At 71.9% G+C, this 55,049-nt stretch carries 51 protein-coding genes, 2 tRNA genes and 4 pseudogenes (2 of these 57 only partly in view); 24 read left to right on the top strand and 33 right to left on the bottom strand.

Annotation, left to right across the window (positions count from 1 at the left end):
* From ACZ6BB_RS07965 to ACZ6BB_RS07950, 4 genes are all read right to left on the bottom strand, one after another.
* Positions 1-772 carry the 5' portion of a Cys-Gln thioester bond-forming surface protein gene (locus ACZ6BB_RS07965; RefSeq protein WP_471614441.1) on the bottom strand. The gene continues 662 nt to the left of window position 1, outside the view, so the window shows 772 of its 1,434 coding nt (coding positions 1-772); the start codon lies at positions 770-772; its stop codon lies off the left edge, out of view.
* A 263-nt stretch (positions 773-1,035) separates the two neighbouring features.
* On the bottom strand, positions 1,036-1,515 hold the full coding sequence (locus ACZ6BB_RS07960) for a single-stranded DNA-binding protein (RefSeq protein WP_471614440.1): 480 nt from the start codon (positions 1,513-1,515) through the stop codon (positions 1,036-1,038).
* A gap of 293 nt (positions 1,516-1,808) precedes the next feature.
* Positions 1,809-3,959 (bottom strand): YfjP family GTPase, encoded by a 2,151-nt coding sequence (locus ACZ6BB_RS07955; RefSeq protein ID WP_471614439.1) that lies wholly within the window; start codon positions 3,957-3,959, stop codon positions 1,809-1,811.
* A gap of 5 nt (positions 3,960-3,964) precedes the next feature.
* The gene (locus tag ACZ6BB_RS07950; RefSeq protein WP_471614438.1) at positions 3,965-5,635 is read right to left on the bottom strand and encodes a dynamin family protein; all 1,671 of its coding nucleotides are present in this window, start codon (positions 5,633-5,635) and stop codon (positions 3,965-3,967) included.
* A gap of 272 nt (positions 5,636-5,907) precedes the next feature.
* Between ACZ6BB_RS07950 and ACZ6BB_RS07945 the strand changes: the two genes are divergently transcribed.
* A tRNA-Arg gene (locus ACZ6BB_RS07945) sits at positions 5,908-5,980 on the top strand.
* Positions 5,981-6,161: 181 nt separating this feature from the next.
* Here ACZ6BB_RS07945 and ACZ6BB_RS07940 read toward each other — a convergent pair.
* The 3 genes and pseudogenes from ACZ6BB_RS07940 to ACZ6BB_RS07930 all read right to left on the bottom strand — a co-directional run bounded on the left by ACZ6BB_RS07940 (position 6,162) and on the right by ACZ6BB_RS07930 (position 7,486).
* Positions 6,162-6,716 (bottom strand): hypothetical protein, encoded by a 555-nt coding sequence (locus ACZ6BB_RS07940; protein WP_471614437.1) that lies wholly within the window; start codon positions 6,714-6,716, stop codon positions 6,162-6,164.
* A 166-nt stretch (positions 6,717-6,882) separates the two neighbouring features.
* Complete coding sequence (locus tag ACZ6BB_RS07935; RefSeq protein ID WP_471614436.1) at positions 6,883-7,197, bottom strand: hypothetical protein; 315 nt, start codon at positions 7,195-7,197, stop codon at positions 6,883-6,885.
* 12 nt (positions 7,198-7,209) lie between these two features.
* Positions 7,210-7,486: pseudogene (locus tag ACZ6BB_RS07930) on the bottom strand (hypothetical protein).
* 59 nt (positions 7,487-7,545) lie between these two features.
* Here ACZ6BB_RS07930 and ACZ6BB_RS07925 point away from each other — a divergent pair.
* Positions 7,546-8,301, top strand: a complete 756-nt coding sequence (locus ACZ6BB_RS07925; RefSeq protein ID WP_471614435.1) for a GntR family transcriptional regulator — start codon at positions 7,546-7,548, stop codon at positions 8,299-8,301.
* Positions 8,302-8,366: 65 nt separating this feature from the next.
* Here the strand turns inward: ACZ6BB_RS07925 and ACZ6BB_RS07920 are convergent.
* Both ACZ6BB_RS07920 and ACZ6BB_RS07915 read right to left on the bottom strand, forming a co-directional pair.
* Positions 8,367-8,980: pseudogene (locus ACZ6BB_RS07920) on the bottom strand (transposase); the annotation flags it as partial.
* Positions 8,981-8,984: 4 nt separating this feature from the next.
* Positions 8,985-9,953, bottom strand: coding sequence for a GlxA family transcriptional regulator (locus tag ACZ6BB_RS07915; RefSeq protein ID WP_471614434.1), 969 nt, complete (start codon positions 9,951-9,953; stop codon positions 8,985-8,987).
* A gap of 128 nt (positions 9,954-10,081) precedes the next feature.
* Here ACZ6BB_RS07915 and ACZ6BB_RS07910 point away from each other — a divergent pair, with 128 nt between their 5' ends.
* Positions 10,082-10,516, top strand: coding sequence for a hypothetical protein (locus tag ACZ6BB_RS07910; RefSeq protein WP_471614433.1), 435 nt, complete (start codon positions 10,082-10,084; stop codon positions 10,514-10,516).
* A gap of 263 nt (positions 10,517-10,779) precedes the next feature.
* On the opposite strand, the gene ACZ6BB_RS07905 is transcribed toward ACZ6BB_RS07910, so the two are convergent.
* A complete protein-coding gene (locus ACZ6BB_RS07905; protein ID WP_471614432.1) occupies positions 10,780-11,349 on the bottom strand; it encodes a hypothetical protein in 570 nt (189 codons plus the stop codon).
* 32 nt (positions 11,350-11,381) lie between these two features.
* On the opposite strand from ACZ6BB_RS07905, the gene ACZ6BB_RS07900 reads away from it, so the two are divergent.
* A complete protein-coding gene (locus ACZ6BB_RS07900) occupies positions 11,382-11,636 on the top strand; it encodes a hypothetical protein (RefSeq protein ID WP_471614431.1) in 255 nt (84 codons plus the stop codon).
* A gap of 1,118 nt (positions 11,637-12,754) precedes the next feature.
* Here ACZ6BB_RS07900 and ACZ6BB_RS07895 read toward each other — a convergent pair.
* Positions 12,755-13,015: pseudogene (locus ACZ6BB_RS07895) on the bottom strand (helix-turn-helix domain-containing protein); the annotation flags it as partial.
* Between the two features lie 93 nt (positions 13,016-13,108).
* On the opposite strand from ACZ6BB_RS07895, the pseudogene ACZ6BB_RS07890 reads away from it, so the two are divergent.
* Positions 13,109-13,654: pseudogene (locus tag ACZ6BB_RS07890) on the top strand (hypothetical protein); the annotation flags it as partial.
* A gap of 85 nt (positions 13,655-13,739) precedes the next feature.
* Here the strand turns inward: ACZ6BB_RS07890 and ACZ6BB_RS07885 are convergent.
* Positions 13,740-14,030 (bottom strand): hypothetical protein, encoded by a 291-nt coding sequence (locus ACZ6BB_RS07885; RefSeq protein ID WP_471614738.1) that lies wholly within the window; start codon positions 14,028-14,030, stop codon positions 13,740-13,742.
* Between the two features lie 567 nt (positions 14,031-14,597).
* Here ACZ6BB_RS07885 and ACZ6BB_RS07880 point away from each other — a divergent pair.
* The 4 genes from ACZ6BB_RS07880 (at position 14,598) to ACZ6BB_RS07865 (ending at position 15,953) form a co-directional block, all read left to right on the top strand.
* A complete protein-coding gene (locus ACZ6BB_RS07880; protein WP_471614430.1) occupies positions 14,598-14,975 on the top strand; it encodes a hypothetical protein in 378 nt (125 codons plus the stop codon).
* 106 nt (positions 14,976-15,081) lie between these two features.
* A complete protein-coding gene (locus ACZ6BB_RS07875) occupies positions 15,082-15,330 on the top strand; it encodes a DUF7660 family protein (protein ID WP_471614429.1) in 249 nt (82 codons plus the stop codon).
* Between the two features lie 64 nt (positions 15,331-15,394).
* Positions 15,395-15,470, top strand: a tRNA-Arg gene (locus ACZ6BB_RS07870).
* Between the two features lie 195 nt (positions 15,471-15,665).
* Complete coding sequence (locus tag ACZ6BB_RS07865) at positions 15,666-15,953, top strand: chaplin (RefSeq protein ID WP_471614428.1); 288 nt, start codon at positions 15,666-15,668, stop codon at positions 15,951-15,953.
* A 152-nt stretch (positions 15,954-16,105) separates the two neighbouring features.
* On the opposite strand, the gene ACZ6BB_RS07860 is transcribed toward ACZ6BB_RS07865, so the two are convergent.
* The 8 genes from ACZ6BB_RS07860 to chpG form a co-directional block, all read right to left on the bottom strand.
* On the bottom strand, positions 16,106-16,972 hold the full coding sequence (locus ACZ6BB_RS07860) for a tyrosinase family protein (protein ID WP_471614427.1): 867 nt from the start codon (positions 16,970-16,972) through the stop codon (positions 16,106-16,108).
* Positions 16,956-17,414: a tyrosinase family oxidase copper chaperone gene (locus ACZ6BB_RS07855; RefSeq protein ID WP_471614426.1), complete on the bottom strand. Its 459-nt coding sequence runs from the start codon at positions 17,412-17,414 to the stop codon at positions 16,956-16,958. Before ACZ6BB_RS07855 ends, ACZ6BB_RS07860 begins: the two co-directional genes overlap by 17 nt.
* A 92-nt stretch (positions 17,415-17,506) precedes the next feature.
* Positions 17,507-18,016, bottom strand: a complete 510-nt coding sequence (locus ACZ6BB_RS07850; RefSeq protein ID WP_471614425.1) for a hypothetical protein — start codon at positions 18,014-18,016, stop codon at positions 17,507-17,509.
* A 234-nt stretch (positions 18,017-18,250) separates the two neighbouring features.
* Positions 18,251-18,856 carry a vitamin K epoxide reductase family protein gene (locus ACZ6BB_RS07845; protein ID WP_471614424.1) on the bottom strand — a complete coding sequence of 202 codons (606 nt, stop codon included), beginning with the start codon at positions 18,854-18,856 and terminating at the stop codon, positions 18,251-18,253.
* A complete protein-coding gene (locus tag ACZ6BB_RS07840) occupies positions 18,856-19,353 on the bottom strand; it encodes a DUF5949 family protein (protein WP_471614423.1) in 498 nt (165 codons plus the stop codon). Before ACZ6BB_RS07840 ends, ACZ6BB_RS07845 begins: the two co-directional genes overlap by 1 nt.
* 192 nt (positions 19,354-19,545) lie before the next feature.
* Positions 19,546-19,836, bottom strand: a complete 291-nt coding sequence (locus ACZ6BB_RS07835; RefSeq protein WP_471614422.1) for a hypothetical protein — start codon at positions 19,834-19,836, stop codon at positions 19,546-19,548.
* Positions 19,837-20,000: 164 nt separating this feature from the next.
* On the bottom strand, positions 20,001-20,804 hold the full coding sequence (locus tag ACZ6BB_RS07830; RefSeq protein WP_471614421.1) for a hypothetical protein: 804 nt from the start codon (positions 20,802-20,804) through the stop codon (positions 20,001-20,003).
* A gap of 189 nt (positions 20,805-20,993) precedes the next feature.
* Entirely contained in the window at positions 20,994-21,233 is a 240-nt protein-coding gene (chpG, locus tag ACZ6BB_RS07825) for a chaplin ChpG (RefSeq protein ID WP_046708543.1), read from the bottom strand.
* Between the two features lie 299 nt (positions 21,234-21,532).
* Here chpG and ACZ6BB_RS07820 point away from each other — a divergent pair, with 299 nt between their 5' ends.
* The 9 genes from ACZ6BB_RS07820 to ACZ6BB_RS07780 are packed head-to-tail and all read left to right on the top strand — an operon-like array spanning position 21,533 to position 32,389.
* Positions 21,533-22,753: a DUF3344 domain-containing protein gene (locus ACZ6BB_RS07820; protein WP_471614420.1), complete on the top strand. Its 1,221-nt coding sequence runs from the start codon at positions 21,533-21,535 to the stop codon at positions 22,751-22,753.
* A 39-nt stretch (positions 22,754-22,792) separates the two neighbouring features.
* Positions 22,793-23,965 carry a glycosyltransferase family 4 protein gene (locus ACZ6BB_RS07815; RefSeq protein ID WP_471614419.1) on the top strand — a complete coding sequence of 391 codons (1,173 nt, stop codon included), beginning with the start codon at positions 22,793-22,795 and terminating at the stop codon, positions 23,963-23,965.
* A complete protein-coding gene (locus ACZ6BB_RS07810; RefSeq protein WP_471614418.1) occupies positions 23,962-25,416 on the top strand; it encodes an exopolysaccharide biosynthesis polyprenyl glycosylphosphotransferase in 1,455 nt (484 codons plus the stop codon). The genes ACZ6BB_RS07815 and ACZ6BB_RS07810 overlap by 4 nt, the downstream gene beginning before the upstream one ends.
* 11 nt (positions 25,417-25,427) lie before the next feature.
* Entirely contained in the window at positions 25,428-26,774 is a 1,347-nt protein-coding gene (locus ACZ6BB_RS07805; protein WP_471614724.1) for an O-antigen ligase family protein, read from the top strand.
* The gene (gene murJ / locus ACZ6BB_RS07800) at positions 26,771-28,657 is read left to right on the top strand and encodes a murein biosynthesis integral membrane protein MurJ (RefSeq protein ID WP_471614417.1); all 1,887 of its coding nucleotides are present in this window, start codon (positions 26,771-26,773) and stop codon (positions 28,655-28,657) included. The genes ACZ6BB_RS07805 and murJ overlap by 4 nt, the downstream gene beginning before the upstream one ends.
* 40 nt (positions 28,658-28,697) lie before the next feature.
* Positions 28,698-29,390 (top strand): polysaccharide deacetylase family protein, encoded by a 693-nt coding sequence (locus ACZ6BB_RS07795; protein WP_471614723.1) that lies wholly within the window; start codon positions 28,698-28,700, stop codon positions 29,388-29,390.
* Positions 29,391-29,397: 7 nt separating this feature from the next.
* Positions 29,398-30,546, top strand: coding sequence for a glycosyltransferase (locus ACZ6BB_RS07790; RefSeq protein WP_471614416.1), 1,149 nt, complete (start codon positions 29,398-29,400; stop codon positions 30,544-30,546).
* Positions 30,543-31,211, top strand: coding sequence for a YveK family protein (locus ACZ6BB_RS07785; protein ID WP_471614415.1), 669 nt, complete (start codon positions 30,543-30,545; stop codon positions 31,209-31,211). Before ACZ6BB_RS07790 ends, ACZ6BB_RS07785 begins: the two co-directional genes overlap by 4 nt.
* The gene (locus ACZ6BB_RS07780; RefSeq protein WP_471614414.1) at positions 31,208-32,389 is read left to right on the top strand and encodes a GNAT family N-acetyltransferase; all 1,182 of its coding nucleotides are present in this window, start codon (positions 31,208-31,210) and stop codon (positions 32,387-32,389) included. Before ACZ6BB_RS07785 ends, ACZ6BB_RS07780 begins: the two co-directional genes overlap by 4 nt.
* Positions 32,390-32,411: 22 nt before the next feature.
* Here ACZ6BB_RS07780 and ACZ6BB_RS07775 read toward each other — a convergent pair whose 3' ends face one another.
* Positions 32,412-33,815 carry a glycoside hydrolase family 26 protein gene (locus ACZ6BB_RS07775; protein WP_471614413.1) on the bottom strand — a complete coding sequence of 468 codons (1,404 nt, stop codon included), beginning with the start codon at positions 33,813-33,815 and terminating at the stop codon, positions 32,412-32,414.
* A gap of 179 nt (positions 33,816-33,994) precedes the next feature.
* Between ACZ6BB_RS07775 and ACZ6BB_RS07770 the strand changes: the two genes are divergently transcribed.
* Positions 33,995-35,284: a carboxylate--amine ligase gene (locus ACZ6BB_RS07770; protein ID WP_471614722.1), complete on the top strand. Its 1,290-nt coding sequence runs from the start codon at positions 33,995-33,997 to the stop codon at positions 35,282-35,284.
* The gene (locus ACZ6BB_RS07765) at positions 35,284-36,543 is read left to right on the top strand and encodes an NAD(P)-binding domain-containing protein (RefSeq protein ID WP_471614412.1); all 1,260 of its coding nucleotides are present in this window, start codon (positions 35,284-35,286) and stop codon (positions 36,541-36,543) included. The genes ACZ6BB_RS07770 and ACZ6BB_RS07765 overlap by 1 nt, the downstream gene beginning before the upstream one ends.
* Before the next feature lie 51 nt (positions 36,544-36,594).
* On the opposite strand, the gene ACZ6BB_RS07760 is transcribed toward ACZ6BB_RS07765, so the two are convergent.
* The 3 genes from ACZ6BB_RS07760 to ACZ6BB_RS07750 all read right to left on the bottom strand — a co-directional run bounded on the left by ACZ6BB_RS07760 (position 36,595) and on the right by ACZ6BB_RS07750 (position 38,560).
* Entirely contained in the window at positions 36,595-37,533 is a 939-nt protein-coding gene (locus ACZ6BB_RS07760) for a chaplin family protein (protein ID WP_471614411.1), read from the bottom strand.
* Positions 37,534-37,641: 108 nt separating this feature from the next.
* Complete coding sequence (locus ACZ6BB_RS07755; RefSeq protein ID WP_471614410.1) at positions 37,642-37,899, bottom strand: chaplin; 258 nt, start codon at positions 37,897-37,899, stop codon at positions 37,642-37,644.
* Positions 37,900-38,152: 253 nt separating this feature from the next.
* A complete protein-coding gene (locus tag ACZ6BB_RS07750; RefSeq protein ID WP_471614409.1) occupies positions 38,153-38,560 on the bottom strand; it encodes a rodlin in 408 nt (135 codons plus the stop codon).
* A 254-nt stretch (positions 38,561-38,814) separates the two neighbouring features.
* On the opposite strand from ACZ6BB_RS07750, the gene ACZ6BB_RS07745 reads away from it, so the two are divergent.
* Entirely contained in the window at positions 38,815-39,237 is a 423-nt protein-coding gene (locus tag ACZ6BB_RS07745) for a rodlin (protein ID WP_471614408.1), read from the top strand.
* Positions 39,238-39,411: 174 nt separating this feature from the next.
* Positions 39,412-39,840, top strand: a complete 429-nt coding sequence (locus tag ACZ6BB_RS07740) for a rodlin (protein ID WP_471614407.1) — start codon at positions 39,412-39,414, stop codon at positions 39,838-39,840.
* A gap of 84 nt (positions 39,841-39,924) precedes the next feature.
* Here the strand turns inward: ACZ6BB_RS07740 and ACZ6BB_RS07735 are convergent, their stop codons facing one another.
* On the bottom strand, positions 39,925-41,850 hold the full coding sequence (locus ACZ6BB_RS07735; protein ID WP_471614406.1) for an AMP-dependent synthetase/ligase: 1,926 nt from the start codon (positions 41,848-41,850) through the stop codon (positions 39,925-39,927).
* A 133-nt stretch (positions 41,851-41,983) separates the two neighbouring features.
* Here ACZ6BB_RS07735 and ACZ6BB_RS07730 point away from each other — a divergent pair, with 133 nt between their 5' ends.
* Positions 41,984-42,628 (top strand): chorismate mutase, encoded by a 645-nt coding sequence (locus ACZ6BB_RS07730; RefSeq protein ID WP_471614405.1) that lies wholly within the window; start codon positions 41,984-41,986, stop codon positions 42,626-42,628.
* On the opposite strand, the gene ACZ6BB_RS07725 is transcribed toward ACZ6BB_RS07730, so the two are convergent.
* From ACZ6BB_RS07725 to iolC, 8 genes are all read right to left on the bottom strand, one after another.
* On the bottom strand, positions 42,625-44,232 hold the full coding sequence (locus ACZ6BB_RS07725) for a vWA domain-containing protein (protein ID WP_471614404.1): 1,608 nt from the start codon (positions 44,230-44,232) through the stop codon (positions 42,625-42,627). The two genes, ACZ6BB_RS07730 and ACZ6BB_RS07725, sit on opposite strands and share 4 nt — an antisense overlap.
* A gap of 169 nt (positions 44,233-44,401) precedes the next feature.
* Positions 44,402-45,298, bottom strand: a complete 897-nt coding sequence (locus ACZ6BB_RS07720) for an ABC transporter permease (protein WP_471614403.1) — start codon at positions 45,296-45,298, stop codon at positions 44,402-44,404.
* Entirely contained in the window at positions 45,295-47,952 is a 2,658-nt protein-coding gene (locus ACZ6BB_RS07715; protein ID WP_471614402.1) for an alpha/beta fold hydrolase, read from the bottom strand. The genes ACZ6BB_RS07720 and ACZ6BB_RS07715 overlap by 4 nt, the downstream gene beginning before the upstream one ends.
* A gap of 402 nt (positions 47,953-48,354) precedes the next feature.
* Complete coding sequence (gene mmsA / locus ACZ6BB_RS07710; RefSeq protein ID WP_471614401.1) at positions 48,355-49,857, bottom strand: CoA-acylating methylmalonate-semialdehyde dehydrogenase; 1,503 nt, start codon at positions 49,855-49,857, stop codon at positions 48,355-48,357.
* A 16-nt stretch (positions 49,858-49,873) separates the two neighbouring features.
* Entirely contained in the window at positions 49,874-51,772 is a 1,899-nt protein-coding gene (gene iolD / locus ACZ6BB_RS07705; protein WP_471614400.1) for a 3D-(3,5/4)-trihydroxycyclohexane-1,2-dione acylhydrolase (decyclizing), read from the bottom strand.
* Positions 51,769-52,617, bottom strand: coding sequence for a 5-deoxy-glucuronate isomerase (gene iolB, locus ACZ6BB_RS07700; RefSeq protein WP_471614399.1), 849 nt, complete (start codon positions 52,615-52,617; stop codon positions 51,769-51,771). The genes iolD and iolB overlap by 4 nt, the downstream gene beginning before the upstream one ends.
* Before the next feature lie 7 nt (positions 52,618-52,624).
* Positions 52,625-53,503: a Cgl0159 family (beta/alpha)8-fold protein gene (locus ACZ6BB_RS07695; protein ID WP_471614721.1), complete on the bottom strand. Its 879-nt coding sequence runs from the start codon at positions 53,501-53,503 to the stop codon at positions 52,625-52,627.
* A gap of 23 nt (positions 53,504-53,526) precedes the next feature.
* A complete protein-coding gene (iolC, locus tag ACZ6BB_RS07690) occupies positions 53,527-54,477 on the bottom strand; it encodes a 5-dehydro-2-deoxygluconokinase (protein ID WP_471614398.1) in 951 nt (316 codons plus the stop codon).
* A gap of 124 nt (positions 54,478-54,601) precedes the next feature.
* Here iolC and ACZ6BB_RS07685 point away from each other — a divergent pair, with 124 nt between their 5' ends.
* Positions 54,602-55,049: the 5' end (the start) of a sugar phosphate isomerase/epimerase family protein gene (locus ACZ6BB_RS07685; protein ID WP_471614397.1), read on the top strand. 470 nt of this gene lie beyond the right edge of the window; 448 of the gene's 918 nt are visible here — the first part of the coding sequence; its start codon is at positions 54,602-54,604; its stop codon lies off the right edge, out of view.

Raw genomic sequence — 55,049 nt, 5'->3', positions numbered from 1 at the left:
CGCCCTTCGCGTCGACGACCTGCACACCGTCCGCCGTGGCGTCCGACGGCGGGGTCACGGTCACGCCGTCCGCGTTGGTGTGCACCGTGACGGGGCCGAGCCGCTCACCGGGCCGGCCGGAGACCGCCGACGTGTCGAGGGTCAGGGAGGCGGTCGGTTCCGCCAGGTCCCGCGCGTTCTTCTCCAGGTAGTCCGCGAGCTTCTCGGCCTCCGGGTCCAGGGCCGTCACCTCGGCCCCGTCCGAGTACCGCCAGATCGCGACCTGGGTCCCGGTGGCCGCGTCCTCCTCGGTGAGCCCGTCGGCCCCGGCCTTGGCGGCGAGTGCCGCGAGGTCGTTCACCTGCGGATAGGAGTTCTGCAGGATCCAGCGGATCCTGCCCGCCTGCTTGTTGGCGCCGAGAGAGGTGCCGCTCCAGGGGGTCTCCCGGTACTCGGCGTCCTTCTGCGTCGGGTTCTGGACGTCGACGCAGTAGGTCTGCAGGGTGCCACCGTCGTCGACGAACATCTCGAACAGCCCTGCGGGAAGCTGCTGTTCCTGGCCGTCCTCGGTCCGGAGCACGGCCGTTCCGAACGTCTTGAGGCCGTCCATGGTCGCCGTGGCCCCGCCCGAACTCCGCGCCGTGTCCTCGGCGGCGGCCGGGCCCGCGGTGACGACCGCGCCCGCGACGACCAGGCCGGACGCGAGTGACACGGCGGCGAGGCGGGCCGCCCCTCGCCTGCGGGCGGCCCACCCGGACCACCCGGAGAACGACGCCGAGAACGAAGAAAGCACAGAATTTCCCTTCGAGCAGGACCCGTTGACGTGGGGGGTTGTGGTCCCACCAGCAGAATCAGAAGCCCCGTGAGCTATGCCCGGCATCCTAGGGACGAGGCGCACCACCTTTCCCAGTCGTATCGTCGGACAACCGATCCGAATCGGAATCGTTATCGCGTGCACAGCCCACGAACAGCTCTTGTCGACAAATCACTCAGGTGTGCACACGGACCCTTCACCTCTCGTGCGCCGATACCCCACGCCCCGCGGTCGGAGTGACGTCACGTCACCCCGGCCGGTTCCGGACCGAGTTCGGCGGCGGGGTCGAATCGGCCCCCGGGCGGCGATGTCTCCCAGTTCGGCTCCGGCAGGGACGGGGTTCGGCCGGCCGCCGACGCCTCTCCCCGGGGCGTCCGCCGGAACGCCGATGTGCCCCGCGAGAGATCGTGGCCGATCGCGACCGCGTCGACGTCCGCCGAGGCCCAGCTCTGCCCGTCCCGCTGCTCGGTGCGCACCTTCAACCGCCCCTGCACCACCACCGGATCACCCAGCGACACGGACGACGCCACGTTGGCGGCGAGCGTGCGCCGCGCCCACACGGTGAAGAAGTTGGTGTGACCGTCGGTCCACTCGTTCTTCTCCCGGTCCCAGTACCGCGAGGTCACCGCCAGCCGGAACCGGGCCGACGAACCCGTCGACAACTCCCGGCAGACCGGCTGGGTCGCCACGTTCCCCACCACACACACCATCGTCTCGTTCATCTCGCGAACCCCTCCTTGACGCCGGCCCCGAGGCCGGCGCCGACCGGACACGCGTACGGGCCCGTCCCGTACGGCTGCTGCGTCTGTCGTGCGGCGGTGCCGTGATCGCCGCGTGTTCAGACTGCCGCCGTCGGGACGAGCCCGCCGAGCCCTGTGCACTACCCACCGGTTGTGGACAACTCCGTCACCCGACGGGGTGAAGCACCCCCGTGGAGGCCGCCGCTCACTCCACCGGCGCCACCCCGTGGAGGCCGCCCCTCACCCCACCGGAGTCACCCCATGGAAGCCGCCCCTCACCCCACCGGCGCCGCCCCCAGCACCCGCCCGTACTGCTCCCGCACCTCCCGGTACCGCAGCAGTTCGGCGGCCACCGGATCCAGCACCCGGGCCCGGCCGCACCCGGCGGCGGCCTCCCGCAGCCGCCGTTCCGCCTCCTGGCCGTACCGCCGTGCCGGACCGCGCGCGGCCATACGGCAGCCCCACTCGACGGCCGGCCCGCCGACGATGCCGATCACCATCAACAGCACCGGCACCCCGAGATTCGGTGTCATGAAGCCGATGATCTGCCCCAGCAGCCACAGACCGCCGACGACCTGGAGCAGGGTCATCGACGCCTGCGCGAGCACCGCGGCGGGCCACCAGCCCGGCCGCGGCGGACGCCCCGTCGGCGCCCCGACCCGCACGGCAAGCTCGTCCAGCGCCTCGGGCAGCCCCTGCGCCCCCCGCACGGCCGCCTCGCGCACCGACTGGGCCCAGGGCGCGGGCAGTCCCGCCGCGGCGCGCTCCGACAGCGTGCGCACCGCCTGCTCGACGCGCTGACGCGCGGTGGACTCGTCGTCCACAGGTGCCCCTAGGGCGAGCCGCCCGGTAGGGGGTTCGCCACGGCCCTGGTACCACCGCCACAGCCGTAGCCAGGGGGTACCGCACGCGCGATTGGCGTGGCGCAGCCAGAGGCGTTCGGCGGCCTCGCCCGCGGCGGTGGCGCCGACGGCGTCCGCGAGCCGCGCGGCGAACTCGTCCCGGGCCCGCTCGCTGAGCCCCACGCGCCGCTGGTTCGCGTACACGGGCCACAGCCGCGCGGCCGCCGCGTCCAGATCGGCGCGCACCCGGCGGGCGGGGGCGCCCCGCTCGGCCACGAACTGCCCCAGCGTGTCGCGCAGTTCCCCCACACCGTCCCCGGTGAGCGCGGACAGCGCGAGCACGGTGGCACCCGGTTCGCCGTGCTCCCCCAGGGCGATCCCGTCCTCGTCGAGCAGTCGCCGCAGATCGTCCAGCACCTGGTGGGCGGCCTCCCCGGGCAGCCGGTCCACCTGGTTGAGGACGACGAACATGACCTCCGCATGACCGGCCAGGGGCCGCAGATAGCGCTCGTGGAGGACGGCGTCGGCGTACTTCTCCGGGTCGACGACCCAGATGACCGCGTCCACGAGGGCCAGGATCCGGTCCACCTGCTCCCGGTGCTGCACCGCCGCCGAGTCGTGGTCGGGCAGGTCCACCAGCACGAGCCCGCGCAGCTGGGCCTCCGCCTCCGGGCTCTGCAGCGGCCGCCGCCGCAGCCGCCCCGGAATGCCCAGCCGGTCGATGAGACTCGCCGCTCCGTCGCTCCAGCTGCACGCGATGGGCGCGGCCGTGGTGGGCCGGCGTACGCCCGTCTCCGAGATCGTCACCCCCGCGAGGGAGTTGAACAGCATCGACTTGCCGCTTCCGGTGGCGCCCGCGATGGCGACGACCGTGTGCTGCCCCGAGAGCCTGCGCCGGGCCGCGGCCTCGTCCAGCACCCGTCCGGCCTCCGCCAGGGTCGTGCTGTCCAGCCGCGTGCGGGACGCCCCCACGAGTTCCCGCAGCGCGTCGAGCCGCGACCTCAGGCGCCCGTCGTACGCGAGCGGGGCCGGCTGGGCCACCGGGGCCCTGTTCTCCACGCCCGGAGGCCGCTCGGTGGCCCCCGCCTCCGTGACCCGCCGCGCGATGAGCCCGTCGTCCCACGGGTCGCCGGGCTCGGCCCGCGTGGACGGTTCACCGGACGCACCATCGGTCGGATCACCCGGTGAACCACCCGCCGAACGATCGCACGGACCGCCGGACGGACCACCGGAGGCGCCACCACCGGACGCGCCACCACCGGAACGGTCGGGCACGCGCGCGTGGGCGTCGTTCTCGCCCCGGGCACGGTGCTCGCCGCCCGGCCCGGCCGGTGCGTCGGCGACCCGGCCCGGCACAGCCGCGTGCCTCTCCTCGAACCGCGCGCCCGGGGCCCTCTCCGACGGCCCCCAGTCAGTGCTCCTCGGGTGCCCTTCCCCTTCCCCGGCACCGGCGGAACGACCGGCCCCGCCCTCCACGGACTTCCTGTCGCCCGTCCAATCACTCGTCCTCTCGGCCGTCCTGTCGTCACCCTTGTCGGGGACGTCGTCTCCGGTCTGATCCGTGTGGTCAGTGACGGCGGTCACGGCGCTCACCTCTCCTTCTGCAGTACGGACAGGGCGGCGATGAGTTCGGCCTGTGGTTCGGGGTGCACGTCGAGTGCGTCGAGCGGGGCGAGACGGCGTTCGCGCTCGGTGTCGAGGGCCCTCTCCAGGTACTCGGTGAGCAGCCGTCCGCCCCGGTCACGCAGCCGCAGCGCGCCGTGCGCCCCGATCCGCTCGGCGAGCCCCTCACCCGCGGACCGCGCCCGCCGGCCGCCCAGCAGGGCCGTGGCGCCCAGCGCGGCCACCGCCTCCACGTCCGGCGCGACGCTCCGGTCGAGGCCGCGCACCTCTTCCTCGGCGTACTCCTCCAGGACGCGCCGCCAGCGTCGTACGGTGATCCCGATCCGGTCCTCGACTCTCTCGCGCGCGGCGTCACGTTCCGTCAGCCCGGCGGCCACGGCGGCCGGTTCGCGGCGCCAGGTCTCGCCGATCCGCTCGTCGGCGGCGGTGACGGCGCAGAGCAGCAGGGTGCCGAGGCTTTCGACGAGGGCGTCGAGCAGTTCACCGGCGGTGCAGTCGAGCGGGTAGCTGCGCCACCGTTTGAGGGCGTCCCCCGCGAGCACCGCCCCCGCCTGCAGACGGCCCTTCACGCGCGCGTACTCGCTGTCGTACGCCGTGTCGACGGCGGCGGTGAGCCGCAGGGCGGTGGAGTACTGCTGGGCCGCCGCGCTCGCCAGCTCGGGCATCCGGGACCTCAGCGAGTCGAGGACCCCGTGCGCCGTGCGGGCCACGGTCTCGTGCCGGGCTGCCGGGTCGGTCGCCTGCTGGACGAGCCAGGCCCGCAGCGGAGCGACGGCGGTGCCCGGCAGCAGCCCCCCGCCCCAGGCGGACTCGGGCAGCTCGGGCACGGTGAACCTCGGCACGTCGCCGAGCCCGGCCTTGGTCAGCAGCGCCCCGTACTGCCGGGAGACCTCGGACACCACCTGGTGGGGCACCCGGTCGAGCACGGTGACCAGGGTCGCCCGGTGTTCCTTCGCGGACCGCAGCAGATGCCACGGCACGGCGTCGGCGTAGCGGGAGGCCGTGGTGACCATCACCCAGATGTCGGCGGCGCAGATCAGTTCGGCGGCGAGTACGCGGTTGTCGGCGTCCAGGGAGTCGACGTCGGGCGCGTCGAGCAGGGCGAGACCGGGCGGAAGGCTGTCGGCGGTCTCGACGCGCAGGACGCGCTCGCCCTTCTTGCCGCCGTCCCCGTCCGGCGGGAACGACTCGTCGTCCGGATCCTGGCCTGGCTCCCGCTGCGGCAGCCAGGCGCGGGTGAGGTGGGGCAGGACCCGCATCCCGCTGAACCAGTGGTGGTCCTCGGGATGACAGATCAGTACGGGCGTACGGGTCGTCGGCCGCAGCACGCCGGCCTCGCTGACCTTCCGCCCCACCAGGGAGTTGACGAGAGTGGACTTGCCGGCTCCGGTCGACCCCCCGACCACGGCCAGCAACGGCGCTTCGGGTTGCCGCAACCGGGGCACCAGATAATCGTCGAGTTGCGCGAGCAGTTCGTCGCGGTTGGCACGCGCGCGCGGGGCCCCTGCCAGGGGCAGCGGGAAGCGCGCGGCGGCGACACGGTCGCGCAGGGCGGAGAGCGCGTCGAGCAGCTGAGGCCGTACGTCCAAGGTCACCACATGCGAAGAATGCCCAATTTTGGGGACATTCTGAAGCATATAAGTACGCCTGCGCGCCGAGCGGACACAGAGGGACGGAAGGGACGAGAGGGGCGCAGGCATAACGAGTGCACAACATGCGGGGTCCGAGCCGCGAAAAGAGGTGCACGATTCGTACCTGCCTGCGATTATCAGGACCGCTTCACCGAACCTCCACATTGAGCCACGGAGGCGAAGCAACAGGGGCAAGGACTCGGGAGCCCTATCCTTGTCCCCGGCGACGTCACGGATCCGCCCACACCCGGGCACCAGGACAGAGGCCACCACACCCGGCCCCCGTAGCTCAGTGGATAGAGCAGGCGCCTTCTAAGCGCTTGGCCGCAGGTTCGAGTCCTGCCGGGGGCGCAAGTCTCCGCCCTCCCTTTGGGGAGGGCTTTTTGCTGGTCAGGGCGGGTGTCGGCCGACCCGCCGAAGCCTCGGACGCCCTCTTGGTGATCAAGGGCGGGCTCCGGGGCCGTCCGGCTGTTACCGGGTTTTTGCGGGTGGCCGTGTCGACTACGTGTCGAGGTTTCTGCGGGCCGCGAGGTCAGTCGGCGGACGGCCGCTCAGGAAGATCTCCGGCAGTTTCGAGCCGCCTCTGCAGGTCGGGCAGCTGGCCCTCGACGCAGCGGGCGTAGGTCGCCAGGAGCACGGCAACACTGTTTCCGGCCCACTCGGCCACCTGGGCGGGTGGAATCCCGTCGTTCAGCCACTTCGTCAGGCGCGTGTTCCGGTTGTCGTAGACACGCCGTCCGGTGGGTGACTCGAAGACGTGCGGGGGCAGTACGGTCTTTCGAGCGTTGCGCCACGCTCGACGGATGACGGAACCGGCGAGGATGCCGCCCGACTCGCCTTGGAACAGCAGGGCACCTGGCTTGAGCTTTTCGTCCTCGATGTGCTGCCGCAGGATGCGCGTGAGGGCAGGATGCCCCGGGACAGTGCGGGTCTCACCCTCCGCACGGCCTTTCAGGTCGCGTTGTTCGTGGATCTCCCCCGTGTCTGTCCACTGCTTTCCGACCTCGGGGGTCGCGGTGTGGATCAGCAGCTCGCACCACTGGTCGGCAGCGTCGGGCTCGGGCAGGGTCACGTCCTCCACTCGCATCGCTACGGCCTCCTCGGGCCGGGGACCGCAGTAGTACAGCGAGGCGAAGAAGGCGTGAAGTCGCTCGCCGCCGCGTGGCCGGCGCGGTGCGTGCCGATCTGGCAAGCAGCCGAGCGGTACGACGTAGCTGATCCGTCCGGGCCAAGAGTCTGCCGCCGCGAGGACGTCACTGAACCCCCAAGAGATTCGACCAGGCGTCGGTCGGCAGGTAGGGAGCAATGACGACCGTCGGATGCCGTCGGGTGCGTTTTTCTCGCGCCAGCACGTACGGACGGACGAGTTCGCTGTCCTCGCCCCTGAGCAAGTGCCGATGGCTCGGCTCGTCGACGGCCTGCGCGGGGGCGCCTGACGGCTCGTCAGCGAATGCCAGGGAAACAGGGGCGATCGGTGGCCGCGAGGGCCTTAAGGTGCGGCGGTGCCTGCCCTTGGGGACATGCCGCGCTCTGGCGAGGGCAACGGCGCGACGGATACGGTTGAGCATGCTGGTCAGCTCCTATCGCTGATGGCTCGGTCCCCCGACATCGCCCGTCGCGGGGACCGCTTTGCGTACGACCGCCCAGAGGGTGCGGTCGTTCAGGCTGGTGGCGAGCAGCCCGAATTGATCGGCCTCGGCCACCGCTTCCAGGACCTCCCGCCATAAGTCGGAGGAGAGAGACTCCGACACTGCTGCTTCCACCGACGTGTGCCGGTCGTGCTCCTCCATGCGCGCGGGAAGCCCGAGGTCGGACAGCCGGGCAGCGATGGCTGCCGCGAACTCCCGAAGCGGGCACAGGGCAGCCTCCGTTACCGGCTATCACTTTCAGTGAAGCTAGTGGACTAGATTTTCCATATGCCTGAGCAGCCGCCCTACCTCCGCATCGCCGACGAACTCCGGCGGCGGATCGCGGAGCACGTATGGGAGCCCGGTGACCGCCTGCCGTCACGCGCCCAGATCGGACAGGAGTGCGGCGTGGGCGAGAACGTGGTCCGCCGGGCTCAGGAGCTGCTGATTTCCCAAGGTGTGCTTGAGGGACGCGCCGGTTCGGGCACGTACGTCGCCGAGCCCCGACAGCGGGTCCGGGTCGTCCGGTCATCAGCGCGGGAGCAGCCCAGCGGATCACCCTTCCGGGCAGACATGAAGGCCCTGGGAGGACAAGGCGATTGGGAAAGCCGGACCGAGGCCAAGGTGCCGGCTCCGGCGGACATCGCTGCGCGGCTCGGCCTCGCCGAGGGCGACCTGTGCGTCCGGACCGCGTACGAGTTCCTTGCCGACGGCAGGCCGGTGCAGCTGTCCACGAGTTGGGAGCCGTACGACCTCACCGCCGGCACTCTCGTCGTCCTCCCCGAGGGAGGGCCGCACGCCGGGGCAGGAGTCGTGAACCGCATGGCCGCGATCGGCATCACCGTCAGCCACGCCGTAGAGCAACCGGAGCCGAGGCAGGCGACCGCCGAAGAGGCGTCACTGCTCGGTATTCAGAAGGCCGCTCTCGTCACGCACATCCGGCGGACGTACTACAGCGATGAAGGGAGGCCCGTGGAAACGGCAGACATCGTGGTGCCCGCAGCTCACTGCGAAATCGTCTACGAGATCCCGATCAACCGCTAAGTGCTGTCCCGTAAATGATCTCCGAGTTGCCTCGGGCAGGGCTTGCCACGGTGCGGCTCGTTGGCCTATCCGGCGACGGCGAGGTTGTGCATGCGGGCGATGCCGAGCATGGCGTGGTGGACGCCTTCGCCCTTGAGGCGGCAGTCGCGGAGGATCTTCCACGTCTTCATGCGCGCGAAGACGTGCTCGACGCGGGCCCGGACCTGCTTGTGTGACTTGTTGTGGTCCTCTTTCCAGTCCGGGAGTGCGGTCTGGCCGCGCTCGCGGCGGTGCGGGATGACAAGTCCGGTGCCCGGGTAGCCACCGTCGGCGATGGTGAGGGCTTGCCGACGGCGGCTTTGGCGCCGGATTCCTCCCACGCCTTGCAGTCGTTGCGGTTGCCAGCGAGCGGCCGGCCCAGCACGACGACCCGGCGGGTGTCGGCGTCGATGACGACCTGGTGATTGGTGGAGTAGCGGTAGTTTTTCGACTGCGCGGCGATGGTGTGGTCGCGGGTCGGCACAAGGGTGCCGTCCACGATGAGCACGGTGTCCTTGGCGAACCGCTTTCGGGGCTGGAGAGCGAGCATGGGCCCGAGGTGATCGATGATCCGGTCAGCCGCCGACTTGGAGACCCCGAACAACGGGGCGAGCTGGCGCATCGTCAGATTCGTGCGCCAGTACGCCACGACCAGCAGTGCGCCTTTAGCCCGCCTGCCGCACAGCGGCCCGGTAGCGCGACGGCGGGATCCCGTACCGCCCGGAGAATGCTTGCCGCAGCGCCTCCGCGCTGCCGAATCCGCAGCGGGCCGCCACGGCCGCCATCGGCAACGCGGTTGAGGCGAGCAGCTGCGCCGCAGCCTCCGTCCGGGCAAGCCGGACGTACCGACCCGGCGCCTGCCCCAGATGGTCCGCGAACAGCCGGGTGAGATGACGCGGCGTCACCCTTGCCCGTGCGGCCAGCGCCTTCGTGCTCAGATCGGCGTTCGGGTGCGCAGCGATGTGCTCGACGAGGCCCCTGACCAGTTCGTCACGCGGCGCCGGAGATGCCGTGAACAGGCTCATCTGCGCCTGGTTGCCAGGCCGTTGCAGATAGACGACCAGGTCCCGGGCCACTTGGCGCGCCAGTTCGGGGCCATGGTCCTCCTCGATGAACGCGAGCGTGAGGTCCAGGGCGCTGGTGACCCCCGCCGCCGTGTAGACGTTCCCGTCGCGGATGTAGATCGGCGCGGAGTCAATGGTGACCTCCGGGTGCTGGTCGGCAAGCCGGCGTGCGTATCGCCAGTGCGTGGTCGCCCGCCGCCCGTCGAGCAGCCCGGCGGCGGCCAGGACCCCCGCCCCCGTGCACACCGACGCCACCCGGCGGCTCTCCTTCGCGAGCCGCCGGACGTGCCCCACGAGCCGCGGATCGGCCGCCGCCCGCTCGAAACCCACCCCGCCCGACACGATCAGGGTGTCCAGCGGGCCGACGAGCCGTTCAAGCGGTTGATCGCTCCCCAGCGTGAGCCCTGTGCCGCAGACGAGCGGACCGCCTCCCGGCCCGACCACACGCACCCGGTACGGCACGGCCGGCACGCCGATCCCATTGGCCATGGCCAGGGGCGTGGTGACACACGCGATGTCCAGCAGTTCGGCCGCCTCGTACCCGACCACCACCATCAGCCGCTCCGCCATGCGGCGACCCTATGCCGGAAGGACGAGTACCCCAAGGGATCGGACATCGTTCCGGCAGGCCGTACCCCGGCGGTCCGTACCGGCCGGACCGTGGGGGGCATAGCCGCACGCATCGTGAGAGGACCCCGATGACCGACTCCGTACGCGACGACGCCGCGGGCACCCGGCCGCGGCGACTGCCGCACCGCTGGCCCACGCTCGCCGCAGTCGCCCTGGTGGTCGTGACCTTCGTGGACGGTGTGCCGCCCGTGGGTCTGCTCGCCGGTCTCCTCGCCGTCATGCCTGTGTGCTACCTACTCTTCGGCACGTTCCGCGGCGAACTGCGCGGCTCCCGCGTCCTGGCCGTTCAGCTCGCGGGCCTCGCTGGCTTCACGGCCATGGCCGCGCTCGCCCTAGCCGTCGACGAGAAGCTGGGCCTGCGCATGGTCGCCGTGGGCTGGCTGGCCCACGGGATCTGGGACATCCTCCACCACCGGTCAGGCAGGGTCGTCCCGAGGGCCTGGTCGGAGTGGTGCGCGGTCGTCGACGTGGGCGGCGCGCTCGCGATCCTGACCCTCGCCTAAGGGGTGTTCCGTGACCAGCAGTTACGGGACAGCCCTTAGGCAAGTACGACTTGGCATGTCCGAGGAAGGTGTTTCGATCGAAACACTTCCTGGACTCGCGTTCGGCGCTGGCCGGTATGTCCACGAAGTGGTTCGGTCGAACCGCTTCCTGCACTCACGTTCGGCGCGTCCCGGCGGTCTAGGGGCCGAAAGAGTTTCTGCACGTAGCCGCACTCGGTTCGGTCGAGCCGTTCACAAGGCTTGGCCAGACCGGGTCAGGGCAGTCAGCGTTTGACGCGGTTGCGGATGGCGAGGACGGCCAGGCCCAGCAGGACGGGTTCGGTCAGGCGGGAGGTCATCTCGATGTAGGTGCCCGCGGTGGTCAAGTCCTGTCCGGAGGAGCGGAACACCACCGAGTTGAAGGTGACGTTCAGGGCTTTCTCGAAACGCTTGCCCGTGAACCAGTTGGCGGTGGGGTTCTTCGGGTCGCCCTTGTCGATCTCGAAGGTGACCTTGCCCCTGCCGGCCGGGACGGTGCCGGTCGCGGTCTGCTTCGGGGTGTCCTGGGCGAGGCCGAAGGCCATCAGCAGGACGATGGTGAGGAGCATGGCCGTCCCGAGCCAGGCCAGGGCCCGGGAGGAGCGCAGGCCGTACCCGGACAGCGCCCAGTACGCGGTCAGCAGCCCCCGTTCACTGCGGGGGATGTCGTCGGCGTGGCGGCGCATCTCCATCTCCCCGTAATAGAAATCCGCAGCCCCTGGTTCATGCTTGCCGTCCTCGAAGGCCTTGCGCAGAGCCCGGTACACCGGAGCCAGCTGCAACGGCCCAGCGGGCCCGGCACCGAGGACTGCCACGTTACGCCTCCGCCGCCCCGACCGAGGGCTCGGTGCGCGCGGTGACGTCCGACTTCGAACCCGCACGGGACGCGGCGTTGGCGATGCGCGCGCTCGACGGGCTGGTGGACCGGCTGTTCGGCGTCGGCAACGACCTCGTCGTACCGACCGAGGGCGTCCACCGCGCCGGTGCGTACGTCGTGCCCGATCCGCTCGTCGTCCCGTCGGCGAGCGCCGTCGTCCACAGCGGCTTCTTCCGGAACGCGCAGGTCCGCACGGGCCTCTCCGAGTGGCTGCCGGGAAGCTGACCGCGCCCCGGACGTGCCGTTGCCGCGGCACGGAAGGATCCTGGAACGCAGGGGAGGGGAGACGTGCTGGGGCGCCCCGGCACGGGTTTGGGCAAAACCGTGAGACGCCCCGAGAGCATCACCGGACGAACAGGAACAGGGCAAGAGCATCGGTCAGCGTGAGTGGGTGGATCCGGGATCTACTTCCCCCTGCCCCAGCTGCCCGAGTGGCTGCAGCCCGTCGGGAAGGCATGTGTGGCGGAGATGAACCCGACGTACGCGGTGCAGCTGGGCGATGCGGTTCTGCTGCTCCAGGGCTCCGGCGTATTGGAGCCTCACCGTGGTCACCGCTGCGCGCAGGGTGGCGTCGGCCTGGTCCTGACTGCCTTTGAGCTGGATGGATGGGCATAGCTCCCCTTTCAACCCCGATGCGTGGGGCGCCCTCTGGCAGCCTTCGGCCGCGGCTACTACCCTTCGGTGAGGAGGGGGACTGCATTGGCGGACAATCGCAACTTGCCCAATCGCGTTGACGGCGACCGCATCATGATGGGTGGCCAGAACCACTTCGTAATAGTGGGGGCCTTGGCCGCCGCGCCCTTTCTGCAAGCGGTCGCTACGCACTTCGGAAATCGGTTTGCCGGAGCCCTGGATGAAGGAACGCGCACAGCAGTTCGACGCCTACTCCGTCGTCAGGTGGAGGAGAGTCGCGAGGTGCAGGGCCTTCAGCGTGACGTCCAATCGGTCACCCTACGCACGGAGCATGGTTGGTTGATCTCTATCAGTGAGGATCTTCCAGCCGAGGCAGTGGCACAACTGATCGTCTTGTGCAGCGCGGACCCACCCACGGGGAAGCTTGAGGGCACATATCGGCACGACGAATGGCGCGACGCCGAGTTGCCGCGTGTGGGAATCATTGCCTGGAACCGAAGTGTCTGGCGGACCGCGACGTTTGTAAGGGGACGGGTTAAAGCGTTTGCCTGGGATGCTGCGGAAAACTGCTGGATTAACGAGTGAGGGGGAAGTCGCCGACGGGATCCGGGGCTGCTGCTCCAGTCTCCGCGAGGAGCGTGGCCGTGCATCCGCCCCGACCACGACCGAGAGTGTTCAGCCCCGTCCGCGCGGTGTGACACCGGGTGGGGGAGGTGGTTGATGACTCGGCCGGCCGTCGACTTCGAGACGCCGAACAGCGGAGCGAGCTGCCGCAACGTCAGATGGGTTCGCCAGTAGGCCGTGACCAGCAACACCCGATCTTCCAACGGCAGGCTCCACGGCCGGCCTCGGCGGACCACATCTGCTCCATCGCGCCGCAGCGTGGTCAGCAGTTTGCCGAAGCAGCGCGGGCTCAGCCCCGCGAACGGGGTTATCCAGGACGGCTCCGATGCCGTGATCACACGCGCCACATCATGATCATCACTCAGGCTGGCCCAATGCCGAGACGATGCCACAGTTACGCTGATCGGGGCAGTCCACAATGCGCAAGACCGGGGGAAACCGTGAACCGACCACTGTTGTTCCTCGACGTGGACGGGCCGCTCAACCCTTACGCGGCCAAGCCGGAGAGGCGTCCCCACGGCTACATCACACTCAGAGTCCCCCGGAACGACGCCCATGAGGACGACAGGGGCCTCTCGTCCCGACGACGTCCCCTACGTGTCTAGCTCAACCCAGAGCACGGACGAATCCTGCTCCAGCTCGGCTTCGAGCTGTGCTGGGCCACCACATGGATGGACGACGCAAACCGGTGGATCGCACCAGTGCTCGGCCTTCCAGAACTTCCCTTCGTCGACTTCGGCGACGTCCTACTCCAGGAACGCCCTGATGGAGTCCACTGGAAGACCGGACCGCTGGTGAACTACGCCGATGGCCGCCCTTTCGCCTGGGTGGACGAGGAGGGGAGCGAGCTGGATCAGACCTACGTGACCGCCCACCATCGAGGCCCCGGGCTCCTCCACCACGTCAACCCGCGGATAGGCCTACTGGGGAACGACTTCCGCGCACTCGCCGACTATGCCCGGTCCCTGAACACCTCACGAACCACCTCACCAGCTCTACAGGTTGTTCCGTACTCGGAGCCAAAGATCTTTGCGGGACAGCCCTTAGGCGCCAAGCGTCGAACGCGGAGGTTCACTCCGGGCATATCCACGTGCAATGGTGGTCAACCCATTCACAGCAGGCGTGATGTGCACTACGCACGATGTCGTCGTCTCGATCGACGAACTCCGTGATGATCCGACCGTCTTCGATGCGTGCCACCCCTATTTGCTTACTGAAGTCGATCTTCAGTATTTCGCGCTCAGCCCTCATGCATCTCACCCCGTACCTGCCAGCGGCTTCTGGGTAACGGGCAAGCAATTTGGCGAGTTCGTCGAAAAACTCGGGGTCGCGTTCCGGCCCACAGGCGGGCTTTGCTTTCATGCTACGCTCCCAAGGTCAAGTGCTTTGCCCCCAACGACCATGGTCTCTCGGCCTTGAAGCCGGCGCCACTCGGCTTGCGGGACGGCGGGGACTGAGGGGCGTCGCAGAAGTGGACGTTCAGCACCTCCGCCTACCCGTGGTGACGCGAACGCCAAGGCCGTCACCTTCACGTTCACGGGCGGCCACCAGCCTGAGCCGGTCCCGTCGGGAAACTGGTCGACCAGCACTACTACCACCACGACTGCGGCACTGACGCATCCGAGCTCACCCCGCCGGTTGACGGCTGCGGTTCGATCCTGTTCCGCGCCGTCGGTATCTCCACTAACCTCGCCGTTTCGGTTGGGATGAGGCGGCGTCGCTGATCAGCAGCTGTTGGGTGGTCGACGCGATTTCGGTGGTTGGGCAGGGCTGAGTCCCGGCGCGGTGGTCGGGTTCTCCAAGGTAACGGAAGTATCCAGGCCGGCTCCGACGCCGTGATCACACCAGCCACCGCCGGATCATCTCAGTTGCAGACGTCGCTGGTTCCGACTGATCCTTTGCGTATCCGACGATCCGAGGGAGTACGACGTGGGGCTGATTCTGTTCCCGGGAGACGGAGACACGAGCAGTCCAGACGCCGGCTGGTCCTACAGCGGATTCGCCGCGTTCCGGCGGCAGTTGGCGCGAGCCGAGGGGTTCGATCCAGACGGGATGTGGGGCTTCGGCGGAGAGCGCCTCTGGAGGGATGTCTCCACCTCGCTCGAACCGCTCCTCCATCGCCCCGATGACGGTGGAGGCGAGCTGTCGCCCATCGAATGCGCCGCGCTCCTGCCCCGGATCGAGGGGATCGTCGACCACTGGCAGAGCGAGGTCGGCGTCCCTCGGACACACATCGATGCGGCCCAACAGTTGGCGGTCGTTCTGCGGCTCTGTATCGCGAAGGACGTCGAGCTCATCTTCCTGTGATGCCCCGGGAAGCCAGGGCAGGTCCTCACGCTCCGGCAGTTACGGGACAGCTCTTAGCTCCCCTCACAGGGCGTCCGGCTTGGCGTGCCAAGTAGGGTTCCCAGGCATGACCACTTCTCCTGATCACGTCGACAGCAGAGAAGACCTGGCAGCCTTCGTTCGTTCCTTGCGTCGCAGTCACGCCGAGAATGGAGGCTCATGGGAGAACGCGGACCTTCCGAGCTTCCTGGACGCTCTGGCCGCCTGGATGGATGACGCGGACGGCTGGTACCGCAACACCAGCCGGGAGTTGCCGCCTGGCGGCGACTGGGCGTTCTTCGCGCGAGCGCTGCAAGCAGCGACGACGTACGAGTAGCCCGAGCCGCGTCGAATGCGTGTCGAAGTCCAGACGATGACGCGCCCTGCACCGTAAGAGAAGCAGGTCAGCAGCGGTGCGACACCAGACCCACCAAGCGCCTTCTAAGCGCTTGGCCGCAGGTTCGAGTCCTGCCGGGGGCGCCCACTCCTCACCCTCCCCACGGGAGGGCTTTTTTCTGGCCGGATTCCGGCGTCGGTGATGCCCTGCCCCACACTCCCGTTCGGAACGGGTGATCCCTCGGCGGACGCCGTGACCCCCGGTGTGCGGGCGCGTTGAAGGGGCGTGCGGCCACGAAGTGGGGGTCGTGCTCACCGATCAAGAAGGAGAACGTGATGTCTCGCATCGCGAAGGCAGCCGTCGTCACCCTCGGCACGTCCGTCGTCGTGCTCAGCGGCGCCGGCCTGGCCTCGGCGGACGCGGGTGCCGAGGCCAAGGCCGTCGGCTCGCCGGGTGTCCTCTCGGGCAACATCGTCCAGGTCCCCGTCCACATTCCGGTCAACCTGTGCGGGAACACGATCAACGTCGTCGGTCTGCTGAACCCGGCCTTCGGCAACGTCTGCGTCAACAAGAGCGACGACAGCCACAAGGGCAACCCCGGCCCGTCCGGCTACGGCCACTGACCCGGCCGACAGCCCTGAGCGCCACCGCGGCGACACGGCAGTGACGCGAAGCCCCCGACGGTGGGACACCCGCCGGGGGCTTCGCGCCGTTCCCGGACCGCCCGCCCCCGGGCCACGGCGGCGGGCGACGGGGGACGGGGTACGGGCGGCGGTCACCCGTACCGGTACACGTGCCCGATCGACTCCAGCTCCCCCGGAGTCACGTTCCAGGGCGGCATCCGCTCGTCGCGCGCGACGATCCGGCCCCGCTGGGAGTCGCCCCTGCCCGGCGGCTTGGCCGGCAGGTAGCGCGCGCCCCTGTGACGCTGCTGCCAGCGCGTCCACTGCAGGTCGATGAAGGCGTGGTGCAGCCAGAAGACGGGGTCGTTGACGGAGGCTCCGCCGACCATGTGCCCGCCGACCCACCGGTGCACCCGGTTGTGGTTGAGCCAGGAGCCGTTGCCGGTCCCCCGACCCCACCCTTCGAGCCGGTTGCGGAAGCCCCCGCGGGTGACCGAGTTCCAGGGAGCCTTGTCGTAGACGGACTCGGCGAGGGCCGCGTCCAGGTCACGGGCGGTGGGCAGGGCGACGGGGTTGCGCGGGTAACCGAAGTCCCGGGTGAGGTACTCGGTGTCCGTGAGCCCCTCCGTGATGGTCCACCGGCCCGTCCCGTAGGCGAACGGGCCGGTCGTCACCCGCAGGTCGGAGCGCCGCCCGTTGCCGCCGAGCAGGTCGGCGGTCCAGGGCACCGACGTCGTCGTACGGTCCCGGGTCCAGTCCCAGTACGGCACGGTCACCGAGTCGTCGATCCGGCGCAGCGCCTTCTCCAGCTCCAGCACGAACCGGCGGTGCCAGGGCAGGAAGGAGGGCGCCATGTGGGCCGTCCGCAGACCGCCGTCGCCGTCGGAGACGTAGTGCTCGATGTGCATCCGCACGAACTCGTCGTACTCGCCGCGCTGTTTGAGCTTCAGCAGCGCGTTCACGAACCGCCGGCGCTCCGTGCGGGTGAGGGTGCTGACGTCCTTACGGGTGTAGGCCATGGCCGACCGCTCCCTCCGCCGTCTCCTCCACGCGCAGGCGCTGGGTGGCCCCCAGCTCCTCGACGGCGGCGCGGGTCGCCGCCAGGGCCGTCGGGTACGAGCGGTAGTGGTCGATCATGCTCAGGTACGTGCCGTCCGCGCGGCGCATGAGATGCAGCGGGCGCCCGTCGACGGTGACGTCCCACGCGCCGGGGCCGGGCGTCCGGGCCCCCAGATAGGCCGTCCGGCCCGTGTCGGCCTGGACCCCGCGGATACGGCGGCCCCGGTACGTCTCGTCGAAGTCGGCCTCCCCCGGCCCGGCCGACCGGCGGGGCCACACTGCGGCGACGACGGGGGCCACGGCCAGGGCGACGGCCGACGCGCCCAGGGCGCGCAGCGCGTTGCGGCGCGTTCTGCGCCGGCCGGCTTCGGGGTCCACCGTCACTCTGCTGACGAACAACACTCTCTCCTCGTCGTGTTCGGTAGCGGTGACCCCCGGACGGCCGGGCCCGGGCCGGTACGGCCCCGGGCCTCGTCTGTCGTGTCGCCTCGGGCTCAGACGAGCCCGAGGTTCGCGGTCGGCGCCGTCCGCAGCAGCGGGGCGAGCACGGCCACCTGGGGGTCCTTCAGGCTGGGCAGGCCCAGCGCGTGGGGGTCGGGCGCGGTCAGCGGGGTGTCCACGTTCAGCCCGGGGGTCAGGGTCCGCAGGTCGGCGGCGGGGGCGTCGAGGCCGACCCGCTCGAAGCCCTCCCCGACGAGCCGGGGCAGCGGAGTCTCGGCCTTCAGCCCCGGCAGCGCGGTGCCGAGCGGCACCTGCGGCAGGCTGCTCGCGGGCAGCAGCCGCCCCTCGACGTACTTCGGTCCGCCCTGGGGAGCGCCCGGCATGAGCAGCGGCAACTCCCCGCTCAGCTTGGGCGCCTTGACGTTCAGGGAGTGCTCCACCCCTTCGAGCGGCAGGGGGACGGGGACCGTCTCGGCCGCGACGGCGGGGGCGGCGGAGGCACCCATCGCGGCCGCCACACCGGTGACGACGGCGGCAAGAGTTCCTCGTGTGGTCGGCTTCATCTCGGTACGGTCCCTTTCAGGAATGGGCGGATCCGGGATCGGTGATCGCGGGAATCGGCCGGATCGACGGATTCGGAATCGGTGGTGCGCCGGCTGTTCTGCGGGCTCGGCGCCCGTACCGGGTGAACGATCCGGGGATCTCCCCCAGTTCAAGATTCGCTCGACTGCCGCAATGGTCCGAGAGGCTTACCTGCTCATTTCCTTATTGCATCACCGGGCCCGTCCCTCACATGGTCAGCTCGTCCAGAAATCCCACCAACGGGTGAGGATCAGCATGCCGATCACTCCGAGGTGCAGCACCGGGAGCACCCAGGTGAACTCGACGAGAAAGCCGCTCAGCCAGGCCGGCGCGGGCAGGAAACCGTTGCGGACGGTGAACGAGGCCAGGTACCAGAAGAGGACGACCGTGGCGATCCACGCCAGGCAGCACCACAGGCAGAGCGAGTTGATCCGGTACAGCGACTCGAACTGCAGCCAGGTCACGAAGCCGACCCCGAACAGCGTGCCCGCGCCGAAGGTCAGCCAGTACCAGCGCGGGAAGACCGCTCCGGCCAGCAGGCTCATGCCGACGCAGACGACGATGCCGTAGGCCACCAGGCCGAGCATCGGGTTGGGGAACCCGAAGGCGGAGGCCTGGTCGCTCTTCATGATGTTGCCGCAGGAGACCACCGGATTGAGGCTGCAGCCCGGTGTGAAGTCCGGGTCCTCCAGCAGCTTGAACTTGTCGATCGTGATGACCCAGGACGCGAGCAGCCCGGCCGCGCCGGTGATCAGCAGCAGGATCGCGAAGGCACGCCCGGCGCCGGCCGTACGCGCCGGCCGCCCTGCCGGGGCGGCCATCAGCCGCGCAGGCTGCGGGCCGGCAGGAGGACGTGCGCGGCGCTGGTCAGCGTCTCGGCGTCGCCGGCGAAGGCGGCGAGGGCCTCGGGCTCGACGGGCATGCCGGGCCGGGCCTCGGGCCAGGGGCGGGTGGCGAACAGCAGGTAGGCGAAGCCGCGTGCGCCGACGGCGGCGAGCCACTCCGGCGGGGCCGGGCACTGGGCGTTGAGCTGCGGCAGGGTGATGACGGCCTGGCCGGCCTCGACGAGCAGGGTGACCGGCAGGCTGGAGTTTGCGGTGCCGTCGACGACCTTCTCGCCGATGGAGAGACCGAGGCTGGTCAGCAGGTCCGCCACGGCGGCCGAGGAACCCTCCGGTCCGTTCCGGCCGTCGCCCAGCGTGTAGGCGAGCAGATAGGGCATGTCTCCGTCGGGGGCTTCACCGCTCCACGCCATGACGACGAGGGTGCCGAGGTCGGCGGGACGGAAAGGGCGGGTTTCAGCGGAAGTTGAAGTCACCGCGGAACCCTATCCACGCCCGCCAAACGACTCGGCCGCCTTTTCACCCGACCGGGCGACAGGCGACGCCCGACCACACGAACGAGGGAAACGCCTCGAACAGCGGGGAATTCACCCGTCCGGGGATCGGAAAAGGCGTCGGGCCGGTTCCGCGTCTTCGCGGAACCGGCCCTGTGGGCTGTACAGGAAATGTCAGCCCTGGAGGGGGAGGCCGCCGAGGAGCTTGGTGGCGCCGCCGGGGGAGTTGAGGGCCTTGGTCGCGCCGCTCACCGTGTGGAGAACGGAGTCCTTGTTCTCCGTGTCGAGCGCGTTCGACTGCTGCTGCAGCGGAGCGGGCTCGATGGGCCCCTTGAAGAGCGTGTTCACCGCGCCGTTGAGGCTGGTGGGCGTGACGTCCGTGGCGTCGTAGGCAAAGGCGGGCGCGGCGGCACCGGCGATGGCCATGGACCCTGCGACGACAGCGGCGGCCTTCAGCGACTTCATCGTGTTCCTCTCCTCGGATACTGGAAGCACTGCGCCGTGTCCAACGAGCCCTCGCTCCGGCGGAAACCCCGTTCGGCACAGGTCATATCTGACGCCGAACAACAGGTCATACGAAACAGCGCCGGACCGCCCCGGCCGGCCCGCCCAGCCGTTTCGCCTCGCTCTCAGCGGCCGGGCGCCGCGGCCGGCGGCTGTACCGGCAGCGTGTCCGTGGCGGGCTTCGCCGGCAGTTCCGCCGGGGGCTGCACGGGCGGCAGGGCGACCGGGGCGGGCAGACCGCTGCCCAGGAGGATGGCCCCGATGAGCTGGACCAGACCGGCGACCACGCCGTTGACGGCGGGCAGCACCTGGGCGAGGTCACCGGAGGTGGCCGCCTTGAGCAGGCTGTCGACCGCCTTCTGCAGGGCGGTCAGCGCGTCGGACACCGGCTCGGCCGCGACTCTGCCGACCGAGCGCACGTGCCCGCGGTCGAACGCCGGCAACGTGACGGCCGACTGCGGCGCCGACGGGGCGGCGGGCACCACGGGGACGGCCGGGGCGGCGGGCACCACGGGGGCGGCCGGGGCGGCGGGCGCGACCGGATCCACCGGCAGCGTGACGGGCGGGGCGACGGGCAGGACGACCGGAGGAACCGCCGACGGGGTCGCCGGAGCGCTCGCCCTGGCCTTGTCGATGGCCTCCCGCACGGCCTTGCCCAGCTCGGCCGCCCGGTCGGCGGAGAGCCGGCCGTCGTCCGCCTTCAGTACGGCGTCGAGCAGATCGGTCACCGGCTTCAGCACACCGCCGAGGCCGCCGAGGCCCTTGAGCTGGGCCTGGAGCGCGTCCGCGCCGGGAACGGGGGTCGCCGACCGGGCACGCTCGGGCGCCGACCCTACGTCGGCGGCCAGGGCGGCCGGGGCGGAGACGCCGAGGAGCAGCGTGGCACACAACGCGGAGACCGCGAGACGCCGTACGGGCAGAACACGCATGGATGTTCCTTTCCATCGGTGCGAGGAATCGTCTTCTCACCGTGAAATCGGTGATCGCCGTCTGCAACCGAGGGACACCATCCGGAGCAACACGAACCGGCCGCCCTCCCGTGGGAGAACGGCCGGTTCGTATTCAACGCGCGAACGTCAGTGCGGGGACGTCAGTGCGGGGACGCGAGTCCTCGAACGTCAGTCGTTGAAGCACTTGTTGCCGAACGACGGGTTCAGCAGACCGATGACGTTGATGGTGTTACCGCACACGTTGACCGGCACGTGGACCGGAACCTGCACGACGTTGCCCGACAGCACGCCCGGGGAGTGAGCGGCGAAGCCCTTCGCCTCGCTGTCGGCGGTGGCGACGCCGGCGGTGCCCGCCACGGCCGCGGCAGCAACGGAGGTCAGGGCCAGGCCCTTCGCGATACGCGACATGGAGAGGTGCTCCTTGGAGTTGATGCAAAAACAGTCGGGCGGGGGTGCCCGGCGGTGAGTCAACGCGTGGCATGCGCCCGGGGTTGTGCCTCCAAAGGAGTGATCTCGCAGAACGCCCGCTTCACCGATCCGACACAGGCGGCACGCTCCGCAGATAAATACACATAGAGGGATAGAGTTGCCCATATCCCCACAACACCGCGGCCTTTATCAGATACGCACATTTTCCGCCCTTCGACGGTCCGCGGTATTTCCCCCGTCAAGCACCCGAACCAGCTCCCGAAAGGGCACCGCCGGTCATGCGAATTCACCCGGGTCCTCTGCTGCGTCGCGCCATGGTGTGCTGCTGTGCCGCCGCCGCTCTCTGGGGGCCCGGCGCTCCCGCGACGGCGGCGCCGCCCGCGCCCTCGCCCGAGGCCGAGCGCCTGGCGTTCGGCCAGCGGTACCGGGCGTTGCAGCACGGCGGGATCGTCCGCGCGGCCAACTCCTCGATCACCTGCCGTACGACGCCGACAGCCGTCCCGCCGGCAGCCGTCCCGCCGACGGCCGCGCCCTCTCCCCTCACGGTCGCCCCCGCCCCTCTCATGGCCGCGCCCGCGACGGCGCCGGCCGTTCCCCCGGTGCACGCACCCGCTCCGGCGGTGTCCTCGTGCGCCGACGCGCGCGGGGGGAGTACGGCCGTCAACGGCGACTTCGACATGTTCTACATCGACGTCGACCGGGACCCGAACACCTACAACTCCAGCCGGGGCGAGGTCCGGCTGCCGCCGGGCGCGCGGGTGTCGTACGCGCGGCTGTACTGGGGCGGGAACCTGCGGGTGGGTGAGCAGAAGCCGCCGAAGGACAACGGGCGGGTGCTGATCGCGGAGCCCGGCGGCGCGTACAAGGAGGTGCTCGCGGACTCGGTGGTGGGGCACCGGGTGGCGCGGGGCGCGGACGCGTTCCAGGCCTCGGCGGACGTGACGGAGCTGGTGCGGTCCAGCGGAGCGGGGCTCTACACGGTGGCGCAGGTCAATGTGGCCATGGGCCGCTCGGCGGCCGGCGCCTGGGGCGGCTGGACCCTGATGGTGGCCTACGAGAACGCGGCGGAGCCGCTGCGGCACCTGGCGATGTGGGACGGCTTCGACACCCTGGCCCAGGGCGGCGATCAGCGGGTCGGGCCGGTCACGATGACCCTGCCCGAACGCGCGCGCGGCACCGTGGGACTGGTCGCCTACGACGGGGACCGGGGGAGCCGGGGCGATTCGCTCACCGTTTCGACCGGGCGGGGCCCGGCCGTCGCGCTCGGCGACGCGGCCAACCCGCGTGACGACGTCCTGAACTCCACGATCAGCGAGCCCGCGACGCTCGCCGCCAGGCGTACGCCGGCGTACTCGAACACCCTCGGATACGACTCGGATGTTCTCGAACTGGACGACGAAATCCGGCGCGGCGGTGACCAGTTGGCCTTCCGGATCGTTTCGCAGCGGGACGCGGCTTGGGTCGGGGCGCTCTTCGTCGCCGTCGACGCCAGGCCGTGACGTGCGCCGCCCGGCGCCGCCTCTGAGCAAGGAACCCGCATGCAACTGTCACCAACCGACCCCCCTTCGCGGGTCCTGCACGTCACCCAGCCGGTCGACGGCGGCGTGGCCCGTGTCGTGACGGACCTGGTGCGGGCCCGGCTCGCCGACGGCCTGCACACCACGGTGGCCTGCCCCGAGGGCCCGCTCGCCCCGGCCCTGCGCGCGCTCGGCGCCGAGGTACGGCCCTGGGCGGCGACCCGGTCGCCGGGCCCCACGCTCGTGTCCGAGGTGCGCGGGCTGCGGCGGATCCTCGACGACGTGCGGCCCGACCTGGTGCATCTGCACAGCGCGAAGGCCGGTCTGGCGGGCCGGCTCGCCGTCCGGGACCGCGTTCCGACCGTGTTCCAGCCGCACGCCTGGTCGTTCGAGGCGGTGGACGGTGTCATGGCGGCCCTGGCGCGCGGATGGGAGCGGGCGGGGGCGCGCTGGGCCTCCCGGGTGGTGTGCGTCAGCGAGGCCGAGCGGGTCACCGGGGAACGGGCCGGGGTACGGGCGCGGTGGACGGTGATCCCCAACGGGGTCGACGCCGGGCGCTTCCGCCCCGCCGCCGCGGACACCGTACGCGCCGGAATCCCTCTGCTCGCCGGGGTCGGTCCGGCCGCTCCGCTGGTGGTGTGCGTGGGACGGCTGTGCCGGCAGAAGGGCCAGGACGTGCTCCTCGCGGCCTGGGAGGCGGTGCTGCGGCGGGTGCCGGCGGCGCGTCTGGTGCTGGTCGGCGACGGGCCGGAGGGCGAGCGGCTGCGAGCCCTGGCTCCCGAGGGCGTGCTGTTCGCCGGAGGTGTCGCGGACGCGGCGCCCTGGTACCAGGCCGCCGATCTGGTCGTCCTGCCGTCGCGGTGGGAGGGCATGGCGCTGGCGCCGCTGGAGGCCATGGCGTGCGGGCGGCCGGTCGTGCTCACCGATGTGGACGGGGCCCGCGAGAGTCTGCCGTCCGGCCGGGAGCCGGTGCCCGTGGAGGACCCCGCCGCACTCGCCGGGGCCGTGGCCCGCCTGCTGCTCGATCCGCCGCTGCGCGAGTCGCTCGGCCACCAGGGCCGCCACCACGTACTGACCACGCACGACGTGCGGCACACGAACAAGGCCGTCTCGGACGTGTACCGCGAACTGCTCGGCGGTGCGGACGGCCGACGCGGGAAAGCCACCGAGTGCAGGGAGTCCATCCACACGTGACTGCGGAACGTACGGAAAGCACCGTCCACTCCCCCGGTGGACAGCAACGCGAGTTCGGCGGCTCGTCCGTCTCGGTGGTCCCGCCGCGCGAGACCGTCGGCGGCCCGGTCCTCCGGGCCGGCCGGCGGCCCGTCGCCCGGCCTCCCTCGGGACTGCCGCTGCTGACGGCGGACGGCGGCGCGGCCCTGCTCGCGGTGCTGGCCCTCACCGACGACATGACTCCCGGGCGGCCGCTGATGGTCGCCGTCCTGACCCTGGCCGTGGCCGTGCTGAACGCCCGGGCGCGCCTGTACCGGCCCCCCGCCGTGCCCGCCGTGCTCGACGAACTGCCCGCCGTGTGCGGACGGATCGTGCTCGGCTGGTGCGTGCTGGGCGCCGGGGTCGCCGCACACTCCCCCGACCACGCGCTCGCCGCCCACGAGCTGGCCCTCGGCTGCGCCCTGCACTCGGCGGCGGCCTGCGTCGGGCGGGGCACGGTGCACTGGCACCGGCGCCGGGCGCTCGTCAGACGGCCCGGCACGGCCCTGGTGGTGGGCCCGGCGGCGACCGCGCAGCGCGTGGCCGCCGCGTTCCTGCGCCACCCCGGGTGCGGCATCAGGCCCGTCGGTGTGGTCGCCGACCAGGCGGCCGGGACCGAGGGCCTGCCCGTGCTCACCACCCCCGAGGAGGTGCGGCGGGCGGCCGTGCAGAACGGCGTCCAGACCGTGCTCGTCGTCGGGTCCCGCACCGAACGCGCCCCGTTACTGCGCACCTTGGAGGACGGCGGCTGCGCGCTGTGGGAGGTGGACCCCGAGACCCCCTCGTACGACCGGGACGGTTCGACGGAGCTGCTCGCCGGGTTCGCCTGTCGGCGGCTGGAACTGACGATCACTCATGAAGCCTTCGGCAAGCGCCTGCTGGACGTGATCGTGTCCGGGGCGCTGCTGCTGCTGGTGAGTCCGCTGCTGCTGGTGTGCGCGGTGGCGCTGCGGCTGGGCGACGGGCCCGGGGTGGTGTTCCGGCAGGAGCGGATCGGCCGGGACGGGCTGCCGTTCACCCTGCTGAAGTTCCGCACCCACCGCCCGGCCGACGCGCACGAGGCGGCGACCCGGTGGAGCGTGGCGAACGACGGGGAGATGGGCTGGTTCTGCCGCTTCCTGCGGCGCAGCTCGCTGGACGAGCTGCTGCAGCTGTGGAACGTGCTGCGCGGCGACATGAGCCTGGTCGGCCCGCGCCCCGAACGGCCCTATTTCGTGGCCAAGTTCGGCCAGACCTACCCCGGTTACGCGGCCCGGCACCGGATGCGGACCGGGATCACCGGTCTGGCCCAGGTCACCGGTCTGCGCGGCGACACCTCCATCGAGGACCGGGCCCGCTTCGACAACGCCTACATCGACAACTGGTCGCTGTGGCAGGACCTCTGCATCCTGGTGCGCACGGCCGCCGCGCTCGTCCGCCCGACGGGGAGCTGACCTTGACGTCTCTGCGCGCTGCGGCGCCCGTCCTGCCCGTGGTCGCCGTGGTCGCCGCGCTCGCGCTGCCCGTCACGCAGAGTGCCGAGGGCGGCGCGACCCCGGCCGACGCCGTCTCGGGGCTGCTGGTGCTGTGGTGCGCCGTACGGCTTCTGCGGGACCGGCGGCGCCCGCTGACCCGTACGGCCGCGGTGGTCCTCGGGCTGCCGGTGGTCGGGCTCGCGCTGGCGGCCGCCGGGGCGGGCGACCCCGGGGCCGGGGTCGAGGGGTTCGGCCGGTATCTGCAGATCTTCGTGCTGGTGCCGGTGTCGGTGCTGGTCAGCGTCCGCGGCCGGGCCGGCTTCCGGGTGGTCGCCTGGTCGTTCGTGGGGCTCGCGCTGTGGCAGGGCGCCGTCGGGGTGCACCAGTTCGCCACCGGGACCGGGGCCAGTTACGCCGGTGAGGACATCCGGGCCGTGGGGACCTTCGGGGCCGGGGACGTCATGGGGATGGCGACGGTGGTGTCGTTCGGGCTGGTGTGCGCGGTCGGGCTGGCGCTGACGCCCTCGACGGCGCGGCAGCGGGTCTGGGCGGTGGGCTGCTCGGTGCTGCTGGTGCTGCCGCTCGCGGTGTCGTTCAGCCGGGGCGCGTGGATCGCCACGGCGGTGGCGTGCGGACTGCAGGTGCTGCTGGCCGGACTGCGGCGGGCGGTGGTGGTCTGCGCGGCCGTCGCCGCCGTGGGTGTGGTCCTCGTCGGCGGGCTCGGGATCGGGTCCGCGATGCTCCAGGCCCGGATCAGCAGCATCACCCAGGTCGCCGACGCGCCGGACCAGTCGGTCACCGACCGGTACACCATGTGGGCCGCCGCCGCCGGTATGTGGCGCGAGCAGCCGCTGGCGGGCGTGGGGCTGAAGGGCTTCCCCGAACACCGCGACGGGCACGCCTCGCTGGCGCTGTCCGCAGGCAGCGACATCGCCGGGGCCGGCACCGCCTACCAGAAGCAGCCGCTCCTCTCCCCCCACAACATGTATCTGCTGGTCCTGAGCGAGCAGGGTCTGATCGGCCTGACGGCGCTCGCGGGGTGCTGGCTGGCGCTGGCGGTGTGCGGGGTGCGGGGGCTGGTGCGGGCCCGGCGCGAGACCGGGAGCGGCGGGAGCGGCGGGAGCGGCGGGTACGACTGCGGGCTCGTCGCCTGCGGGCTGATCGCCTGGGTGCTGGTCGACTTCGTGTACGCGGACATCGGCGGGCCGACGACCGTGCTGACGGCGGTGTGCTTCGGCCTCGTGGCGTGGTGGGCGCTGGCGGACCGTACCGCCACGGGTGCCGCCCCGGCCGGGGCCGTCGCGTCCCGCGTACCTCAGGAGGCCGGGGCACGATGACCGGAACGCCTCAGCGGCCGACACCTCCCGTGTCACCGGCCGAGTCGGTGCCGGTCGACCCGGCACGTGCCGGGTCGGCTCCGGTCTCCGGCGCCGACGGCACGGTGCCGTCCCCCTCGCCCGCCTCCGCCCCAGTTCCGCAGGCCCCCGGCCCCTCGGTGCCGGGCGCGCGGGCCCCCGAGCCCTCGGAGGTCGCGCCCCCCACGGGGCGGTTCCTCGCGAAGGCGACGCTCGTCACGGCGGCGCTCACGGCGGCCGCCGCGCTGCTGGGGCTCGGCCGGGACCAGTCGCTGTCCTATCTGTTCGGGGCCGGCAGCGAGACGGACGCGTTCCTGGTGGCGTGGACCGTGCCGGAGTTCGCGGCGACGCTGCTGATCGAGGACGGCATGGCGTTCGTGCTGGTGCCCGCGTTCAGCGTGGCGGTGGCGCGCCGGGCCAGGGGCGGCGCGGGCCCCGACCCGGTCCGTGCCCTGGTCGCCTCGACGCTGCCCCGGCTGGCGCTGGCCTTCGCCGCGTCGGCCGTCCTGCTCATCCTCGGCGCGCCCTATCTCGTCGAGGCCCTCGCTCCCGGGCTGCCCAACCCCCGTCTGGCCGTCGACTGCACCCGGCTGACCGGCACCTGTGTCCTGACCTTCGGCCTGGCCGGCTACTGCAGCGCGGCCCTGCGGGCCCACCGCCGGTTCGTGGCACCCGCCGCGATCTACGTGGCGTACAACGTCGGGATCATCACGGCGATGTTCGTGCTGGGCGGACGCTGGGGGGTGCGGGCGGCGGCCCTGGGTGTCGCGGTGGGCGGGGTGCTGATGATCGCCACACAGCTGCCGGCCCTGCTGCGGCAGCTGCGCCGCGCGAAGCGGGGCCCCGGGAGCCCCGAGGCACCCGCGCACCCCGAGCCCGTCGCCTCCGAAGCCGGGGTCCGGGCTGCCGACGCCAGGAGTGCCGACGCTCAAGGTACCGACGCCCAAGGCGCCGAGGCCCGGGGCGCCGACGCCCGAGGTGCCGACGGCAACGCCGCCCGGCCCGTCGAGCTGACCCTCATCACCACCGTGCTGCTCTTCGCGCTGTGCCGTCAGTCCCAGGTCCTCATCGAGCGCTTCCTCGGCTCGACGCTGCCCGCCGGAGCCATCTCGCATCTCAACTACGCGCAGAAGGTGGCCCAGATCCCGATGACGTTCTCGCTGATGCTGTGCACCGTCACCCTGCCGGTGGTGGCGCAGGCGATGGCGGAGGGCGACACCGAGCGGGCCCGCAGCCGGGTGGAGAAGGACCTCGCGCTGGTGTCGTGCATCGTGCTGCTCGGCGCGGCGGCGATCTTCGCGTGCGGACCGCAGCTGATCGAACTGCTCTTCCAGCGGGGCGCGTTCACCGCGCGGGACACCGCGGCCACCGCCGCCGTGATGCGGGTGTACGCCCTCGGGCTGCTCGGTCACGCCCTGGTGAGCGCGCTCGTCCGCTCGTACTTCTCGGCGGGCCGGCCCACCTGGTACCCGCTGGCCGCGATGGCCGCCGGGATCGTCGCCACCTCGTGGATCGGCGCGGCGACCGTCGACTCCTGGGGCGTCCTCGGCATCGCCGCCGCCAACGCCTTCGGCATCACCCTCACCGCCCTGATCCTGCTGCACGGCATGCGCGGCCGGGCGGTGCCGATCCGCACCCGGCAGGTGGTCGGCGAGATGACCCGGCCGGTGCGGGCGGCCGTGGCCGCCGGCGTGGTGGGGATGTACTGCGCCGACCGGTTCGACTCTGCCGTCCTGGGCCTCGCCGTCGGCGGCGCGGTCGTCGCTCTCGTCTTCGTCCTGCTGGCCTCGGCCCTGGGCGCCTCCGGCGTCACTCCCGCACTCCGTTCCGTCACACGAAGGCTGTCGCATGTCCGTATCCGCTGACCCCAGACCGAAGACCACCACCGCCCCCCTGTGGGTGGCGATGTACCACTCGGTGGGCGACTGCTCCGACGATCCGTACCGCATCACCGTCTCGCCCGACCGCCTCGACGCCCAGCTCGGCTGGCTGCGGCGGCGCGGTCTGCGCGGGGTCGGCATGTCCGAGCTGCTGGCCGCCCGCGCCCGGGGCGAGGGCCGGAACCTGGTGGGGCTGACCTTCGACGACGGGTACGTCGACTTCGTCGACACCGCGCTGCCGCTGCTGCGCGCCCACGGCTTCGGGGCCACCGTCTTCGTGCTGCCGGGGCGGCTCGGCGGCGAGAACGCCTGGGACCCGCTGGGCCCGCGCAAGCCGCTGCTGGACGAGGAGGGCATCCGCACGGCCGCCGGGACGGAGGGCGTCGAGGTCGGCTCGCACGGGCTGACCCATGTCGACCTCACGACGGCGGACGAGGAGACCCTGCGCGCCGAGACCGCCGACAGCCGAGCGCTGCTCGCGGAACTCACCGGCGCTCCCGTCCAGGGCTTCTGCTACCCCTACGGCACCCTCGACCGGCGCGCCGCCGACGCCGTGCGGGACGCCGGGTACACGTACGCCTGCGCCATCGACCCGGGCCCGCTGAACGGCCCGTACGCGCTGCCCCGGGTGCACATCGGCGAGGAGGACACCGCCCTGCGGCTGCTGCTGAAGCGGAAGCTGCACCGGCTCCGCCGGCGTCCCGTCGAGGGGGTCTGAGGCCGACGTGAAGGCGCTGCACATCATCACCGGCCTCGGTGTCGGGGGCGCGGAGCAGCAACTGCGGCTGCTGCTGCGCCATCTGCCGGTCGACTGCGACGTGGTGACGCTGACCAACCCGGGCCCGGTCGCCGACGGCCTCACCGCCGACGGGGTCCGCGTCACCCACCTGGGCATGAACGGCAACCGCGACCTGGCCGCGCTCCCCCGTCTGGTGCGGCTGATCCGCGGGGGCGGCTACGACCTCGTCCACACCCACCTCTACCGCGCCTGTGTCTACGGCCGGATCGCCGCCCGGCTGGCGGGGGTCCGCGCGGTCGTCGCCACCGAGCACTCCCTGGGCGACTCGCAGATGGAGGGACGCCGGCTGTCCGCCGGAGTGCGCGCCCTCTATCTCGCCAGTGAGCGCCTCGGCCGGTCCACGGTCGCCGTCTCACCGACCGTCGCCGACCGGCTGAAGCGCTGGGGCGTGCCGGCCCCCCGTATCGAGGTCGTCCCCAACGGCATCGACCTCGCCGGTTTCCGCTTCGACCCGGACCTGCGCGAGCTGACCCGGCGGCGGCTCGGACTGCCGGAGGGCGCGTACGTCGTCGGTGGTGTCGGGCGGCTCGCGGCCGGCAAGCGGTTCGACGTGCTGGTCCGCGCCCTCGGCCACCTGCCCGACGACCACTGGCTGCTGATCGTCGGCGGCGGCCCCGAGGAGAGCGTGCTGCGGCGGGCCGCCCAGCGGGCCCGGGTCGCCGACCGGGTGCTCCTCACCGGGGAGCGGCCGCCCGCGGGCGCCCCGGGCACGGATCTGCCCTCCCTGATGAACGCCATGGACGTGCTCGCCTCGCCCAGCGCCGAGGAGGCCTTCGGTCTCGCGGTGGTGGAGGCGATGGCGTCCGGGCTGCCCGTGCTCTATGTCTCCTGCCCGGCGATCGAGGACCTGCCGCCGGACGCGACCGCCGGCGCCCGCCGTGTCCAGGGGGGCGCGGAGTCGTTCGTACGCGCTCTGCTGGACCTGCGTGCGCAGGGCGTGCGCACCCGAGCCGTCCCCGCCGCCGCCCAGCACTACTGCATCACCCGCAGCGCCGCCCAGCTCATGGACGTGTACGCGGCCGCCGTCTCCAGCACGCCCTCGCCGACCCCGCCCCTGGGAGTGAGTTCCGTATGACCGACCGTACGTCCGAACGTGTGCCCGAGAGTTCTCACCGTGGGCCGGCCCACGGCGCCCGTGGCAGGTCCCTGCCCCCCTGGTCCCTGCTCGCGGCCGGCGCGCTGCTCGGCGGGGTGGCGGGGGGCGCGTACGGCGTGGTGAAGGCGCCCGTCTACACCGCCACCAGCTATGTCGTCGTCGTGCCCGGCGAGGGGTCGGACACGCAGTCGGCGCTCGGTTTCGCGCAGGCGTACGGGCGGGTGGCGACGCAGGTCGCGGTGCTCGGGGACGCCCAGGTGTGGGCGGGGGTGCCGATCGAGACGCTGCGGAAGGACGTGCGGACGGCGACCTCGCCGGACGCGCCGATGGTGGCCGTCTCCGCCACCTCCTCGCGGCCGGACCTCGCCGCGGACATGGCCAACGCCGTCTCCCGGGCGCTGACCCGGCACGCGAACGACACCAAGCGGTCCACGCGCGTCGAACTGCAGCAGTTCGCCCGCGCGACCCGGCCGACCGAGGCGTCCTCGGCGTCACCGGTGGTGACCGGTCTGGTGGGCACCGCGGCCAGCGGGCTGCTCGGCGGACTCGCCCTGCTGATCCGGCCCCGGCGCACCCCCGACGCCCCGCCGACGGCCTCCGTGCCGGGCCCCGCTCACGCCGCAGACGCCCACGGACAGCTGTGACCAGCACCCTGCACGCGGGGGCGAGCACCACCCTGCACGCCGAACTCTGCACCGACGAGCGCGAGTTCGGCGAGCTGGCCGGGCCCTGGGACCGCCTGTACCGGCGGTGCGGCACGGCCACTCCGTTCCAGAACCACGCCTGGCTGCACTCCTGGTGGCTGTCGTACGGCACGCCTGGCAGGCTGCGGCTGGTCGTCGTCCGCGACGGCACCGAGCTGCGCGCGGTCGCCCCGCTGATGCTGGTACGGCGCCCGCTGCCCGCCCTCGTCCCGCTCGGCTGCCCGATCTCGGACTTCGCGGACGTGATCGTCGACGACGAGTACGCCGAGGAGGCGTCGACGGCACTCGCCGAGGGGCTCTCGGCCGCCGCCCGGACCGCGCTGATCGACTTCCGCGAGGTACGGCCGGGCGCCGCCGTCGAACACATCTACGACCGCTGGCCGGGGCCACGCCGGAAGGTGGCGGACTCCGTCTGTCTGGAGCTGCCCGCGCGGCCCATGGACGAGCTGCTGAAACGGCTGCCCAGCTCCCGGGCCCAGCGGGTGCGTGCCAAGCTCCGCAAGCTCGGTGACCTCGGCATCGAGCCGCGGGCCGTGGGCGCCGACGAGGTGGACACGGCCCTGCGGACCATGCTGGACCTGCACCGCCTCCAGTGGCAGGACCGCAAGGTGACCACCGAGCACATGCGGCCCCGCTTCTCCGAACACCTGACCAGGGCGGTCGGGCCGATGGTGCGCTCGGGGGACGCCGTGGTGACGGAGTTCCGGCTCGGCGGCGACGTCCTGGCCGTCGACGTCACCCTGTTGTCGCGCCGGCTGGCGGGCGGTTACCTCTACGGCGCCCATCCACAGTTGCGCGAACGCAAGGCGGACGTCGCCACCATGCTGCTCGACTCCTGTGCCGGGCACGTCGGTTCCGGTGTCCACCAGGTGCTGAGCCTGCTGCGGGGCGCCGAGCCGTACAAGCTGCGGTGGCGCCCGGACACCGTCGTCAACCAGCGGCTGCTGCTCGCCCGCCGCCGCACCGCGCCCCTGCTGTCGGCGGTCGCCTGCGACGCGGCGGCCCGTCTGCGCGGCAAGGAGCTCCTCCACCGGTGGCGGGCCCGGAAGGACGCCGAGCAGAACCGGGAGCGAAGAGACCGGCCGGAGCGGAAGGAACGCGGTGGCGGCGGGCCGTGAGCGGCCCGCCGCCGGCTCCGGATCACCGGTAGCGCGACCACCAGTCGGTTCGGACGCAGAGCTTCCCGCCGAGCCAGTACTCCACCCAGTCGCCCAGCTCCAGCGGCGAACAGTTCGGCGGACGAACGGGCGTGGTGGGAACCGGCTTCGGTGTCGGGGTGGGGGTGGGTGTCGGGGTCGGTGTCGCGGTCGCGGCCGGGTCGCGGCCGAAGAGCATCGACCGGTACACCTGCGCCGCCTTCGGGTTGCTCGCGCACTGCCAGACACCGTGCGGGCAGTAGTCCGTGAGCGTGTTGTAGAGCGGCTTGTGCTCGTCCATCCAGGCGAGCATGCGCCGCATGTACTCCGGGTTGTCGCCGTTGCGGAAGAGTCCCCATTCCGCATAGGAGATGGGCTTCTTGTGCTCCTTCGCGAAATCGACGTGCGCCTGCAGACCGTACGGCTCCTTCACCTGTTCGTCGAAGGTGATTCCGCGCGGCTGGTCGTAGGAGTCCATGCCGATGATGTCGACCGTGTCGTCCCCCGGATAACACTGGGTCCAGGGAATGGCGTCCCGGCCCCGGTTCGGGGTCCAGTCGAACTTGAATTTCTGGCCGGGCACCGCGCGCATCGTGGTGACGATCCTGTTCCAGTACTTCTTCCAGCTCTCCGGGTCGGGCCCGCAGCGATGGGTGTACGTGATGCCGTTCATCTCCCAGCCGAGCACGACCACGGTGTCCGGGATCTTCAGCTCGACCAGCCGCTCCGCGAGCCGGCGGTAGTGGTGGTCGAACTGGCCGGCGGCGGCGCGGCGCAGCAGCGCGCGGACCTCGTAGTCGGAGACGCCCTCCTCGTTGCGCTCCATCATGGGCACGTTGAGGACGAACATCCGGTCGTCCTCGTCGCGCCGCCACTCGGCCCAGGAGTCCAGGAAGCCGGGCAGGCCCTCGATGTTGGACCAGCGGTCGCCCGGCAGGTAGGTGTGCGCCACCCGCAGGTCGGAGCCGCCCAGCCAGTCGCTCAGCTCGGCGATCCGGGCGACGCCGCGGGGCCCGTAGTGCAGATAGGCGCCGATGGCCGGCAGTTGCTCGGGGACCTTCGGGGTCCCCGAGGGCGTGGCCGGCACGGGCGTACCGGCCGGCGGCGGGACGGAGGCGCCCGGTGCGGACGGTGCCGTCGAAACGGCGGGGGCGGGCGTCTGGGCGGCCGGTGTCTGGGCGACCGGCGCCGGGGTGACGGCGGCGGGTGCCGCCGGGGCCGTGGGCGTGGCCGGAGCGGCCGGGACGGCCGGTGCGGGCGGGTCGGTCGCCCTGACCACCGCCCCCGCGCCCACGGCGTGCACCGGCACCGACGCGAGGGCGAACGACGCGACCACGCCTGCCGCGACGAGCGCCAGCCGTCTGTCGCGGGACCGCCTGTGCCGGGGCCGCCGCTGTTGTGGAGCCATGTCCGCTCCCCTCTCCGCTCTGTTCACTTCACTGCTTTCCGCCGCCGATTTCCACCTACTGACAATCAGTCATACGAATACGAATCCCGCCAACCGGGGCTCCGGCCTTCGGGTGCCCGAATCGCCCGCACGGGTGACCCGACGTCAAAGAAATGTGCGAGGACCCCGACGAGATGAACGTGTCGCCGCTCGACACCCGCGTTCCGGCCGTTCTGCTGCGTACGGACCGCAATCCCTTCCACCACGGAACACTGGGCGCCGTGCGCTCCCTGGGGCGTGCCGGTGTGGAGGTGCACCTGGTCGCCGACTGCGCGGGAAGCCCCGTGCGCAGCTCCCGGTTCCTCCACGCGACGCACGCCCCGCCCCGCCTCGGGGCCTGCCCCGAGGAGTTCGCCGCCGTACTGCGCCGGGTGGCGGTCCGGGTCGGCCGGCCGGCCGTGCTGGTCGCCCTGGACGACGCGAGCGCCGTGGCCACCGGCCGGCTGCGCGAGGAGCTGACGGGCCGGTACCTGCTGCCGGCGGGGCCCGCCGGGCTCGCCGAGCAGGTGGCCGACAAGGCGGAACTGGCCGCGCTGTGCGGGCGCCTGGACCTCCCCCACCCGGCCACGGTGGTCCCCGGCAGCCCGGCGCAGGCGGCGGCCGCCACGCGGGAACTGGGCCTGCCGGTGGTGGCGAAGTGGAGCCGCCCGTGGCTGCTGCCCGCCGACGCGGGACTGCGCAGCACGACGGTGGTGCGTTCGGCCGGGGAGGCCGCGGCCCTGCACCGGCGCTCGGCGCAGGCCGGCAGCCGGCTGCTCCTCCAGGCGTTCCTGCCGCCGGGGCCCGACCGCGACTGGTTCTTCCACGGGTACGCCGACCGCGCCGGCGTCGTGCGCGCCGGCGGCCCCGGCCGCAAGCTGAGCGCCTGGCCGCGCGGCGCCGGCCTGACCGCCGTCGGCCGCTGGACCCCCAACCCCGACGTGCGGGCCCTCGCCGAGCGGCTGACCGGCGCACTCGGCTACCGGGGCGTCTTCGACCTCGACTTCCGCCTGGACCACCGCACCGGCGCGTACCACCTGCTCGACTTCAATCCGCGTCCCGGCGCCCAGTTCCGCCTCTTCACGGACGCGGCCGGCATGGACGTCGTCCGCGCCCTGCATCTGGACCTGACCGGCCGCCCGGTCCCGGGCGGGTCCCCCGTGCCGGGCCGGACGTTCGTGGTGGAGAACTACGCGCCGCTCACCGCGCTGCGCCGACCGCCCCTGCCGTTCCCGCCGGACCGCCCGGGCGCGCGGGAGCTGGCCTGGTACGCGCCGGACGACCGCGCCCCCGGCCTCGCGCTGTGGTCGCTGTGGCCGCGCCGCGCGCTCGGCCGCCTGCTGGCACCCCGCACGCCACTCCCCCTCCGGCGCGACCACGCCCCCGGCGAGGACTGCGCCGGGAGCAGTGCCGACAACCGTGCCGAGAACGAGAAAGCGAGCAGCCCCTGATGTACGACCTGCTGGTGGTGGGCGCCGGCCCGTACGGCCTGTCCATCGCGTCCCACGCCGCGGCCGCCGGGCTCAGCCTGCGCGTCCTCGGCCGTCCCATGGCGTCCTGGCGCGACCACATGCCGCCCGGCATGTTCCTCAAGTCCGAGCCCTGGGCCTCCAACCTGTCCGACCCCGAGGGGCGTTGGCGGCTCGACGTGTACTGCGCCGAGCAGGGCTTCGAGGCCCGCCACGGCCGGCCGATCCCGGTCGGCACGTTCGCCTCGTACGGCCTGTGGTTCGCCCGCAACGCCCTCCCGCCCGTCGACGAGCGGATGGTGACGCTGCTGCGGCGTCGCTGCGGCGGTTTCGAGGCGGTGCTGGACGACGGCGAGACGGTCCGCGCCCGCACGGCCGTCCTCGCCGTCGGGGTCGTCCCGTTCACCGAAGTCCCGCCCGTGCTGCGCGGGTTGTCGCCCGAGCAGGTCTCCCACAGCAGCCATCACAGCGATCTCGCCCGCTTCCGGGGCAGGGACGTCACGGTGGTCGGCGGCGGGCAGGCGGCCCTGGAGACGGCCGCCCTCCTGGCCGAACAGGGCACGCGCGTGCGCGTGCTGGCCCGCGCCGGCGCTCTGCGCTGGAACGACGTACCACCCCCGCTGGAGCGCCGGCCGTGGGCCTCCGTCCGCTCCCCGCACAGCGGTCTGGGCTGCGGCTGGCGCAACTGGTTCTACGCGGAGCGTCCGGGGTGGTATCGCCGTCTGCCGGAGGCGAGACGGGTGCGGACCGCGGCCGAGGCGCTCGGCCCCGCGGGCGCCTGGTGGATCCGCGACCGCGTCGAACCGGCCGTCGAGGTACGGCTCGGCCAGGAGATCGCGGTGGCGTACGAGACGGGGGGCCTCGTACGGCTGGAGACGGTCGGCCGCGGCGGTGAGCTGACCTCGCTGGACACCGAACACGTCATCGCGGCCACGGGGTTCCGGGCCACCTGCGAGCGGCTGGACCTGCTGGCCGGTAACGTACGCGCGGATCTGGTGCCGCTCGCCGACGGCTCCCCCTCGGTCGGGCGGGACTTCGAGTCCTCGGTCCCCGGCCTGTTCCTCGCGGGTCTCACCACCGCGGCCGGTTTCGGCCCCGCGATGCGCTTCGTGCACGGCGCGTCGTTCACGGCACCGACCCTCGTCCGGGGGGTACGGCGGCGGTTGCGCTCGGGCGTGCCGGGCGGGCGGATCCCGGTGCCGGGGGCACGGGCGGATCTGGCGTCCACCGCCGGGTCGTGACGCGGACGGGTGCCGGGGCGGCGCGCTGCGCGTCCCGGCACCCGCCGTGGCTCAACGACCGGAAGCGGCCCGGCCCCGCCGGTACAGGATGCCCCCGCCCGCGATCAGCGCGAAGCTGGCGGCCCCGGCCGCGAGCAGGGCCTCACGGTCACTGCCGGTCTCGGGGAGGGTGGGCGGGTGGTCCGTCGGGGGGTGGCTGGTGGAGGGCCCGCCCGTCAGAGGCTTGCCCGTGGGGCTGGGGTGGCCCGTCGGCGGCTTGGCCGTCGGGGGCTTCGTCGTGGGGGGCGCGGTCACCGGGGGCTTCGTCGGGGGCTTGGTCGTCGGCGGCTTGGTCGTGGGCGGCTTCGTCGGCGGCTGGTGCGGGGGCTTGGTGGGCGGGGTGTCGCCGTAGCCGACCTCGGTGTCCTCGTCGGTGTCCGGGGCGTCGCCGTAGTCGCCCGGGGTGTCGTCGTGGCCGCCCTGCGATCCGCCGTCGTGCCCGTAGCCGTCGTGCCCGTAGCCGTCGTCGCCCTCGTCGTCCCAGCTCTGCGGGTGCTCCGCGGGCTGGTCGTACTCCTCGTACGTGTCCGGCCGCGTGGTCTCCTCATAGGCGTCCGGCCGGGTGTACTCCTCGTACGCCTGCTCCCAGGAGTCCTCCGGGTCCGCCGCCGGGGCCGGCGCGTACTCGGGCTCCGCCACCGGGGTGGCGTGGCGCTGCGGGGCGTCCTGGGGGCTCCGAGCGCTCTGGGCGTTCTCCGGAGCGTGGTCGCCGGTGTTGCCGCACTCGTTGCCGATGGTCGGATTGCCGAGGGACGCGGCGTCCACGGTGTTGCCGCAGACGTTCACGGGGACGGTGACGGGCACCTCGACCGCGTTGCCCGACGCGACACCGGGCGAGTTCGAGGCGGCGCCGTGCGCGCCCGTGTCCGCGAGCACCGGTGTGCCGTAGAGGGACAGCAGTCCCGTCGCCGCGGCGGCCACGACCATTCTCTTGCGCAGGTCCTGTCGCATCTCTTTCTTCCGGCTCGAAGAAGTGGGAAAAGCCGGCCTTGGAGCCGTTGCGAACACTCCAAGACCGGCTGAGGCACAGCCGAACGGCTGCTGCGATGCGCTACGACGTCAGTCGTTGACGCACACGTTGCCGGCTGCCGGGTTGAGCAGGCCGATGATGTTGATGGAGTTGCCGCACACGTTGATGGGCACGTGCACGGGAATCTGCACCACGTTGCCCGAGAGGACACCCGGGGAACCGATGGCGGCGCCGTGGGCCTCCGCGTCGGCGAAGGCCGGAGTGGCCAGACCCATGGCCATGATCACGCCGGCGACGACAGCAGCGCTCTTCTTGAGCTTCACGTCATTTCCCTTCTCTGCGGTCATGCCTCCATTGACGGCCGAAACCGAGCGAGCACAGCATGAACGGCTCGCATCATGACCCGCAGTCTGCGAACGAGGAATAGACACCGGAGGAAACTGAGGAACGCCGGGGGCAGGGTAATTCACCCGATCGCCCCGCAATATTGTCGAACAGTCCTATCGATGGCACCCGAACGGCCCCTATGGCGAAAGGCGACGAACTCGGACCGCCCGCACACATCGCGTGGGCGGCCCGAGCCGCGTTTCGGTAGGGCGGTCAGCCGTTGTTGTTGCCGTTGCCGTTGTCCGAGAGGATCGGGATGTCGGACAGGATGTGCGACAGCGGCTCGTCACCCTTGGCCTGGGTGGAGTTCTCGGTGCACTGCTGGTTCTGCGGGGCCGACAGGATCGGGATGTCCTGGAGGGCGACCCCCAGGGCACCGATGCCGCCGGCGTTGAGCTTGAGCGGCAGGCCGATGCAGGGCTTGTTGAGCGAGCCCTGGACCAGCGAGAGCTGCGGGCTCATGTCGCCCTTGGTCACGGAGTTGCCGAACGCCTGGCTGGCACCGTTACCGCTGAAGGACGTGGTCCCACCGTCGTCGGCGAGCGCCTGGGTGGCGGTGGCGGCCGCGAGGCCGGTGATGGAAGCGGCGACCGCGACTGTGGCCATTGCCTTCTTGAGCATTTCGCATTCCTTTCCTGGCGGACCCGCGGGTCCATGCTCTGGCAGCAACGGCCGGACATCCGCACCGGTTTCGGCACATCACTCGTTCGGCCCGCTCACGGCGGAGATTTCCCGGGGATCGAAAACGCTTCGCGCGCCCCCTCATTCACTCCGTCGCGTGGGCCGACGGAGTGAATCGGAGCAACCGGACGAGTCCGGGGGGAGTTGTCCATGAAGCTCCGGTGGAACGGGGTTCTTCCAGAAGGGAATCGCAAGTGATCAAGAAGTTCATGGCCGCAGCGACGATCGCCGCCTCCGTCGTCGGAGCCTCCGCCGCCACCGCACCCCAGGCGCTCGCCGACGACGGCGGCACCACGACCTTCAGCGGCAACGACGCCCACCAGGTGTACGGAAACTCGGCGACCTACGGCAACATGAGCCCGCAGATGGCGCTGATCCAGGGCTCGTTCAACAAGCCCTGCATCGCCCTGCCGGCCAAGCTCAACCTCGGCGGCATCGGCGCCCTGGGAGTCGCCGTCCAGGACGTCCCGATCCTGTCGGCCCCGCAGAACCAGCAGTGCACCGAGAACTCCACCCAGGCCAAGGGTGACGAGCCGCTGTCGCACCTGCTGTCCGACATCCCGATCCTCTCGGACAACGGCAACAACAACGGCAACAACGCCGCGAAGAAGCACTGACACCACGACCTCGCGGGTGGGCCGCCGACCGCTCAGCGGTCCACGGTGACACCAAAGCGTCACGATAAGCCGCTTACTGCGCCGATCGGGGCAATAGGCGCAACTGTTGGCCCGATGTCCTGTTGATCAGGGCGCAACTCCGCAACGGAGTCCGCTTTCCGAAAGGGATCGAACATGAAGAAGCTGTGGGCTACCGCGGCTGTTGCCGCCTCCATCACCGGACTCGCGGCGGGCGTCGCGCCCCAGGCGCTCGCCGACGACGGTGGGACCACGTCCTTCAGCGGCAACGGTGCCAGCCAGGCGTTCGGCAACTCCGTGACCAAGGGCGACATGAGCCCGCAGCTCTCGCTGGTCCAGGGCTCGCTCAACAAGCCCTGCATCGGCCTGCCGGCCAAGCTCAACATCGGCGGCATCGGAGCCGCCGGGGTCGCCCTCCAGGACATCCCGATCCTGTCGGCTCCGCAGAACCAGCAGTGCACCGAGAACTCCACCCAGGCCAAGGGTGACGAGCCGCTGTCGCACATCCTGTCCGACATCCCGATCCTCTCGGACAACGGCAACAACAACGGCAACGGCGGCGGCAACGGCGCGAAGCACCACTGACACCACCACCGGACACACCGAAGCGGGTCGCCGAGTTCACCGGCGGCCCGCTTCGCCGTGCCCCGACACGGGTCGGGGGACTGCTCACTTCCTCGCGTACAACGACTCGATCGCCGCCGCGTACGCCGCCGTGACCGCGTGGCGTTTGATCTTCATCGAGGGGGTGAGCAGGCCGTTCTCCTCGTTGAACTCGCCTTCCACCACCTTGAACTCGCGAATGGACTCGGCGCGGGAGACGGCCTGGTTGGCGTGGTCGACGGCCTGCTGGACGTCGGCGCGCATCCGCGGGTCGGCGACGATCTCGGAGAGCGGGGTGTCCGGCGACATGCCGCGTACGTGCAGCCAGTGGGTGACGTCCTCGGGGTCGAGCGTGATGAGGGCGGCGACGAAGGGGCGGTTGTCACCGACCACGATGCACTGGCCGACCGGCGGGCGGCTGCGCAGCCGGTCCTCCAGGACGGCTGGGGAAACGTTCTTGCCGCCGGAGGTGACGAGGATGTCCTTCTTACGGCCGGTGATGGTCAGGTAGCCGTCCTCGTCGAGCGCGCCGAGGTCGCCGGTGGCGAACCAGTCGTCGGTCAGTGCGGCGTCGGTGGCGACCGGGTTGTTCCAGTAGGTGCCGAAGACGATGCCGCCCTTGATGAGGACCTCCCCGTCGTCGGCGATCCGGACGGCGGTGCCGGGGACGGGCCGGCCGACGGTGCCCGGGCGGGGCTCCAGGGGCGGGACGATGGTGGCGGCCGCGGTGGTCTCGGTGAGCCCGTAGCCCTCGTAGACGATGACGCCGGCGGCGTAGAGGAAGAGGTTGAGGTCGCGGTCGAGCGGGGAGCCGCCGCTGATGGCGTAGCGCATCCGGCCGCCCAGTTCCCTGCGGATGCGGCGGTAGACCAGCAGGTCGTACAGCGCCCAGGCGGCGTACAGGCGGGGCGTCGGGCCGGGGCCCCGGTCCAGGAATTTGTCCAGGTGGGCCTTGGCGAATCGCACGCCGACGCGGTGGGCACGGTCGAAGGAGGCACCGCGGCCTATGCGTTCGGCGGTGGCGCGGCCGGTGGCGTGGATGCGCTCGAAGAGGTACGGGACGCCGACGAGGAAGGTGGGGCGGAACTTGCGCAGGGCGGGGCGCAGTTCGTCGGGCTTGATGCTCGGGCAGTGGCCGATCTCGATGCGGGCCATCAGGCAGGCGATCTGGATCGCGCGGCCGAGGATGTGGGCCAGGGGGAGGAAGAGGAGCGTGGAGGCGGCCTGGCCGGTGATCTCCTTGAAGATCGGGTGGAGGAGTTCGACCGTGTTGGCGGCCTCCGCGTGGAGGTTGGCGTGGGTGAGGACGCAGCCCTTGGGGCGGCCGGTGGTGCCGGAGGTGTAGCAGATGGTCGCGGCCGTGTCCGGGGTGAGGGCGGCGCGCCGCTTGGTGACCTCGTCGTCGGGTACGCCCCGGCCCAGGTCGGCGAGGTGGGCGAGGGCCTCCCGGTCGATCTGCCAGACGTGCGGGGGCTGGGAGTGGCCGGCGGTGGCGGTGGCCACGGCCTCCGCGTTCTCGGCGGTCTCCACGACCACGAAGCGGGAGCCGGAGTCGCGGACGATCCACTCGATCTGCTCGGGCGAGGACGTGGCGTAGACGGGGACGGACCGGCCGCCGGCCGCCCAGACGGCGAAGTCGAGGACCGTCCATTCGTAGCGGGTGCGGGACATCACCGCGACGCGGCCGCCCGGTTCGAGGCCGGCGGCGATCAGCCCCTTGGCCGTCTCGGTGACCTCGCGGGCGAAGGCGGCGGCGGTCACCGGATGGTAGGTGCCGTGGTGGTCGGCGCGGCGCAGGACCACCGCGTCGGGCGCCTCACCGGCGTTGACGAAGGGCAGGTCGGCGATGCTCCCGCCGGCCGGGCGGGGTGCGAGGGCGGGCGTGCGCGCCTCGCGTACGACACCCCGCGCGTCCCTGACGACCTCGACCTTCGCGCGGTCGGTCAGGCCGCCGCGCTGTTTGGCCCGCTTCAGTTCCCCGCGTACGCCCATCACCACTCCCCGAGTCTCGCGACCCCTCATGACCGCTTCGTTACCGACGAGTCAACTTACCGGTGCGTAAGGAAATATCAATGCTTCGGTATGACTGCGAAGCTCGGGAAGGGATGCGTGATAGGTGTGGATCATGCGCCCCCACCGCCTCTGTCTCCCCCTGGTCTCCGCCGTTGCCTCCCTCTGCGTCTGCCTGTCCGCCGGTGCCCCGTCCGCCGCGGCTCTGCCCGGTCTCTCGCCGGTCGCCGCCGAGTCGCCCTCCGCTCCTCCTCGTACGGCTCCCGGCGCCCGGTCGCTCACCGCCGTGACGGATCTGTTCGCCGAGCGGCTGCTCGTCGCGGACAAGGTCGCGGCGGCGAAGTACGGGACGACCACACCGATCGACGATCCCGCGCGGGAGAAGGCGATCCTGGACGACGTGGCGGCGCGGGCGGTCGGGCTCGGCCTCGACCCGGACGCCGTGACCGCCGTGTTCCGGGACCAGATCGAGGCCAACAAGCTGGTGCAGCGCGGCCTTTACGCCCGGTGGGACGCCCACCCCGAGGAACGGCCCACCGAGCGGCCCGATCTGGTGAAGGAGGTCCGGCCGGTGCTCGACCGGATCACCACCCAGCTGCTGAGCGCGCTCCAGGAGACGGAGTCGCTGCGGGCCGGGGCGTCGTGCCGGCCCCGGCTGCGGACGGCGGCGGTGTGGTCCGCGGTCGACCACCGGCTGGACCGGTTGCACGGGCAGGGCCTGGTGCGGGCGCTGCCCTCGGTCTGCGGGCCGAGGGCCTAGCCCATCAGCACCTCCGCCGCCCTGATCACCTCGGCGAGGTCGGAGAGGTCCCTGTCCTCGCGCTCCCTCGCCAGATCGTCCGCCCGGTGGCCCAGCCGGCGCAGGGAGGGGCGGCCCGGGATGCCGGTCCGGCCGCCGTCCTGCTGACGGAGGGAGTCGGCGAAGTAGGCGGCCGCGGCGGCCACCCGGAGGCCGTACGGGGAGGCGGACCACAGGTTTCCGTGGAGGGCCGACGCCTCCAGGCCCTCCGACTCCTCGTGCGGGGTCCGGGTGTCGGGGTCCAGCCAGCGGACGGTGGCGGTGGCGAGATGACCGCCACCGGTGCCGCTCCTGGTGCGGACGGCGTAGAGGGCGGTGACGGTGTGGCCGGGGCCGATCTCGCCGCCGTCGACACGGTCGTCGCGGAAGTCCTCGTCGGCGACCTGCCGGTTGTCGTAGCCGATCAGAAGGAACTCCTCGACCGTCGCCGGGTCGAAGGAGACCTGCGCCTTGGCGTCGCGGGCGGTGAGATCGACGTGGCGCGGGAGTTCCTCGCAGAAGACCTCCTCCGCCTCCTCCTCGGTGGAGACGTAGGTGGTGTGGCCGTCGCCCCGGTCGGCGAGCTGTTCCATGAGCGCGTCGCCGTAGTCGCTGCCGACGCCCACGCCGAAGAGGGTGATGCCGTGTTCGCGGCGTTCGCCCGCGATGCGTTCGAGGATGGTGTCGGCGTCGGTGGAGCCGGTGTTGGCGAGGGCGTCGGAGAGGAGGACGACCCGGTTCGTCGCGCCCTTGCGCAGCCCTTCGACAGCCGTCTCGTAGCCGGTCTCGACGCCCGCCGCGAGGTTGGTGGAGTCGGTGGGCTCCAGGCCGGCGACGGCCTCACGGATCTCGCCCCGGTTGCCGTCCAGACGGGTCATCGGCAGGACGGTCTCGGCCTCGTCGCTGAAGGTCACGACGGCCACGGAGTCGTCGTCGCGCAACCGGTTCGTCATGGTGCGCAGGGCGTCCTGGGCGAGGTCGAGGCGGCCCGGTTCGGCCATGGAGCCGGAGACGTCGATGACGAAGGTGAGGGCGGCGGGCGGGCGCTCGCCGTCGCCCCCGGCGGCCCGGGTGGCGAGGCCGACACGCACCAGGGACCAGTTCCCCGTGCCGGTGCGGGCGCCGTCGACGGTCACCGAGAAGCCGTCGCCGTCCGGGCGTTCGTAGTCCTGGCGGAAGCTGTTGACGAACTCCTCCGGGCGGACCGTGGACGGGTCGGGCAGGCCGCCGTCGTCCAGGGTGCGGCGGGCGTAGCCGTAGGAGGCGGTGTCGACGTCGAGGGCGAAGGTGGAGAGGTGGTCGGGGGACGGGGCGAAGTCGCCGGAGCCGTCGTCCTGGCGTTCGCCGCGCTGTTCGCCGGAGTCGGGGCCGTCGGGCGCGGGGGCCGGGAAGCCGTCCGCCTTGCCACCGCTCGCTCCCCGGTCGTACGAGGAGGAGTTGCCCCTGTCGCCGCTGTCGCCGCAGCCGGTGAGAAGGAGGGCGCAGGCGGCGCCCACGGCGAGGAGCGCGGTGCTCGCCCGCCGCCCTGCCGTCCGCCTCGGCCCTGTCGTCCTGGTCGTCGGCGTGCTCCTGCGATACGCGTGCATCCGGGCCCCCTCGCCACGTCGTCCGTCGCCGTTCCACGGGTTCTCGCGGCCGGCTGTTGTGACTGTGACGGCGCGAGGGGCCCGGATGTGCGCCACGGGGTGTTGCGGATGCGTCTCGAAGCGGCCACGGCGGGCGTCCGCCGAGACCGGTGGGTGATCCTCCGGTGACCTAGGAGACGACGTCCTTGCGGCCGAAACCGCGGAAGGCCAGGGCGAACAGCACCAGCGCGTACGTTACCGAGACCGAGACGCCCTGGATCATGTCGGTGTACTCGGGCTGCGGGCGGACGACGTCCAGCCAGGCGTACTGCCAGTGCGCCGGCAGGAAGTCGCGCCAGTCGCCGAGGGCGGTCACCGAGTCGAGCACATTGCCGACGATGGTGAGGCCGACGGCGCCGCCGACCGCGCCGAGCGGGGCGTCCGTCCGGGTGGAGAGCCAGAACGCCAGGGCGGCGGTGACCAGTTGGGACACGAAGATGTACCCCACGGTGACGGCCAGGGCCTGCGCGGCGGCACCCGTGGCGAGTTCACCACCGGTGGGCAGCTCCAGCGGACCCCAGCCGTAGGCCGCCGTGCCGACCGCGAGGGCGACGACCGGCAGCAGCACCAGCGCCGCCAGGCTGAGGGCGAGGCCCACGACGAGCTTGGACCACAGCAGCCGGGTGCGCGGCACGGGCGCGGCGAGGAGGTAGCGCAGGGAGGACCAGCTGGCCTCCGAGGCGACCGTGTCGCCGCAGAACAGCGCGACGGGGATGACGAGCAGGAAGCCCGCCGCGGCGAACAGGTTCACCGCGGCGAAGTTCGCGCCGGACGCGGTGGCCGTGTCCATCAGGTTGACCCGGTTGTTGCCTTCGCCGGGCGTGCCGCCGACCTGGAAGGCGATCAGCAGCACGAGCGGCAGGGCGAACAGGATGCCGCCCATGACCAGGGTGCGGCGGCGCTTCAGCTGCCGGACCAGTTCGACGCCGAGGGGCAGGGTGCGGCCCGCGCGGTAGCCGTCGGCGGCCTCCACGGGCCGGCCGGACCCGGGGCTTGCGTGCTCGGCACGCTCGGCCAGCGTGCTCATGCGGACTCTCCGATCAGGGTGAGGAAGGCGTCTTCGAGACGGCGGTGGGGGCCGACCGACTCCACGGGGACCTCCAGCCGGACGAGCTCGGCGACCAGGCGCTGAGCACTGCCGTCGGCGTCGAGGCGGACCACCAGGCCGTCGTCGGCGCGGACGGCCGAGTCGACGCCCGGCAGCGCGGCGATCTTCTCCACGAGCGGTTCGTCCACGGGCTCGGACGTGCCGACCAGCAGCGTGTCGCCGGAGCCGACGATCTCGCTCACGGGGCCCGCCTGGACGAGCTGCCCGTGGTCCATGACGACCAGGTGCGTACAGGTCTGCTCGACCTCCGCCAGCAGGTGGCTGGAGACGATGACGGTACGGCCGGCCGCCGCGTACCGGATCATGACCTCGCGCATCTCGCGGATCTGCGGCGGGTCGAGTCCGTTCGTCGGCTCGTCGAGGATGAGCAGGTCGGGCAGGCCCAGCATGGCCTGGGCGATGGCCAGGCGCTGGCGCATGCCCTGGGAGTAGGTGCGGACCGCGCGGGCCAGCGCGTCGCCGAGGCCGGCGATCGCCAGGGCCTCGTCGAGGTGCGCGTCCTCGGCGGGGCGGCCGGTGGCGGCCCAGTACAGCTCCAGGTTCTCGCGGCCGGACAGGTGCGGGAGGAAGCCCGCGCCCTCGACGAACGCGCCGACGCGGGAGAGGACCGGGGCGCCCGGCACGATCGCGTGGCCGAAGACGCGGATCTGGCCGCCGTCCGGCCGGATCAGGCCCATCAGCATGCGCAGGGTCGTCGTCTTGCCCGCTCCGTTCGGTCCGAGCAGGCCGAGGACCTGGCCCTTCTCGACGCGGATGGAGAGGTCACGGACGCTGTAGCGGTCACCGTTCTTGTACTTCTTGCTCAGGTCGGTGATCTGCAGCGGGACCTCGGCGAGCGCCGGGTCGGGGGCCGGGGTGACGATCCGGCGGCGTCCGGTGACGAGGAGGACGGCCGCGATCACGGCGCCGGCGAGGGGCAGGTACCAGACCCAGGCGGGCAGGACGTCCGTGCGGTCCGCCCCGCCGAGGGGCGTGGGCACCTCCAGGTCGCCCTTGAGGGAGACGGTGTACGTCGCCGGGGTCGTCGGGGAGGCGTAGCCGAGGTCGGTGGAGGCGAGGACCAGACGGAGGCTGTGGCCGTCGTCGAGTTCGTGGTCGATGGCGGGGAGGGTGAGCGTCACGTCCTTGCCGGCCTTCGCGCCCTCCACCCGGACCGGCTCGACGAGCTGGGAGGGCAGGACCTGGGACCTGCCGTCCGGGCCGACGTCGTACACCTTGGCGAAGAGGACGGCGTCGTCGCTGGTCGACTTCACATGGACCGTGGCCGTGGGCGAGCCGGTGATCTGCAGGTCGTCGGCGACCGGCTTCGACTGGAACGCGGCGAACTGGCCGGGGAAGTCGAGGGAGATGCCGACGCCGAGGGAGGACAGCTGGGCCAGGCCGCCGCCGGCGCCGAGGCCGGGGAGGACGGAGATGGCGGGCGGGTTGGCGCCGGCCGGGTTCTCGACGCTCTGCTCGCGTCCGGCGAGGGCGATCTTCGTGGGGTCGCCCTCCAGGCCCGGGTAGGTGTCGTCGGTCGTACCCGCGAGACGGGGCTCACCGTCGCCGGAGCCCGTGCCGAGGGTGCGGGTGACACGGAAAGCGGAGCCTGTGTCGGCGCCCTTGTCGTCCTTCAGATAGCGGTCGAACCAGGCCCGCGTGCGGGCCTGGACCCGGCTGGTCTCCATGTCGCCGCCGTCGTGGCCGCCGGAGATCCAGTCGACGTCCACGGGAGCGCCGTTGGCCTTGATCGCCCGGGCGGCGGCGTCGGCCTGGCCGAGCGGGAAGAGGGAGTCCGTCTGGCCCTGCATCAGCAGGGTGGGCACCTTGATGCGGTCGCCGACGGCCTCGGGGCTGCGCGCGGCGAGCTGCTTCACGGCCTGCGCGTCGGGGCGTCCCGACTCGGCGACCCGCTGGTACATCTCGCAGAGCTGGGTCTCGAACTTCTCGCAGCCGCCGCCGGTGTTGACGAAGAGGCCGGCCCACAGCTTCTTGAAGACGCCGTTCGGGAACAGGGCGTCCGCCAGGTTCCAGTACGTGATCGCGGGCGCGATGGCGTCGACCCGGTCGTCGTACCCGGCGGCCAGCAGCGAGATCGCCCCGCCGTACGAGGCGCCGGCGACGCCCAGGCGCGGGTCGCCCTTCTTGTCGAGCTGCACCTCGGGGCGGGTCGCGAGCCAGTCGATCAGCTTCGAGACGTCGGCGACCTCGCCCTCGGGGTCGTTCAGCCCGATCTTGCCGGTCGACCTGCCGAAGCCGCGCGCGGACCAGGTCAGCACCGCGTAGCCGTCGCGGGCGAGGTCCTCGGCCTGCTTGCGGACGTCGTTCTTGCTGCCGCCGAAGCCGTGGCCGAGCAGGACGGCCGGACGGCGGCCGTCCCCGCCGGAGGTGAAGTACGAGGTGTCGATGCGTACGCCCTCGGCCGTGTCCATGGCCCGGTCGGTGCGCTTCACCGGCGCCGCCTCGTCCGAGGCGGTGGCCGTCCAGGTACCGGCGCCGGCGAGCACGACGACGGCGGCCGCGGCGGCGAGGGTGCGACGCGGCCTCCGCCGGAGCGCTCCGCGCAGGCGCGGGCCGGTCAGTCGAAGATCCATGCGTCAACGGTACGGGGGTGTGGTGGTGGGTCTCGGCCCTCTCAGGGGGGAGGGGTGAGGTATCCCATGGTCGTACGGGGGGAATTCGGCATACAGCGGGTGCGGTATGCGGGGGTGGGGGGCGGGCCTGACAGCAACCTGATAAGTCGGGGCGGATCGTGATTTCCTCGCCCCCGCCGCCCGTACCCGTCCCGTCCTCGGGGCTGCGCCCCTCAGCCCCCTTCGCGCTTCACGCGCGGGGCGTTCGGGGCGTTCGGGGTGGGTGGGCACGTGCGGGTCCGGTGGGACTTCTCACGCAGTTCCCGCGCCCCCCCAAAAAACGCAGCCCCCGCGCCCCCAGAACAAGGAGAACGCGGCTCCCCGCGGCCCTTTCGGGGCGCGGGGAGCCGTGGGGGCGGATGCTCAGTGGTTGCGCGGGAAGCCCAGGTCCACGGCCGACGGGCCGTCGGCCGGGTCGGGCCAGCGGGTGGTGACGACCTTGCCCCGGGTGTAGAAGTGCGTGCCGTCGTTGCCGTAGATGTGGTGGTCGCCGAAGAGGGAGTCCTTCCAGCCGCCGAAGCTGTGGTAGCCGACGGGGACCGGGATCGGGACGTTGACGCCGACCATGCCGGCCTCGACCTCCAGCTGGAAGCGGCGGGCGGCGCCGCCGTCGCGGGTGAAGATCGCGGTGCCGTTGCCGAACGGGGAGGCGTTGATGAGGGCGATGCCCTCGTCGTAGGTGTCGACGCGCAGCACGGTCAGCACCGGGCCGAAGATCTCGTCCTGGTACGCCTTCGCCGAGGTGGGGACCTTGTCGAGGAGCGAGATGCCGATCCAGTGGCCGTCCTCGTGGCCGTCGACCGTGAAGCCCGTGCCGTCGAGGACGACCTCGCAGCCCTCGGCCGCCGCGCCCGTGACGTACGAGGCGACCTTGTCGCGGTGGACCGCCGTGATCAGCGGGCCCATCTCGGACGTCGGGTCGTTGCCGGGGCCGATCTTGATCTTCTCGGCGCGCTCGCGGATCTTCTCCACGAGTTCGTCGCCGATCGCGCCGACCGCCACGACCGCGGAGATCGCCATGCAGCGTTCGCCCGCCGAGCCGTAGGCCGCCGAGACCGCGGCGTCGGCCGCCGCGTCCAGGTCGGCGTCCGGGAGGACCAGCATGTGGTTCTTGGCACCGCCGAGGGCCTGGACGCGCTTGCCGTTCGCCGAGGCCGTGGTGTGGATGTAGCGGGCGATCGGGGTCGAGCCGACGAAGGAGACCGCCTTGACGTCCGGGTGCTCCAGCAGGCGGTCGACGGCCACCTTGTCGCCGTGGACGACGTTGAAGACGCCGTCGGGCAGGCCGGCCTCCGAGAGCAGTTCGGCGATCTTGATGGAGGCCGAGGGGTCCTTCTCCGACGGCTTCAGCACGAAGGTGTTGCCGGTCGCGATGGCCATCGGGAACATCCACATCGGGACCATCGCCGGGAAGTTGAACGGCGTGATGCCCGCGACGACACCCAGGGGCTGGCGGATGGAGGAGACGTCCACACGGCTGGCGACCTGCGTCGACAGCTCACCCTTGAGCTGCACGTTGATGCCGCAGGCCAGCTCGACGATCTCCAGGCCGCGCGCGACCTCACCGAGCGCGTCCGAGTGCACCTTGCCGTGCTCGGCGGTGATCAGCTCCGCGATCGCGTCCCGGTTGGCGTCCAGCAGGGCGCGGAACCTGAACAGGATCGAGGTGCGCTGGGCCAGCGAGGACTGGCCCCAGGTCACGAAGGCCTCCTTGGCGGTGCGGACCGCCGCGTCGACCTCGTCGACGGTCGCGAAGGCGACCTTGGTGGTGACCGCGCCGGTCGCCGGGTCCGTGACCGGCCCGAACGTACCCGACGCGCCTTCGACGGTCTTGCCGCCGATCCAGTGGTTGACGATCTTCGTCATGCCGAGAAACTCCTTCTCACAGATGGCGGCGTCGGGTTGAGACGTGCCGGTCGTACTGCTCGCGTGCCTTGACCGCCGACGCGCGGGTCGCGGTCTCGGCCACAGGTACATCCCACCAGGCCTGCGCGGGGGGCGGGCCCGACACTGTGTCTGCCGTTTGGGTCTCCACGTAGACACAAGTGGGAGTGTCGGCCGCCCGCGCCTCGGCGAGGGCGGCGCGCAGGTCCCGGACCGTCTTGGCGCGCAGGACGCGCATGCCGAGACTGGCCGCGTTGGCGGCGAGATCCACCGGCAGCGGGGCGCCCGTGAACGTGCCGTCGTCGGGGTCGCGGTGGCGGTACGCGGTACCGAACCGCTCTCCGCCGACCGACTCGGAGAGGCCGCCGATGGAGGCGTACCCGTGGTTCTGCACGAGCAGCACCTTGATCGGGACGTTCTCCTGGACGGCGGTGACGATCTCGGTCGGCATCATCAGGTACGTGCCGTCGCCGACCAGGGCCCACACCGGGCGCCCGGGAGCGGCCAGCCGGACGCCGATCGCGGCCGGTATCTCGTAGCCCATACAGGAGTAACCGTACTCCAGGTGGTACTGGTCCCGGGACCGTGTCCGCCACAGTTTGTGCAGGTCACCGGGGAGGGAGCCGGCCGCGTTGATGAGGATGTCGCTCTCGTCGGCGATCTCGTCGAGGAGGCCGAGCACCTGGGCCTGGGTGGGCCGGGTGTCCGGCTCGTCGGCCTCGTAGCAGGCGTCGACGCGGTGCTCCCAGCGCTGCTTGTCCTGCGCGTACTCGGCGACGTAGTCGTCCACGACCCGGTGCCCGTGCAGCTCCAGGGCCTCGCTGAGCGCCTCCAGGCCCGCCCGCGCGTCCGCGATCAGCGGCAGGGCGGAGAGCTTGTGGCCGTCGTACGGCGCGATGTTGAGGTTGAGGAAGCGGACGCCGTCGGCGGCGAAGAGGGTGTTCGACGCCGTGGTGAAGTCGGTGTAGCGGGTGCCGACGCCGATGACCAGGTCGGCGGTGCGGGCGAGTTCGTTCGCGGTCGCGGTGCCGGTGTGGCCGATACCGCCGACGTCCTGCGGGTGGTCGAAGCGCAGCGAGCCCTTGCCGGCCTGGGTGGACGCCACGGGGATGCCGGTGGCGGCGGCCAGTTCGGCGAGCGTCTCCTCGGCGCGGGCGTGGTGGACACCGCCGCCGGCGACGATCAGGGGGCGGCGCGCCTCGCGGATCGCGGTGATCGCGGCGGCCAGTTCGGCGACGTCGGCGGCCGGGCGGCGGACGTTCCAGGTCCGCTCGGCGAAGAACTCCTCCGGCCAGTCGTACGCCTCCGCCTGCACGTCCTGCGGCAGGGCGAGGGTCACGGCCCCCGTCTCCACCGGGTCGGTGAGCACGCGCATCGCCTGGAGAGCGGCCGGGATCAGCGCCTCGGGGCGGGTGACCCGGTCGAAGTACCTCGACACCGGGCGCAGCGTGTCGTTGACGCTGATGTCGCCCGCGTACGGCACTTCGAGCTGCTGGAGGACGGGGTCCGCCGGCCGCGTGGCGAAGGTGTCGCCGGGCAGCAGCAGCACCGGGAGGTGGTTGATGGTGGCGAGGGCGGCGCCGGTGACCAGGTTGGTGGCGCCGGGGCCGATGGACGTCGTCACGGCGTGCGTGGACAGCCGGTTCGACTGCCGGGCGTAGCCGACGGCGGCGTGGACCATCGACTGCTCGTTGCGGCCCTGGAGGTAGGGCATGTCGTCGGCGTACTCGACCAGCGCCTGGCCGAGGCCGGCGACGTTGCCGTGGCCGAAGATGCCCCAGGTGGCGCCGATCAGCCGCCGCCGCTCGCCGTCGCGCTCGGTGTACTGCGCGGACAGGAAGCGGACGAGGGCCTGGGCGACCGTGAGCCTCGTCGTCGCCGGGGTCGTCGTGCTCATCGGTACCCCTCCGTGTGATCGGGGTGGAAGCAGATCCGCCACTGCCGCTCGGCGCCCGGACCGGCCATGACGTTCAGGTAGTACATGCTGTGGCCGGGCTGCGCGATGGACGGGCCGTGCCAGCCGTCGGGCACGAGCACCGCGTCACCGGAGCGGACCTCGGCGAGCACCTCGGAGCCGCCCTCGCGGGAGGGGGAGACGCGCTGGTAGCCGAAGCCGTTCGGGCCGTCGATCTCGAAGTAGTAGATCTCTTCGAGTGCGGTCTCCTCCCCCGGCCGGTTCTCGTCGTGCTTGTGGGGCGGGTACGAGGACCAGTTGCCGCCGGGGGTGATGACCTCGACGGCGATCAGCTTGTCGCACTCGAAGGCGTCCGCGGAGGCGAAGTTGCGTACCTGGCGGGCGCAGTTGCCGCTGCCCCGGTCCTCCACGGGGACCTCCGGCGCGGGGCCGTGACGAGCGGGGAGTCGTCGCTCGCACTTCGCTCCTGCCAAAGCGAAGCGGCCTCCCGCGCCGGAGGCGATCTGTACCCGGGCGTCGCGGGGCGCGTACACGAAGTCGGAGACTCCGGCGAACACGCTCTCCCTGCCCAGGATTTCGAACTCGGTGACGCCATCACCGTCTGAACTGCCCGGTTCCTCCGACACCCGCACCGTGCAACCGCCGCCCAGGGACAGCACGATCCATTCGCTGTCCCCGGTCGTGAACGTGTGCGTCCCGTCCGGCCCCAACTCCACGACGCGCAGGCTGCTGTGGGTCCAGCCTGCCCGCTTCGGGTCGATGTCGACGGTGTACCGGGCGTTCGCGGTCGCGCCCTTGGGTACGTACAGCTCGGTCTTCTGTGTCATGCGGCCCTCACAACAGTCCTACGGCGGTGTCCACGGCGGCGGTCACGTCGTCGTCCGCCGGGTAGAGCAGCGAGCGGCCGACCACCAGGCCCTGCACGGTGGGCAGTTGCAGCGCGCCCCGCCACTTCTCGTACGCGCCCTCCTGGTCCTCGCCGACGTCGCCGCCGAGCAGGACGGCGGGCAGCGTGGAGGTCTCCATCACGCGGGCCATGTCGTCGGGGTTGTCGGTGACGGGCACCTTCAGCCAGGTGTACGCGGACGTGCCGCCGAGCCCGGCCGCTATGGCGATCGACTTGGTGACGGCCTCGGCGCTCAGGTCGTTCCTGACCTTGCCGGTGGCCGGGTCGCGGCGGCTGATGAACGGCTCGACGAACACGGGGAGTCTGCGCTCCGCCATGGCGTCCACGGCACGGGCGGTGGATTCCAGGGTGGTGAGGGAGCCGGGGTCGTCGTAGTCGACGCGCAGCAGGAGCTTGCCGGCGTCGAAGCCGAGGCGCCGCATGTCCTCGGGGCGGTGGCCGGTGAAGCGGTCGTCCAGTTCGAAGCTGGCGCCCGCGAGACCGCCGCGGTTCATGGAGCCCATGACGACCTTGCCGTCGAGGGCGCCGAGGAGGAGCAGGTCGTCGAGGATGTCGGCGGTCGCGAGGACACCGTCGACGCCGGGCCGGGACAGCGCCAGGCACAGCCGTTCGAGGAGGCCGGCGCGGTTGGCCATGGCGAGCTTGCGGTCGCCGACGGAGAGGGCGCCGCGGGCCGGGTGGTCGGCGGCGACGATCATCAGCCGGCCGCTGTCCCCGATCAGGGGGCGCCGGACGCGGCGGGCGGCGGCCTCGGCGATGGCCTCCGGGTGGTGGACCCGGGTGCGGACGAGGGCGGAGACGTCGATGGGGCCGAGGGGGCTCACGGGAGTCACAGGACCGCTCCCGCCGCGACCGCCGCCTCGATCTCGTCCACCGTGGGCATGGCGGACGAGCACTCCAGGCGGGAGGCGACGATGGCCCCGGCGGCGTTGGCGTGCCGCATGATCTTCTCCAGGCCCCAGCCTTCGAGCAGGCCGTGGCAGAGGGAGCCGCCGAAGGCGTCGCCGGCGCCGAGGCCGTTCAGGACCTCGACGGGCAGCGGCGGGACCTCGGCGGACTCGCCCTTGCTGTTGACCGCGAGGACCCCCTTGGGGCCCTGCTTGACGACCGCGAGTTCGACCCCGGCGTCGAGAAGCGCGCGGGCGGCGGCGTGCGGTTCGCGGACGCCGGTGGCGACCTCGACCTCGTCGAGGTTGCCGACCGCGACGGTGGTGTGCCGCAGGGCCTCCTCGTAGAACGGGCGGGCCTCGGCCGGGTCGCTCCAGAACATGGGACGCCAGTCGAGGTCGAAGACCGTCGTGCCCGCCCTGGCCCGGTGGGCGAGGGCCGCGAGCGTCGCCGTGCGGCTGGGCTCCTCGCTCAGGCCGGTGCCGGTCACCCAGAAGATCCGGGTCCCGGCGATGGCGTCGAGGTCCAGCTCCTGGGCGTCGATCTCCAGGTCCGGGGCCTTCGGGCGGCGGTAGAAGTAGAGGGGGAAGTCGTCCGGCGGGAAGACCTCGCAGAAGGTGATCGGGGTCGCGAGGCCCGGGACCGGGGTGACCCAGCGGTCGTCCACGCCGAAGTCGCGCAGCGCCTGGTGGAGGTACTCGCCGAAGGGGTCCTCGCCGGTGCGGGTGATGACGGCGGTGGAGCGGCCGAGCCGGGACGCGGCCACCGCGACGTTCGTGGCCGATCCGCCGAGGAACTTCCCGAAGGACGTCACCTGCGGCAGCGGGACCCCCGTCTGCAACGGGTAGAGGTCCACACCGATCCGCCCCATGGTGATCAGGTCGTACGCCATCGAGTTCCCTTCACGCGCCGGTTCGGTCAAGGTCTAGTCCCGTCGGAGTGGCCCTGTCAATACTTTGTCCAGACATTCGGACTACCTATTGACACCCTCTGCTCCGAGGCTGAAGCTGACTCCCATGACGTCGTTGTCACCTCAGTCCTCACTCTCGCGCATCCGAGTCGGCTCGGCGCCCGACTCCTGGGGCGTCTGGTTCCCCGACGACCCCCAGCAGGTCCCCTGGCAGCGCTTCCTCGACGAGGTCGCCGCTTCCGGCTACGAGTGGATCGAGCTGGGCCCGTACGGCTATCTGCCGACCGACCCGGCGGTCCTCGCCGAGGAGACCGCCAAACGCGGCCTGAAAGTGTCGGCCGGCACGGTCTTCACCGGGCTGCACCACGGCCCCGACGTCTGGGAGAAGACCTGGGCGCACGTGGCCGACAACGCGGTCCTCGCCCAGGCCATGGGCGCCAAGCACCTCGTCGTCATCCCGTCGTTCTGGCGGGACGACAAGACGGGCCAGGTGCTGGAGCCCAGCGAACTGAACGTCGAGCAGTGGCGGCACCTCACCCAGCTCACCGAGCGGC

The sequence above is a fragment of the Streptomyces sp. NPDC041108 genome (assembly GCF_055592645.1).
The sequence above is the reverse complement of the archived record's forward strand: the minus strand, read 5'-3'. Positions and strand labels throughout refer to the sequence as shown.

What these genes read in the sequence shown, in the direction of transcription:
- ACZ6BB_RS07875 (WP_471614429.1), top strand. Translation starts at nt 15,082, where the DNA reads ATGACCACTTCTCCTGATCACGTCGACAGCAGAGAAGACCTGGCAGCC.
- chpG (WP_046708543.1), bottom strand. Translation starts at nt 21,233, where the DNA reads ATGTCGCGTATCGCGAAGGGCCTGGCCCTGACCTCCGTTGCTGCCGCG.
- ACZ6BB_RS07720 (WP_471614403.1), bottom strand. Translation starts at nt 45,298, where the DNA reads ATGAGCACGCTGGCCGAGCGTGCCGAGCACGCAAGCCCCGGGTCCGGC.
- ACZ6BB_RS07775 (WP_471614413.1), bottom strand. Translation starts at nt 33,815, where the DNA reads ATGGCTCCACAACAGCGGCGGCCCCGGCACAGGCGGTCCCGCGACAGA.
- ACZ6BB_RS07950 (WP_471614438.1), bottom strand. Translation starts at nt 5,635, where the DNA reads ATGCTTCAGAATGTCCCCAAAATTGGGCATTCTTCGCATGTGGTGACC.
- murJ (WP_471614417.1), top strand. Translation starts at nt 26,771, where the DNA reads ATGACCGGAACGCCTCAGCGGCCGACACCTCCCGTGTCACCGGCCGAG.
- iolD (WP_471614400.1), bottom strand. Translation starts at nt 51,772, where the DNA reads ATGAGCACGACGACCCCGGCGACGACGAGGCTCACGGTCGCCCAGGCC.
- ACZ6BB_RS07865 (WP_471614428.1), top strand. Translation starts at nt 15,666, where the DNA reads ATGTCTCGCATCGCGAAGGCAGCCGTCGTCACCCTCGGCACGTCCGTC.
- ACZ6BB_RS07925 (WP_471614435.1), top strand. Translation starts at nt 7,546, where the DNA reads ATGCCTGAGCAGCCGCCCTACCTCCGCATCGCCGACGAACTCCGGCGG.
- ACZ6BB_RS07715 (WP_471614402.1), bottom strand. Translation starts at nt 47,952, where the DNA reads ATGGATCTTCGACTGACCGGCCCGCGCCTGCGCGGAGCGCTCCGGCGG.
- ACZ6BB_RS07725 (WP_471614404.1), bottom strand. Translation starts at nt 44,232, where the DNA reads ATGCACGCGTATCGCAGGAGCACGCCGACGACCAGGACGACAGGGCCG.
- ACZ6BB_RS07850 (WP_471614425.1), bottom strand. Translation starts at nt 18,016, where the DNA reads ATGAAGCCGACCACACGAGGAACTCTTGCCGCCGTCGTCACCGGTGTG.
- ACZ6BB_RS07940 (WP_471614437.1), bottom strand. Translation starts at nt 6,716, where the DNA reads ATGCGAGTGGAGGACGTGACCCTGCCCGAGCCCGACGCTGCCGACCAG.
- ACZ6BB_RS07735 (WP_471614406.1), bottom strand. Translation starts at nt 41,850, where the DNA reads ATGGGCGTACGCGGGGAACTGAAGCGGGCCAAACAGCGCGGCGGCCTG.
- ACZ6BB_RS07835 (WP_471614422.1), bottom strand. Translation starts at nt 19,836, where the DNA reads ATGAAGTCGCTGAAGGCCGCCGCTGTCGTCGCAGGGTCCATGGCCATC.
- mmsA (WP_471614401.1), bottom strand. Translation starts at nt 49,857, where the DNA reads ATGACGAAGATCGTCAACCACTGGATCGGCGGCAAGACCGTCGAAGGC.
- ACZ6BB_RS07760 (WP_471614411.1), bottom strand. Translation starts at nt 37,533, where the DNA reads ATGCGACAGGACCTGCGCAAGAGAATGGTCGTGGCCGCCGCGGCGACG.
- ACZ6BB_RS07935 (WP_471614436.1), bottom strand. Translation starts at nt 7,197, where the DNA reads ATGCTCAACCGTATCCGTCGCGCCGTTGCCCTCGCCAGAGCGCGGCAT.
- ACZ6BB_RS07815 (WP_471614419.1), top strand. Translation starts at nt 22,793, where the DNA reads ATGCAACTGTCACCAACCGACCCCCCTTCGCGGGTCCTGCACGTCACC.
- ACZ6BB_RS07845 (WP_471614424.1), bottom strand. Translation starts at nt 18,856, where the DNA reads ATGGCCGCCCCGGCAGGGCGGCCGGCGCGTACGGCCGGCGCCGGGCGT.
- ACZ6BB_RS07740 (WP_471614407.1), top strand. Translation starts at nt 39,412, where the DNA reads ATGAAGAAGCTGTGGGCTACCGCGGCTGTTGCCGCCTCCATCACCGGA.
- iolB (WP_471614399.1), bottom strand. Translation starts at nt 52,617, where the DNA reads ATGACACAGAAGACCGAGCTGTACGTACCCAAGGGCGCGACCGCGAAC.
- ACZ6BB_RS07915 (WP_471614434.1), bottom strand. Translation starts at nt 9,953, where the DNA reads ATGGCGGAGCGGCTGATGGTGGTGGTCGGGTACGAGGCGGCCGAACTG.
- ACZ6BB_RS07910 (WP_471614433.1), top strand. Translation starts at nt 10,082, where the DNA reads ATGACCGACTCCGTACGCGACGACGCCGCGGGCACCCGGCCGCGGCGA.
- ACZ6BB_RS07755 (WP_471614410.1), bottom strand. Translation starts at nt 37,899, where the DNA reads ATGACCGCAGAGAAGGGAAATGACGTGAAGCTCAAGAAGAGCGCTGCT.
- ACZ6BB_RS07830 (WP_471614421.1), bottom strand. Translation starts at nt 20,804, where the DNA reads ATGCGTGTTCTGCCCGTACGGCGTCTCGCGGTCTCCGCGTTGTGTGCC.
- ACZ6BB_RS07765 (WP_471614412.1), top strand. Translation starts at nt 35,284, where the DNA reads ATGTACGACCTGCTGGTGGTGGGCGCCGGCCCGTACGGCCTGTCCATC.
- iolC (WP_471614398.1), bottom strand. Translation starts at nt 54,477, where the DNA reads ATGGCGTACGACCTGATCACCATGGGGCGGATCGGTGTGGACCTCTAC.
- ACZ6BB_RS07960 (WP_471614440.1), bottom strand. Translation starts at nt 1,515, where the DNA reads ATGAACGAGACGATGGTGTGTGTGGTGGGGAACGTGGCGACCCAGCCG.
- ACZ6BB_RS07785 (WP_471614415.1), top strand. Translation starts at nt 30,543, where the DNA reads ATGACCGACCGTACGTCCGAACGTGTGCCCGAGAGTTCTCACCGTGGG.
- ACZ6BB_RS07750 (WP_471614409.1), bottom strand. Translation starts at nt 38,560, where the DNA reads ATGCTCAAGAAGGCAATGGCCACAGTCGCGGTCGCCGCTTCCATCACC.
- ACZ6BB_RS07730 (WP_471614405.1), top strand. Translation starts at nt 41,984, where the DNA reads ATGCGCCCCCACCGCCTCTGTCTCCCCCTGGTCTCCGCCGTTGCCTCC.
- ACZ6BB_RS07885 (WP_471614738.1), bottom strand. Translation starts at nt 14,030, where the DNA reads ATGAAAGCAAAGCCCGCCTGTGGGCCGGAACGCGACCCCGAGTTTTTC.
- ACZ6BB_RS07820 (WP_471614420.1), top strand. Translation starts at nt 21,533, where the DNA reads ATGCGAATTCACCCGGGTCCTCTGCTGCGTCGCGCCATGGTGTGCTGC.
- ACZ6BB_RS07860 (WP_471614427.1), bottom strand. Translation starts at nt 16,972, where the DNA reads ATGGCCTACACCCGTAAGGACGTCAGCACCCTCACCCGCACGGAGCGC.
- ACZ6BB_RS07795 (WP_471614723.1), top strand. Translation starts at nt 28,698, where the DNA reads ATGTACCACTCGGTGGGCGACTGCTCCGACGATCCGTACCGCATCACC.